The organism is Hymenobacter lutimineralis, assembly GCF_008271285.1.
Lineage (GTDB): Bacteria > Bacteroidota > Bacteroidia > Cytophagales > Hymenobacteraceae > Hymenobacter > Hymenobacter lutimineralis.
In genome coordinates, this window is record NZ_VTHL01000003.1 from 285,983 (window position 1) to 343,496 (window position 57,514).

54 protein-coding genes (2 of these 54 cut by a window edge) are annotated in these 57,514 nt (G+C 58.7%); 16 read left to right on the plus strand and 38 right to left on the minus strand.

From position 1 onward, the window contains the following. From FY528_RS05245 to FY528_RS05260, 4 genes are all read right to left on the minus strand, one after another. Nucleotides 1–232, minus strand: partial view of a VirB4 family type IV secretion system protein gene (locus FY528_RS05245; RefSeq protein ID WP_149069933.1) — the beginning only. Its footprint begins 2,390 nt before the window's first position; the window shows 232 of its 2,622 coding nt (coding positions 1–232); its start codon is at nt 230–232; its stop codon lies off the left edge, out of view. Beyond that, nucleotides 201–527, minus strand: coding sequence for a hypothetical protein (locus tag FY528_RS05250; RefSeq protein ID WP_139255340.1), 327 nt, complete (start codon nt 525–527; stop codon nt 201–203). Before FY528_RS05250 ends, FY528_RS05245 begins: the two co-directional genes overlap by 32 nt. Nucleotides 528–546: 19 nt before the next feature. Continuing rightward, entirely contained in the window at nt 547–927 is a 381-nt protein-coding gene (locus tag FY528_RS05255; RefSeq protein WP_149069934.1) for a hypothetical protein, read from the minus strand. Nucleotides 928–1,233: 306 nt separating this feature from the next. After that, a complete protein-coding gene (locus FY528_RS05260; RefSeq protein WP_149069935.1) occupies nt 1,234–1,998 on the minus strand; it encodes a hypothetical protein in 765 nt (254 codons plus the stop codon). 256 nt (nt 1,999–2,254) lie between these two features. Between FY528_RS05260 and FY528_RS05265 the strand changes: the two genes are divergently transcribed. The 6 genes from FY528_RS05265 to FY528_RS05290 all read left to right on the plus strand — a co-directional run bounded on the left by FY528_RS05265 (nt 2,255) and on the right by FY528_RS05290 (nt 8,742). Next, nucleotides 2,255–2,665, plus strand: coding sequence for a hypothetical protein (locus tag FY528_RS05265; RefSeq protein ID WP_149069936.1), 411 nt, complete (start codon nt 2,255–2,257; stop codon nt 2,663–2,665). Nucleotides 2,666–2,769: 104 nt separating this feature from the next. Next, a complete protein-coding gene (locus FY528_RS05270) occupies nt 2,770–5,367 on the plus strand; it encodes a toprim domain-containing protein (protein ID WP_149069937.1) in 2,598 nt (865 codons plus the stop codon). Nucleotides 5,368–5,831: 464 nt separating this feature from the next. Further along, nucleotides 5,832–6,893: an IS110 family transposase gene (locus FY528_RS05275; RefSeq protein WP_149069872.1), complete on the plus strand. Its 1,062-nt coding sequence runs from the start codon at nt 5,832–5,834 to the stop codon at nt 6,891–6,893. A 296-nt stretch (nt 6,894–7,189) separates the two neighbouring features. After that, on the plus strand, nt 7,190–7,378 hold the full coding sequence (locus FY528_RS21795) for a hypothetical protein (RefSeq protein WP_373281604.1): 189 nt from the start codon (nt 7,190–7,192) through the stop codon (nt 7,376–7,378). Between the two features lie 4 nt (nt 7,379–7,382). Further along, nucleotides 7,383–8,144 (plus strand): PDDEXK-like family protein, encoded by a 762-nt coding sequence (locus tag FY528_RS05285; RefSeq protein ID WP_149069939.1) that lies wholly within the window; start codon nt 7,383–7,385, stop codon nt 8,142–8,144. Nucleotides 8,145–8,169: 25 nt separating this feature from the next. Beyond that, the gene (locus tag FY528_RS05290) at nt 8,170–8,742 is read left to right on the plus strand and encodes a hypothetical protein (protein WP_149069940.1); all 573 of its coding nucleotides are present in this window, start codon (nt 8,170–8,172) and stop codon (nt 8,740–8,742) included. 89 nt (nt 8,743–8,831) lie between these two features. On the opposite strand, the gene FY528_RS05295 is transcribed toward FY528_RS05290, so the two are convergent. Together FY528_RS05295 and FY528_RS05300 are read right to left on the minus strand one after the other, a co-directional pair. Then, complete coding sequence (locus FY528_RS05295) at nt 8,832–10,154, minus strand: Y-family DNA polymerase (protein ID WP_149069941.1); 1,323 nt, start codon at nt 10,152–10,154, stop codon at nt 8,832–8,834. Between the two features lie 102 nt (nt 10,155–10,256). Then, nucleotides 10,257–10,724, minus strand: a complete 468-nt coding sequence (locus FY528_RS05300; RefSeq protein ID WP_149069942.1) for a LexA family protein — start codon at nt 10,722–10,724, stop codon at nt 10,257–10,259. 212 nt (nt 10,725–10,936) lie between these two features. Here FY528_RS05300 and FY528_RS05305 point away from each other — a divergent pair, with 212 nt between their 5' ends. Further along, nucleotides 10,937–11,212, plus strand: coding sequence for a hypothetical protein (locus FY528_RS05305; RefSeq protein ID WP_149069943.1), 276 nt, complete (start codon nt 10,937–10,939; stop codon nt 11,210–11,212). Between the two features lie 80 nt (nt 11,213–11,292). Here FY528_RS05305 and FY528_RS05310 read toward each other — a convergent pair whose 3' ends face one another. The 9 genes from FY528_RS05310 to FY528_RS05350 form a co-directional block, all read right to left on the minus strand. Beyond that, nucleotides 11,293–11,958: a hypothetical protein gene (locus tag FY528_RS05310; RefSeq protein WP_149069944.1), complete on the minus strand. Its 666-nt coding sequence runs from the start codon at nt 11,956–11,958 to the stop codon at nt 11,293–11,295. Nucleotides 11,959–11,983: 25 nt separating this feature from the next. Then, complete coding sequence (locus FY528_RS05315; protein WP_149069945.1) at nt 11,984–12,382, minus strand: hypothetical protein; 399 nt, start codon at nt 12,380–12,382, stop codon at nt 11,984–11,986. Between the two features lie 4 nt (nt 12,383–12,386). Then, a complete protein-coding gene (locus tag FY528_RS05320) occupies nt 12,387–13,127 on the minus strand; it encodes a TIGR04255 family protein (protein ID WP_149069946.1) in 741 nt (246 codons plus the stop codon). Nucleotides 13,128–13,338: 211 nt separating this feature from the next. Next, nucleotides 13,339–14,220, minus strand: a complete 882-nt coding sequence (locus FY528_RS05325) for a hypothetical protein (RefSeq protein ID WP_149069947.1) — start codon at nt 14,218–14,220, stop codon at nt 13,339–13,341. Between the two features lie 46 nt (nt 14,221–14,266). After that, the gene (locus tag FY528_RS05330; protein ID WP_149069948.1) at nt 14,267–15,406 is read right to left on the minus strand and encodes a restriction endonuclease subunit S; all 1,140 of its coding nucleotides are present in this window, start codon (nt 15,404–15,406) and stop codon (nt 14,267–14,269) included. Continuing rightward, nucleotides 15,403–17,148: an N-6 DNA methylase gene (locus tag FY528_RS05335; protein ID WP_222931789.1), complete on the minus strand. Its 1,746-nt coding sequence runs from the start codon at nt 17,146–17,148 to the stop codon at nt 15,403–15,405. The genes FY528_RS05330 and FY528_RS05335 overlap by 4 nt, the downstream gene beginning before the upstream one ends. A gap of 147 nt (nt 17,149–17,295) precedes the next feature. Then, entirely contained in the window at nt 17,296–19,701 is a 2,406-nt protein-coding gene (hsdR, locus tag FY528_RS05340) for an EcoAI/FtnUII family type I restriction enzme subunit R (protein WP_149069950.1), read from the minus strand. A 64-nt stretch (nt 19,702–19,765) separates the two neighbouring features. Then, a complete protein-coding gene (locus FY528_RS05345; protein WP_149069951.1) occupies nt 19,766–20,986 on the minus strand; it encodes a hypothetical protein in 1,221 nt (406 codons plus the stop codon). Next, nucleotides 20,983–23,523, minus strand: a complete 2,541-nt coding sequence (locus FY528_RS05350; protein ID WP_149069952.1) for an N-6 DNA methylase — start codon at nt 23,521–23,523, stop codon at nt 20,983–20,985. Before FY528_RS05350 ends, FY528_RS05345 begins: the two co-directional genes overlap by 4 nt. A 33-nt stretch (nt 23,524–23,556) precedes the next feature. Between FY528_RS05350 and FY528_RS05355 the strand changes: the two genes are divergently transcribed. Next, nucleotides 23,557–24,657, plus strand: a complete 1,101-nt coding sequence (locus FY528_RS05355) for a helix-turn-helix transcriptional regulator (RefSeq protein WP_149069953.1) — start codon at nt 23,557–23,559, stop codon at nt 24,655–24,657. 35 nt (nt 24,658–24,692) lie between these two features. Here the strand turns inward: FY528_RS05355 and FY528_RS05360 are convergent, their stop codons facing one another. The 7 genes from FY528_RS05360 to FY528_RS05390 form a co-directional block, all read right to left on the minus strand. Beyond that, complete coding sequence (locus tag FY528_RS05360; RefSeq protein ID WP_149069954.1) at nt 24,693–25,904, minus strand: phospholipase D-like domain-containing protein; 1,212 nt, start codon at nt 25,902–25,904, stop codon at nt 24,693–24,695. A 558-nt stretch (nt 25,905–26,462) separates the two neighbouring features. Then, nucleotides 26,463–27,248 carry a hypothetical protein gene (locus FY528_RS05365; protein ID WP_262383913.1) on the minus strand — a complete coding sequence of 262 codons (786 nt, stop codon included), beginning with the start codon at nt 27,246–27,248 and terminating at the stop codon, nt 26,463–26,465. Beyond that, on the minus strand, nt 27,211–28,239 hold the full coding sequence (locus FY528_RS05370) for a hypothetical protein (RefSeq protein WP_149069955.1): 1,029 nt from the start codon (nt 28,237–28,239) through the stop codon (nt 27,211–27,213). The genes FY528_RS05365 and FY528_RS05370 overlap by 38 nt, the downstream gene beginning before the upstream one ends. A 6-nt stretch (nt 28,240–28,245) precedes the next feature. Beyond that, nucleotides 28,246–28,977, minus strand: a complete 732-nt coding sequence (locus tag FY528_RS05375) for a hypothetical protein (protein WP_262383914.1) — start codon at nt 28,975–28,977, stop codon at nt 28,246–28,248. After that, nucleotides 28,974–29,603, minus strand: coding sequence for a hypothetical protein (locus tag FY528_RS05380; protein WP_149069956.1), 630 nt, complete (start codon nt 29,601–29,603; stop codon nt 28,974–28,976). Before FY528_RS05380 ends, FY528_RS05375 begins: the two co-directional genes overlap by 4 nt. After that, nucleotides 29,600–29,902 (minus strand): helix-turn-helix domain-containing protein, encoded by a 303-nt coding sequence (locus FY528_RS05385; protein WP_149069957.1) that lies wholly within the window; start codon nt 29,900–29,902, stop codon nt 29,600–29,602. The genes FY528_RS05380 and FY528_RS05385 overlap by 4 nt, the downstream gene beginning before the upstream one ends. A 3-nt stretch (nt 29,903–29,905) precedes the next feature. After that, nucleotides 29,906–30,166 carry a hypothetical protein gene (locus FY528_RS05390; protein ID WP_149069958.1) on the minus strand — a complete coding sequence of 87 codons (261 nt, stop codon included), beginning with the start codon at nt 30,164–30,166 and terminating at the stop codon, nt 29,906–29,908. A 103-nt stretch (nt 30,167–30,269) separates the two neighbouring features. Here FY528_RS05390 and FY528_RS05395 point away from each other — a divergent pair, with 103 nt between their 5' ends. From FY528_RS05395 to FY528_RS05415, 5 genes are all read left to right on the plus strand, one after another. Further along, nucleotides 30,270–31,157: a S24 family peptidase gene (locus FY528_RS05395; protein ID WP_149069959.1), complete on the plus strand. Its 888-nt coding sequence runs from the start codon at nt 30,270–30,272 to the stop codon at nt 31,155–31,157. A gap of 138 nt (nt 31,158–31,295) precedes the next feature. Next, nucleotides 31,296–31,937, plus strand: coding sequence for a response regulator (locus tag FY528_RS05400; RefSeq protein WP_149069960.1), 642 nt, complete (start codon nt 31,296–31,298; stop codon nt 31,935–31,937). A gap of 524 nt (nt 31,938–32,461) precedes the next feature. After that, nucleotides 32,462–33,949, plus strand: coding sequence for a nicotinate phosphoribosyltransferase (locus FY528_RS05405; protein WP_149069961.1), 1,488 nt, complete (start codon nt 32,462–32,464; stop codon nt 33,947–33,949). A 311-nt stretch (nt 33,950–34,260) separates the two neighbouring features. Then, nucleotides 34,261–34,476, plus strand: a complete 216-nt coding sequence (locus FY528_RS05410) for a heavy-metal-associated domain-containing protein (protein WP_149069962.1) — start codon at nt 34,261–34,263, stop codon at nt 34,474–34,476. Nucleotides 34,477–34,650: 174 nt separating this feature from the next. Beyond that, nucleotides 34,651–35,187, plus strand: a complete 537-nt coding sequence (locus FY528_RS05415; protein WP_149069963.1) for a hypothetical protein — start codon at nt 34,651–34,653, stop codon at nt 35,185–35,187. 39 nt (nt 35,188–35,226) lie between these two features. Here the strand turns inward: FY528_RS05415 and FY528_RS05420 are convergent, their stop codons facing one another. From FY528_RS05420 to FY528_RS05490, 15 genes are all read right to left on the minus strand, one after another. Beyond that, nucleotides 35,227–36,600, minus strand: coding sequence for an ammonium transporter (locus tag FY528_RS05420; protein ID WP_149069964.1), 1,374 nt, complete (start codon nt 36,598–36,600; stop codon nt 35,227–35,229). A 103-nt stretch (nt 36,601–36,703) separates the two neighbouring features. Then, the gene (locus FY528_RS05425) at nt 36,704–37,759 is read right to left on the minus strand and encodes an outer membrane beta-barrel protein (protein ID WP_149069965.1); all 1,056 of its coding nucleotides are present in this window, start codon (nt 37,757–37,759) and stop codon (nt 36,704–36,706) included. A 707-nt stretch (nt 37,760–38,466) separates the two neighbouring features. Continuing rightward, nucleotides 38,467–39,564 (minus strand): AIR synthase-related protein, encoded by a 1,098-nt coding sequence (locus FY528_RS05430; protein ID WP_149069966.1) that lies wholly within the window; start codon nt 39,562–39,564, stop codon nt 38,467–38,469. Between the two features lie 144 nt (nt 39,565–39,708). Further along, nucleotides 39,709–41,214, minus strand: a complete 1,506-nt coding sequence (gene purF, locus FY528_RS05435) for an amidophosphoribosyltransferase (RefSeq protein ID WP_149069967.1) — start codon at nt 41,212–41,214, stop codon at nt 39,709–39,711. Nucleotides 41,215–41,275: 61 nt separating this feature from the next. Further along, a complete protein-coding gene (gene purN, locus FY528_RS05440) occupies nt 41,276–41,995 on the minus strand; it encodes a phosphoribosylglycinamide formyltransferase (protein ID WP_262383915.1) in 720 nt (239 codons plus the stop codon). Then, nucleotides 41,979–43,268, minus strand: a complete 1,290-nt coding sequence (gene purD, locus FY528_RS05445; RefSeq protein ID WP_149069969.1) for a phosphoribosylamine--glycine ligase — start codon at nt 43,266–43,268, stop codon at nt 41,979–41,981. Before purD ends, purN begins: the two co-directional genes overlap by 17 nt. Next, nucleotides 43,261–43,758, minus strand: coding sequence for a GNAT family N-acetyltransferase (locus tag FY528_RS05450; RefSeq protein WP_149069970.1), 498 nt, complete (start codon nt 43,756–43,758; stop codon nt 43,261–43,263). The genes purD and FY528_RS05450 overlap by 8 nt, the downstream gene beginning before the upstream one ends. A gap of 18 nt (nt 43,759–43,776) precedes the next feature. After that, entirely contained in the window at nt 43,777–44,160 is a 384-nt protein-coding gene (locus FY528_RS05455) for a nuclear transport factor 2 family protein (RefSeq protein WP_149069971.1), read from the minus strand. A 13-nt stretch (nt 44,161–44,173) separates the two neighbouring features. After that, the gene (locus tag FY528_RS05460; protein ID WP_149069972.1) at nt 44,174–45,103 is read right to left on the minus strand and encodes a phosphoribosylaminoimidazolesuccinocarboxamide synthase; all 930 of its coding nucleotides are present in this window, start codon (nt 45,101–45,103) and stop codon (nt 44,174–44,176) included. A 46-nt stretch (nt 45,104–45,149) separates the two neighbouring features. After that, nucleotides 45,150–46,211: a phosphoribosylformylglycinamidine synthase subunit PurQ gene (locus FY528_RS05465; protein ID WP_222931790.1), complete on the minus strand. Its 1,062-nt coding sequence runs from the start codon at nt 46,209–46,211 to the stop codon at nt 45,150–45,152. Then, nucleotides 46,208–49,243 (minus strand): phosphoribosylformylglycinamidine synthase subunit PurL, encoded by a 3,036-nt coding sequence (locus tag FY528_RS05470; RefSeq protein ID WP_149069973.1) that lies wholly within the window; start codon nt 49,241–49,243, stop codon nt 46,208–46,210. Before FY528_RS05470 ends, FY528_RS05465 begins: the two co-directional genes overlap by 4 nt. Nucleotides 49,244–49,367: 124 nt before the next feature. Then, nucleotides 49,368–49,991: an orotate phosphoribosyltransferase gene (gene pyrE, locus FY528_RS05475; RefSeq protein ID WP_232066239.1), complete on the minus strand. Its 624-nt coding sequence runs from the start codon at nt 49,989–49,991 to the stop codon at nt 49,368–49,370. Between the two features lie 149 nt (nt 49,992–50,140). After that, nucleotides 50,141–50,902: an orotidine-5'-phosphate decarboxylase gene (pyrF, locus tag FY528_RS05480; protein ID WP_149069975.1), complete on the minus strand. Its 762-nt coding sequence runs from the start codon at nt 50,900–50,902 to the stop codon at nt 50,141–50,143. Between the two features lie 64 nt (nt 50,903–50,966). Further along, on the minus strand, nt 50,967–51,815 hold the full coding sequence (locus FY528_RS05485; RefSeq protein ID WP_149069976.1) for a dihydroorotate dehydrogenase: 849 nt from the start codon (nt 51,813–51,815) through the stop codon (nt 50,967–50,969). A 215-nt stretch (nt 51,816–52,030) separates the two neighbouring features. Next, complete coding sequence (locus FY528_RS05490; RefSeq protein ID WP_149069977.1) at nt 52,031–52,252, minus strand: hypothetical protein; 222 nt, start codon at nt 52,250–52,252, stop codon at nt 52,031–52,033. A gap of 744 nt (nt 52,253–52,996) precedes the next feature. On the opposite strand from FY528_RS05490, the gene FY528_RS05495 reads away from it, so the two are divergent. After that, nucleotides 52,997–53,572 (plus strand): DUF4468 domain-containing protein, encoded by a 576-nt coding sequence (locus FY528_RS05495; RefSeq protein ID WP_149069978.1) that lies wholly within the window; start codon nt 52,997–52,999, stop codon nt 53,570–53,572. A gap of 1,419 nt (nt 53,573–54,991) precedes the next feature. Here FY528_RS05495 and FY528_RS05500 read toward each other — a convergent pair. Continuing rightward, nucleotides 54,992–55,366, minus strand: coding sequence for a T9SS type A sorting domain-containing protein (locus tag FY528_RS05500; RefSeq protein WP_149069979.1), 375 nt, complete (start codon nt 55,364–55,366; stop codon nt 54,992–54,994). A 177-nt stretch (nt 55,367–55,543) separates the two neighbouring features. On the opposite strand from FY528_RS05500, the gene FY528_RS05505 reads away from it, so the two are divergent. Then, nucleotides 55,544–56,659, plus strand: a complete 1,116-nt coding sequence (locus FY528_RS05505; protein WP_149069980.1) for an NAD(P)/FAD-dependent oxidoreductase — start codon at nt 55,544–55,546, stop codon at nt 56,657–56,659. A gap of 65 nt (nt 56,660–56,724) precedes the next feature. Then, nucleotides 56,725–57,514 carry the 5' portion of a type III polyketide synthase gene (locus FY528_RS05510; protein WP_149069981.1) on the plus strand. 323 nt of this gene lie beyond the right edge of the window, so the window shows 790 of its 1,113 coding nt (coding positions 1–790); the start codon lies at nt 56,725–56,727; its stop codon lies off the right edge, out of view.

Consider the following 57,514-nt stretch of genomic DNA (forward strand, 5'->3'; position numbering starts at 1 on the left):
CGTAGTAGATGTCGGTTTTCTGCACGATGCTGCCCACCGGCAGCGCCCGCAGCACCCCGACGAGGGCGGCCTGGAAGGCCTCGTAGTCTTCGATGGTCCAGCTTTCCATTTCGGCGGGCTCGACTAGGAAGCCCACGCCGACGCGCCCATCCTTGAACACGATCTTATCGCCCTCGAAGCTATGCACCGGCATCACCGCGCTAAACGCGGTGGTTTTTGGCTTTTTTGTCATGAGCGGGAGTTGGTAAAGGCCCCACGGCCAGGCGGCGGGGCTGAATGAAGGTGAAGGAGAGCCACCCCATCAGAAAGCCGGGCGCTTGCTTGCGGCTCAGGTAGCGCAGGCCCATGATGAGGCCCAGTTCCGCGACGATGACGAGCAGGTAGATAATGCGGGGGATTTTGACCGCCATCCCCAGAAATCCGAGCAGCAGCACGGAACCGATGAACAGGCCAACCATGATGCCCAGGTCCTGAATATTCATGCCCAGGACCTGGGCCGGTCGCTCAATAGACTTGTAGGAGCGCATGTGAGCAGAGGCTGAAGGCTTAGCGTACGCCCCCTTCGCCGCCGCCAACGGCCCCTACCAAGTCGTCCTTGAACAGCTGGAAACCGAACCACAGAATGACCCCGCCGACCAGCCAGCCCAGCGAGCCGAGCGCATCCGGGGCACCCTGCACGAACTTCATAACCACGCGAATCAGGCCGATAATCAGGATGATGGCGAAAATGACCTGCACGATGCCCACGACGGTCTCCTGTACTCCTTCGAGCGCACCCTGAGCGCTGCCGCTCTGGGCAAAAGCCGCCCGGTTAGACAACGCCAGAGCCGACAGCATAGCGTAGGCGCGTTTCTCTGCTTTGGAGGGTTGGTAGGCGTGTCCGGCAACTGCCAATTTCTTGGCCAGGGAAAGGGGGTTGGTGAACATGGGAGAAAGGTGTTGGGAATGGAATGTGAGGGCGCTTATCTCCCCGGAAGCGATGGAAAACGGATCAGGCGCCGCGCAGCAGCGGCTGGCTTATTGGTGCAGGGCTGGCGCACGGCAGCGCCCCGGCCAGACAAGTCCGGCCCGGTGCTTAAAAGCAGCTGGGGGCGGCTGGGGTGGGAACCGGAAGAAGCGGGAACGCCGGAGCGGTGGGTAGCGGGGATGCGTCGGGTAGCATAGCGAGAGGGTAGAAATGAGGATGGGGTAGCGTGCTCATAAGTAGGTCGGGTGCCGGCCGCCGGGGCCGGCTTACTTTCCGGGGTACAGCCCCGTCAGCGCCGCTTTCTGGCTGGCGTTCCTGGCCGCGAGGGCTGCCCGCTTGCGCTTGTTTAGCTCTACTTGCTTGAGTTGGTTGCCGCGGTCGTTGGTGGTCGGAGCGGCCGTCGTAATCGGGTTGTCATAGAGGGATTCCGGCACTGCATCATCTGCCGCCGCTACCGGGGTTGAAGGCGCAGCGTCAGCCCCAGCGGTTGTTTCAGGGGTCGGAGCTGCGGCATCTACTCCCGCAGTGGTCGGGCTTTCCAGCTCATCGATACCCAGCCTGTCAAAAACCGACACGGCCGCCGTACCCAGTGCGTGAACCGAGGAGACTACCCGCGGCGGTGCGTCGGCCGGCGCGGCTTCGGATTCCTGAGTGGCCGGTATCTCTGCTGGCGTAGCGGCCTCATTCTCCGTCGCCGCCGCCGATTCCGTAGCGGCCAGCTCCCGCGCCGTGATTTGGTCGGCCTCAACGCAGTCCGCTTCCGCCTGTAGCTCCTGCTCCTCTTTGGCCCGGAAATCCTCTTCGGGCATCAAGCGCGAGATGGGGTTGTCCGCCGACAAGGGCGGCGCGGCTTCGCCCGGCGCGGGCGTGGGCTTTGGTTCATAGTGAAAGGAGCGCACTGACCGGTGGTTGCTCGTGGCGACCAGTGCTACCGGCTGGCCTTTCCCGCGGCCACTGAAGCGCCACCACACCAGCCCCAGCAGGGCCGCGAAGGGCAGAAGTACCAGCAGGAAGAACAGGGCAGCTTGCATACTGGCCATTCCTTACGCCCTGTGTTCTGATAAAGTTCTGAAATATTTCTAAAGTAATTCTATTAAACTTCTTAAAAATATCTGCGTAAGTTCTTATGATCTGATTTCAGCCTTCATCTCTATATCTTATGATCAATATATTTTGACTTTTGGAGGTATGTGTTTGCAGCGGTTGTCTGCAATTAGTGTCTTTGTGGATTCTTCGCGCTAGATTTTGTCCACTCACACCTGTTGCACTACACCCCCCCCTGTTCACATGCTCTCACCCCTACACGCTTCCGCCCCGCTAGGCTTCCCCGATCTAAAGCTTTCCGTCCCCTATGCCGACGCCATCCGCTACGCCCAGTTTCGTCTATTGATGCTGCCCAAGGGGGAGTTAAAGTCGTTCTGCGAACAGCACGAACTGCCCTATACCAGCATCGTGGGCCTGAAAAACAATTCCCTCAAACGCGAAGAGCCGCGCTTGCTGCAGCGCCTGCTCCGCAGTCTGGCCGTTGATACGGAAGTGATCCGCATCCCCCCCAACACCCAGAATGCTCGCTTTCTGTTTCCCTCGGTTGAAGCCCTGACCACTTTTCAGCAGCAGCTCAAGTGCTTTGACAGTGGTCACCCTCCCCTGCCCGAATCCGGAGTCACCACGGGCGGCGCGGAATCCCCTACCCCGTAACCACGACCGGATAGCCTTCCTGGTAGCCGAGCGGTGCCACGCACCGCTTTTCTTTCCCCGCCCGGAGCTACTGGTCATTTAAGACCTCCAGTAAGCTACCCGCGATGAATGCACCCCGTGAGAACGACCCCAACGAGCTTGACCGGTTCAAGCATGACATTGACCTCGTAGACTACGCCGAGCGGCAGGGATACCAGGTAAAAAAGGAAGGCAAGCGCGGCGACTGGCACCAACTCGAAAAAGATGGGGAGGTGCTCATTGTCACGCGCAAAGATGACCACCAGGTGTACCTCAATACCGGCGACGACCGGGATAGGGGCAGTGTCATTGATTTTGCGAAAACCCGGGGCGGTGATGGCCACGGGTTGAATTTGGGGCAGGTCCGCCAGCAGCTACGCGAGTATCTGAATGACGGGCCTGCCCCAGCTCGTGCCTATGCCCCACCTGCCGACGTGACCCGGCTCAATGCGTTGCCCGTCGGCAACCCCGACCACGAGCGCCAGGCCGAGGAGGACCGCCGGACGCGGCTTATCTCCGAGGTGCTGGGCGTGAAGCGGGAGCTGACCGACCGCACGTATCTGCACGGCCGGGGCATCGAGGACCAGACCATCGACAGCCCGGCCTTTCAGGGCCGCATCTTCACCGCGCAGCAGAACGAGCACAAGAACACGGCCTTCCCCCTTTACAACACCGAGGGGCTGGCCAGCGTCGAGCAAAAGAACGAACACTATAAAAACCTGCTCCCACTACCTAAAAACGGCATTTGGGTATCCCATCCCACCGAGGGCAAAGGCACCCAGGTGGAGCGCATCATCGTCAGCGAATCGGCCATTGATTCGTTGTCCCACCACCAGCTGAAAAGTGGCCAGGACCAGAAAAACACCATCTACATTGCCACCAGCGGCACGCCGACCGAGGCCCAGGTAGCCCTGATTCAGCGGGTGATTGACAAGCAGGAGCCCCGGGAGGTCGTGTTGGCCAACGACCGCGACGCCGGGGGGCGGCAGTTCAACATGAACTACCTGAACGAACTGCACCCGGCCCGGCCGCTGGTGCCCGTGGCCGAGCAGGAAGCCTACAAAGAGCCAACGCGGCCGGTGGAGTGGCACGCCACCAGCGACAAGTACCACACGGGCTTGAAAGTGACCTATCACCACGACTCGGCCGAAGCCGGTGCGCAGCAGGTGCAGCAGCTTAGCGACCGGGTAGGCCAGATGAACGGCACCCAGGAAGCCGGCCCTACCATTGCCCTGGAGGTGCAGCGCAGTTCCGACCGGGAAACGGTACTGCGGTTGTCGGTGGCCAAAGCCGACACCGCGCAGCTGGAGGTGCTGACCCACGAGCTATACCGGCAGCGCGAACAGCTACGCCCGGAGCCGGAGCGCCAGCAGGAGGCGTTTCTGCGGGTAGACTACCCGGTGGCGAAGGACTGGAACCGCGACCTGGAATTAACCCGGCAGGGCCTGAATGCCGAGCAAATCCGCGCCCAGGCCCAGCGCGAGGAGCAGCAGCGCGAAGCGGAGCGGCAACTGCGCCTCGCTGAGCAGCACCGTCAGGAGCAGGAACAGCGTCAGTTGGCGCGCCAGCAGGAGCAGCAGCGCCGCGAGAACACCCCGGAAGCGCAAGAGCAGCGCGAGGCGGACGCCCGCCGATTCAATCAGGCCGTGACGGGCGCGGCCGTCGCCAGTGCCGACGCCACGCCGGAGGCGCGCCCGTTCCGCTCCTACCAGTCCGAGCAGGAAGCCGCCGCGCACACCGCGCAGTTTGTGCACGCCCGCGATGCGGGGTTGGTTTTGCTGAAAGAGTACATCAACGACAACCCCGCCCCCACCGGCCGCAGGGTGGATGAAACCGAGCAGCAGGAGAACCGTGACCGGGCGCGCTACGCCGAACGAAACCTAGCCCCGGCGCTGGCCACCGTGCCGGCCGCTGAGGAGAAAACCGCGACGTGGAAGATTGACGAAGTTGCCCCCAACACCACCGGCCGCGCCGAGGCCTGGAAGCAGGTGCTGGATAACAGTTCGTACAGCTATAAGACGAGCGAAATCCGCAGCACGATTGACGAGCAGGGCATCCGCCGCGCCGAGTTCGATATGACCTATCGTAACGACCAGCCCGATATTGCCATCATCCACGCCATCATTACGAACACCAACGCCCGGGCCGAGGCCGGCCGGGAAGTGTATGCCGGCGTTAGCGTCAGCGAGAGCGAGGCCGACCGCGCAGCGCGGCAGGTAGCCGCCGAGGCAGCCGCCATTCAGCCCCACAACCGCGACCGGAGCATGGACCAGACATCGGCCACACCGGCAGCCGAGGGGTCGCCGGAGCCCCGGGCCGCCGAAGCCGCGCCCGCGCCGCAGGGTGCCGAGAAGCAGGTCATTATCAAGGTTGACGAGGTTGCGCCCGCGCCGGGTGCCCGCGGCCAGGCCGAAGCCGTAAAGGAAGCCGTGGCCGGCAGCGGAGCAAAGACCGGCGACATTCAGAGTACCACCGATGCGCAGGGCATCCGCCACTCGGAGATGAAGGTTTCGTACCGGACCGACCAGCCCGAAATTGCCCGCGTCAGCCAAACTCTCGATGCCGTGGCCAGCCAGCAGGGAAGCAGCGTGATTGAGCACAGCAGCGACCGGGCCGAGCGCCGTGAACTCAGCAAGGGCTACGAAATGACCCAGCCACCGCGCACCCAGGAAATCACCCGGTAGCCGGGCGCTTCGCGCCCGCCCACCGCGCCGGGTTCGGCGTTTTCGTGCCTATTAAGAAAAGCCGACCCGGTTCTCGGGGCGGTTTTTTTGTGCCGACCGTAGGGAGGGGGCGTTCGGTGTCGTTGCCGCAGATTCAGCAGTTGGGCGTGTCCCTTCTGGCCGGGCTATCCAGGGCTGCGGCTTCGCCTCCGGTCCTTCGGACTAAACCCTTCCTATCCCTTGTATGATTGCACCGCCCTATCTTAAGGGGAGCCGAAAAAGGAAACGGGGTCACCGCCTATCCCTAAATGCGGTGCCTCAGCATCGACGTTGCGAGTGAGAATTTGTGCCCCGTTTCCCGTTTTTGCCTGAAGACTGAACAGTATGGAGGGAGCCTGGTGCTACTGGCATCCCGCATTTGTACAAGGATAGTTGCGGTGAAAACCTTGCCGGCTGGTTGCTTTCCACCTTTTTACCCTGTGCCCATGCCCATCGTCGCTTCCCTCACCGCCCCCCTCAAGTATGTCGTAGGCATTGACATCGCCAAAGACACGTTCGTGGCCTGCTTCGGCCTCATCGAGCCCAGCCAGCAGTTGCGCTTCGGGAAAGAAGCCACCTTCGATAACACGTTGGCCGGTTTTGAGGCCCTGCTCGCGTGGGCGGCTCGGCAGCAGGCCACCGCTGCGGCGCTCTGGTTTGTGGTTGAAGCCACCGGCGTGTACTACGAGGCGCTGGCCTATTTTCTCGCCGACAACGAGCAGGCTCTGAGCGTGCTGTTGCCCAATAAAGTCAAGCACTTTGCCCAGAGCACCGAGTTCAAGAGCAAAACCGACCAGCTGGACGCCCGGCTGCTCTGCCGCCTGGGCCTGGAGCGGGCCCTGCCTGCCTGGCAGCCGCCCACGCCCGCCCTGCGCCAGTTGCGGGCCCTGGCCCGCGAGCGGCAGCGCCTGGCCGATCAGGGCGGGCGACTCAAAACCCGCTGCCACGCCTATCAGCACAGCTACCAGCCCGATGAACGCACCCTGCAGCGGCTGGCCGCGCAGCAACAACTCATTGCCCAGCAGTTGAAGGCCGTCGACCAGGACCTCTCGGCACTGCTCGACGCCGAGCCGGAGTTAGCCCGTAAACTGGCTCATCTGACCAGCGTGCCGGGCATCGGCCTGACCACGGCCATTGTGGTCGTGGCGGAAACCACGGGCTTCAGCTTGGTGGAAAACGAGCGCCAGCTCACTTCCTACGCCGGGCTGGATGTCGTGCAGCGCCAGAGCGGCCTCTCAGCCCAGGCCACACGCATCTCCCGACGAGGCAACGTGCGCCTGCGCACGGCCCTATACTTGCCGGCGGTCAGTAGTTTGCGTTACAATCCTCAGCAAAAAGCTTTTTACGCCCGCTTACGGGCCCGCCAGCCCAGTGGCAAGCCCGGCGTAATTGCCGTCATGCGCAAGCTCTTGTTGCTGTGCTATTCGCTCTGGAAAAACGACCGGCCCTACGACCCGCTATTTCACCCGGCCCAACTAGCGGAAAAAGAAGTAGCCCCAGCCACGTGATGGGCCGAGGCTACACAGGATGAACCCGAAGGCCCTCCTTCAAAGAAACCAAAGGTAATAATCCTGACCATTCATTGCTTTTCATCACAGTATCTTGTTAGACCGATTTCATAGTGTGCGCTTATCCTGCTTTCTTAATCTTTTTTCTACTGCCATTGCCTTCCTTTCGGTTTACGCCCTCTTATGACCAACCCGATATAGCCGCCAGCCTTGAGCTGCTGCACCAACTGCGGTTGAACTATGCACCTGGTTTACCGGAGGGGCTGCTGGCTTACTTAAACTCCCAGGCCCGGTTTGTGGTAGCCGTGGCAAAGCAGTATCAAGGGCGTGGCGTAGCGTGGGAGCACCTGCTGGCGGCTGGGCAGCAGGGCTTAATCAGGGCCTGGGAAACCTATGACGGGCACCCGGACCGCTTAGAGCGCATGGGCAGCTGGTGGGTGCGTCAAACAATTGTAACTACCTGCGCGGCATATCCGCCTTCCTGATACTATGGCTAACACTACCAACACTCCGCCGGCGGAGCTGATATCATTTCTGGAAGGCTATAAGGCATTTACTGCTCGCTTCGAGCGTCAGCGCCTGCAAAACGACCTCATCACCTACGCCAGGCTGCTGGGTGGGTGGCAAGTACTACAGAGCATGCAGCGCCGGCTGCAAAAGGCGGCTCCGGAGTATAACATCTTCACCCTGCTGCGTAACCTGGCCTGGGATGAAACCCGGCTGCACTCGCCCTTGCTGGCTGATCTGCTGAACCCCAACGGAGCCCATGGCCAGGGCCATCTGTTTTACGAGGCGCTGCTGCAACAACTGCAGGCGCTGGGCATCAGTGCGGCGGCCTACCGGGGACGGGATGCCCATTTCTACGAGGTGGCGACCGAGGTGCCAACGGGTGACGGGTTTATTGACGTGCTGCTGACTTACCGGGGACCAGATACCTGCTTTGCTATAGCCATCGAGAACAAGATTTACGCGGTAGACCAGCCCCGCCAGCTGGCCCGCTACCAGGCGTACCTCGACCGGCATTTTCCGACTCAGTCCTTGCTCTTGTACCTGACGCCCTGGCCCCGGCAGCCGGACCCCGGTTCGCTGACGCCGGAGGAAGCCCGGGTACTGCACAACGCTGACAAGCTGCGGTGCATCACCTACAACGACCATATACGGCCCTTACTACGACAAACCTTTGCCCAGGTGCAGGCCCCCGGCGTTCGGCTATTACTTGAGCAGTATTGCCAGGTACTCGAAACCCTTTAATCTTTCTTCTCCTATCCTTCTTCTTATGAGCTCATCCTACACCGACGCCGTGTACGAGTATCTGGCACAACCTGAGAATTACCGGGCCGCCAAACAGATTGCCAGCCAACTTAGTGCCGTGGACGATAGACTGGTGCAGAACTTTTGGCGTGAGGTGCAACAGGAGTTGCTTCAGAGACTAGAGCCCAGCGGCTGGCTAGTACAGTTGAGGTTTCCAAATGATTTTACCGTACTCAGAGCTAGCTGGCAAAAGCTAGGCTTACGCTTTGAGGACCTTCGAGGAAATCCCTATTTCGGTGTGTGGTGCTCGGAAAAGGTATTCAACCGAGTGTTGGTAAATGAACGGTTGATAGACCTGAAAGAGAAGGAGGGCAAAGGCAGTAATCCCACTGAAGGGTGGCCTTGGTATCGTACCCTATCGGGCTATAGATTTTATGAGGGAGCAACTTTAGAGAGGATATTACCTGCCCATCGTGCTTTGGCAGTAAAAGATATAGCTGATATGGTAGAACGTTTTGTAACGGAGTACGGAGTCAGTTTGGACCGTGTTGACCGCGAAACTAGGTTAACCGGGCCGTTCGCTACCACTCAGTCTTAGTTCACCAACAATAGCTTACGCTGAGCTAGTACGAGGGCTCGTGAAGCTCTTTCCTGGCTAATCTTACAATACCTGGCATGGAAAGCTGCTCAGCGGACTATGAGCATGTCGTCGAAGCGGGTGGTGTAGGCGGGGCTGCGGTGCTGGGCTTTGCCCTGCCAGGGAGCGGGCTGGGCGCCGGCTACGGCCGTGGCGGCGGCCCGCACGGTGCCGCGGCCGAAGCGGCGGTTGAGCGTGTCGAGGGTGTGCATGAGCTGGTGGGTGCGGCCGGTATCGGCCGGAGGGATAATAATGTCATCGGCGGCGCCGAACAAGCTCAGCTGCTGGCCGCGGCCGGGGGGCTCCAGGCCATCGAGCACCACGCCGGCCTTCACGTACTGGCGGCCGGGCTCGTAGAGCTTTGCCAGCAGGCGGCGGGCGTAGCTGAGCAGCTGCAGGGTGTTGCTGGTGGGGCCGCCGGGCAAGGTGAGCGTGGCCGAGCGGGTGTAGGGCGGGGGCACGCGGGTATCGTAGCGGTCCTGGCTGAGAAACACGGTGAGGATGTGGGCCTGGTCGCCCTGGGCGCGCAGCTTCTCGGCGGCCCGGCTCAGGTAGGTAGTGAGGGCGCCCCATATATCTTCGAACAGGAACAGGCGCTGGCCGAAGGAGCGGGAGCAGCTGATGCTTTGGCGAGCCAGGGTACCATCTTCGGAGGGCAACAGCCCTTGGCAGGGCTGGCCCAGCAGTTCCTGCACCAGCCGCCAGCCCACGACGCCACCCATATGCTTGCGGGCCCAGGCCTCGGACACCTGGCTTAGCTCCCAGGCCGTGCGGATGCCGTGGGCCGCGAGCTTATCGGCGTAGCGGCGGCCCACGCCCCAGACGTCGCCGACGGGCAGGGCGCGCAGGGCCCGCTCGCGGCGGCTGGCGGTATCCAGGCGCAGGACGCCGCCGAGCTCGGGGTGTTTCTTGGCGAGGCGGTTGGCCACTTTGGCCAGCGTTTTGGTGGGGGCCATGCCGATGCAGGTGGGAATGCCGGTGCAGGCCAGCACATCGCGGCGGATGGCGCGGGCGCGGGTATCGAGGGAGCCGCAGAAGGTGGTCAGGCCGTGCAGGTCGAGGAAGGCCTCATCGATGCTGTACACTTCCACGCTGGGGACGTGGTCCGCGAGGCGGGCCATGACGCGGCGGGACATGTCGCCGTAGAGGGCGTAGTTGGAGCTCAGAGCGTGGCCCTGGTGGCGGCGCAGCAGCTCGCGCACCTCGAAGAACGGAGCCCCCATGGGAATGCCCAGCTGCTTGGCCTCGGCGGAGCGGCTCACGACTGCCCCGTCGTTGTTGCTCAGCACCACCACGGGGCGGTTTTCGAGCCGGGGCTGGAAGACCCGCTCGCAGCTGACGTAGAAGTTGTTGCCGTCGACGAGTCCGTACATTTTATGGGGAGCTGTTAGCTGTTGGCTGATGGCTTTCGTTCGGGGAGTGCTGGCGGTCAGCTATGAGCTAAAAGCCATCAGCTAACCGCTCATAGAAGAACCCTAGTCGCGGCTGCGGAGCAGGGCGGTGAGCTTGCCGGGGATGAGCTCGTGCACCACGTGGGTGACCACGCCCCAGATGCGCAGGCTGTCGGGGTCAGTGATTTCGTAATCGGGGTAAGCGGGGTTTTCGGCCTGCAGCCACCAGATGCCGGCGCGGCAGACCAGGCGCTTAACGGTGCACTCCCCCTCGACCACGGCCACGACGATGTGGTTATGGTCGGCCAGCAGGTGCTTATCGACGGCCAGCAGGTCACCGGCGTGGATTTCGGCACCCTGCATGCTCTCCCCCGCTACCCGCACCAAGTAGGTGGCTTCGGGGTGGCGAAACAGGATACGGTTCAGGTCGAAAAGCTCTTCCAGCTCGTCGGAGGCGGGGGAAGGAAAGCCGGCGGGCACCAGAGAAGCAAACAGCGGCAGCCACAGGGTGGTGGTGGGTTCACCGACTTCGATGAGTTCGATGGTCGTCATACGGTGTAGGTAAAGGGATGGAGCACGGCAAGTATACTAAAATAGTTAGCAAATTGTTTGTATACTAGCGCAGCTTTGGTAGCATAATACAAGTCAGAAGCTCTGCCGCTTGCTGTGTTGCCTCTCTCATAATACACTGCTGCAGGCAGATTTTACTGCTTTCACAGAAGTTTCACCCGGCATACCATCACTAAAATAACTAGCAAAACAACATGGGGTATTTTATTCCCGATCAGGACTCGTTGCAGGAAATCTTTGGGGCCTATATGGCCCGGGGCCTGCGGTTTGAGGTGAAGCCGGACGCCCATTTCGTGTGTTACGCGCTGAAAGTGCGGTTTGCGGAGGGAAGCAACGCCTCGCCGGTGTTTCCGCTGCCACCGGAAGAAATGCAGACCCCGGAGGCTGCGCAGCAGTGGCTGGAGCAACTGCGGGATACAGAGCTGGTCAAGTTCACGCGGGGGGGTGGAGTAAATAATCGGATAGGTTGAAAAACGAAACAGCCCCGGCCGGAACGGTCGGGGGCTGTTTTAGAGAAGTACATCGGCTTATACAGGCGCCTCATTGGGTGTTAATTCCGGTCACGCTCTTCAGGGAGACGGCATAAGTGGTAAGACAGTTTCAGGATAAACAAGTAATAGCCCCACTGGCTTAAGGATGCCAAGCGGTTGGAAAGCAGCACTTGGCTTATTTGGGCCAGTTCGGCAGCAGGAAACCAAAAAGGGCGGTCTAGAAGAGCAACCTGCTCAGGCAGGCCGCCAGGTACGGCCGGTAGATAGAACACGTTGGTAAGAAGTTGGCCCCTAAGCTCACTTTCGATGTTTTGCAGCTTGCTGCGAATGGTGCCAAGCGGGAGTTGCTGAGCTTGGAATGTACGTTCAAGCCGAGCCAAGAAATCGGCTAGGGGAATAAGTTGTACGAAACCGATTTCCTTAGGGACGTTACGCGGGTTGCCGACGACATCTACGTCGCAGGTATTGGCAATTAATAAAGCATTGGTATGGCCTTTTGCATAAGTGCCTTGCTGCGCTTGCCACACAGGCAAGCGCATGGAGGGCAACAGGTCGCCTTGCAAGAGGTAGGCTGGGCTTCCTGCAGTATAGAAGTCGGTGTAGAGCTTGGAAGAGCTGGCTAATGAGGCATCAAACTGACTCAGACCTTGGTTAATACGCGTTTTCTCAGTATCGGTAAGAAACGACGGAAAAAGTCGCGCTATTTCCGTTACGCTAAACGCCATAGCTACACTTACAAGCTGGATATGCTTAGCGCATACCCGAGATAGAGGAAAGAGACTGGGCCAAGGCCAACTCGTCGGCTAAGTCGCTAAGAACTTCATACTCAGTGCCGACCAGAGAGCGAGTATGTTGGAATAACGAAGATGCTATGCCCGCCAGCACGGGACTTTCGGAACGCAGGTGAAAATGCTCTGCAGTTCCGTAGTTAGTTGACTCCTCGGCCGTTGTATGCGCCCGAAGCTTGGACAAGTACGGCAGCTGCTCATTGGTGAGCAGAGCGGCATTGAAATGGCCAATGCATAGAGTGTTGCCCAGCCACTGAGGTCCGGGGCTGACTACGGCCATGTCTTCGCAGCGGCTCTTATACAGGCTGCTGACGATAGGGGCAGGCGTCAGGGGCAGGTCGAGGACTTGGGTTAGGAACATGGCGTTAGACAATACTAGATTTATACTTGGGGGTAGCTACACTGGTAAACGCTGCCCTGGCGGCGGCGTGGGCCTGACCGGCCAAAGTCCATTCATCGGCACTTTCCACTATTGTGGCAGCAGCATTGCATTCGAGTAATACGCGGCTACAGGGACCAAGTTGGCCGGGCGTGACTCTGGTTTGTAGCGTAACGGTGGTGTTGGGCGGTAAGATAAACTGACTTTGGGACGAGTGGCCAGCCAACTGGGCGTCTGGTAAATCGGCAAGCGGCAAAAGGTGGGACAGGTAGTCATGGGCGGTTTCGCCGGATTCTAACTCAAACTCGTTGATGTAAGCCATTTGGACGGCCCGCAGGGTTTGACGGATACCCAACTCGCGGTATAGGGGCATAAACGGGCGTACCAACTCATCCAGGAAGACCGACCAGCCAGGGTAAGGTTTGAGGCAGTTGAATGAAAGAAAACCTACCCCAATGATAATGGCGTAACCGGTCGATTCGTTCCGCAGGACTAAAGATGGCTGGCCTTTGCTGACCTCGGATTTGACCGCCTCCGGCCCGCTGGGCTTGTTCTCTAACTGGAACGAAAGCTCAAAGGGTTGCTGCTGGTGGGCGGTGAAACCCCGTTCCTTGAGCAGCGTGTAGAAGCGGTGGAAATACTCTACGGCAGGCTCGGCCTGGTCAGGAGCCACATCGTAACGAAACGCACAAAGGGCTTCGCGCAGGAAGTGGTTCTGATATTCCATAGGCGGGTAGCAACGACTCGGTAACAACAAAAAAGTCTGTATACAGGGCTGTGTACAGGCTTTTATGGGCTGGGGTTTGGAAACGGCAAGTAATTAACGAAGCAGTTAATGCGGCTAATTGTTGCTCAAATGTAGAACAAATATTTAGTGTAGAAGCAAGTTCGCGGCTCATACAACGAGCTTACTACACGTCAAATTGCCACTATGTGCACTAAAGCTTGAGGCCAGCCGACACTCCTATTCCGTAGAATAGCTTGTTCTGATATAACCACACATCTGCGTATTTGCCAAACATACGATCAACGCCGACGGTGAAGATGAGGCCTACGTCGTTTCGCGCGCCAATGAGGCTCAAGGCTGGGGAAAAGACGAAGTTGCTGGGAATGTATGTCAGAGTGGTTTTGCGCTTCAATGGCTCTTTGCTCAGTGACACGCCAGAGAAACCCAGGTTAAGCCCTGGAGTGATGGAGTAACTGTGGCTGGATCGATGCGTGAAATAGGTCCAGCCAAAGGAATAACCGACATTCAGGCCGAGGTTGAGAGTACCAGAAACCGCATTGCGAGTGTATGTGCTGTCGGCGTCGTCTTTGACGCGTGGGCGCACCTTGAGCCCGATAGCATTGACCCCAAACAACCACGTTTGATAATGCAGCCAGGTGGCAATGGTAGGGTCACCGATGCGGGTGCGCTTCGGCAGTTGGATTCGTAAGTCATTGTCGATGGCCGCGTTTATTATCCCCGTAGTACCATAACATGGATCTTTTTTGACAGAAGTGGAATCTGACCGCGCCTGGCAAGGTTTGTTGACACGGTCGTCACGGACGCTCCATGGGTCAAGCAGAAGGGTTCCCTTATCGTTGGTGACTAGAGCGCGGATGCGTGGTTGACGACCGGACGGCACTCCTACGGAGCACAAATTATAGGCCGTTTTGCCGAGCGCGTCTGTTACTATTAATGACGGACACCCTTTGCGCAGTTGATCGATGCGCCTTTGGGTGAGGATGTACCGGAAGCGGGCACGATAAGAAGGAACTTGCGCACACACCAGTTGGATATTGCACAGGAATAACGCACAGAGTACAAACCGCTGCATATCAGTTTGATTAAATGAAGCGTGAATATATATTTAATATCATATTTTACAACTCCCCTTTGAATGCTTTGTCCAGCGCGGCGGGCAGCAGTAGGCCCAACTCCTCCTGGGCGGTGTTTTGAGCGGTGGTGAGCATGTCGATTCGGGTTTGCAGATCGAGGAAGGCCTGTTGTGTAGCCAAGGAGGGTACGGGCACCTCAATCTTGTTTAGCGCTGCGGTACCGAGAGTACGGTTTCGGTCGGCGGTGCCTGGGGAAGCATCGTTGATCTTCTCGATACCTTCCGGCGTGAGCAGGTAGTACAGCAGAAAGCGGGACAGCGCCACTGACGGATCGGCTACGCAGGTAATGTAGCGGTGCGAGGCAATGCGGCCGTCATCTTCAGCAGCTACAACGGCTACGGCACCTTCCCAGGCTTTGATGTTGCTGAAAAGTAAGTCGTCGGCCCTGAGCCAGTAAGGCTTTTGCCACGTTACATCGGCGCCGATAGTGGGCGGCTTATGAAAAGTGCCACGCCCAAAGCTGCGGACACCCAACTCTGGGTAAATAGCGGTTGTATCCACCTCTACCGGTCGGCGCACGATGGGGGCCACCTGGCCTAGTGGTAGGCGGGGCGCGTCGGCAATGGCTTCGCGGAACTGCCGCCGTAGCAACAGCCGCAACTCGTTCTGTTGCTCGGTGCGTAGGCGCTTGATTTCGGCTACGGTAGTTTGCACCTGTTCGAGCTTAGCGGTTAGGCGTTGCTGCTCGGACAGAGGCGGCAGGGGGATTTTAATGCCCATGAACTTGGTCGGGTTCAGGCGCACTCGGTTTGTAGAACCAACACTTGATTTAACACATTCATCGACGAAAAAGGGCGTCGTAGAAAGGTAGGCCAGAAACTTAGGTTCCAAAGGCTGTGCACATTTGAACAGCAGAAAATCACCCGTTACAACTGCCCCATCCAGCTCTTGTGGTACTAAGCCAAAAGCGCCGTTCCGTGCGTCAATCTTTGAGATGATGAATTGCCCTTCACTAGCTGTGTACTGCTTGCTACCAATGTCGCTACCAACGATTTTCCCCCTTTCAATTACACCCTTGCCAAAAAGTCTCACGGTGATTTGCCGATAGAGCCTTTGGGGTATAATAGTGGCAGAATCTTTTACAGGCTGTAAAACTTCCCCCAACTCTACTTGCGGCCACTTCATACTAAATCAGCTTCAACAGACATAATTGATAAGGAAAGCTCTTCCAACATCCCCAAAATCACCCCTTCCTTTTCACGAACCGAGGCCAGCAACTCCCCTGGTTCCCGGTGGTCTTCTTCCTCCTTTTTGCTCGGGTTCTTGTGGTCGAGATTATAAGCAGCCAATAGAAATGTATCGGCTTCGGCGCGGGCTTCACGCTCGGCCTTTTCCAACCGGCGGATTTCGTCGCGTAGCTTATTTACCTGCCGGTCATCGGCCAGTACCAGGGCAGCCAGCTCGGCGCGGATGGTGCTGAGCTGCTCGCGGAGCTTATTGGCCTCGTCGGAGAAGGGACGGGAAGCGTCCTCAGCCGCTTTTACGATGGCGCCCAGATCTACCTGCCAGGCCTGTGTATTGGGCTGGCGGTCGGTCCACCAAGCCCGCAGGTCGGCCAGGTCGTCCCAGAGCAAGGGCTTGGTTTTGCTGTACTTACGGCGGCCTTCCGTTACCGGTACCTCATAGTACCACGTGGTGGTGGTAGGCATGCCCTGCTCAAAGAACAGGATGTTGGCCGGGATATCGGTGTAGGGCGCGAAGATGCCTTCGGGTAGGCGCACCACGGTGTGCAGGTTGAAGCCGGCCAGCAGCTGCTGCTTCACGCGGGCCGCAATGCCCAACTCGAACAGGGTACCGTTGGGCACGACTACAGCCGCCCGGCCACCACGCTGCTTTTTGGTTTTCACGCGCAGCCGGCGCATGATGAGCTGCATGAACAGCGTGGCCGTTTCGGCGGTCTGCTTGTCGGCGGGGAAGTTGTTGAGGATGCCCCGCTCTTCCTCACCGCCGAAGGGCGGGTTGGTGATGAGCACGTCCACGCGCTGGTCGTCGCCGATATCGGAGAGCTTAAAGCGCAGGGAGTTGCCATAGTCCAGGCTGGGGTAGTCTAGGCCGTGGAGCAACAGGTTCATCTGGCAGAGCAGGTAGGGCAAAGACTTGGCCTCGCCGCCTCGAATGCTGTGCTGCTGCAGCACCTCGTTGTCCTCTACCGTCTTCACCTGCGGCTTGAGGTAGTCAAAGGCAGCAGCTAGGAAGCCGCCGGTGCCGGTGGCGGGGTCGAGAATGGTTTCACCCAAGCGCGGGTCGAGCATTTCTACCATAAGGCGTACCACGGGCCGGGGCGTGTAGAATTCGCCCGAGTCGCCGGCGGCGTCGCGCATTTCGCGCAACAGGCTTTCGTACAGGTGCGAGAGAGTAAATACTTCCTCGGTGCGGTTGAAATGAATTTTGTTGATTTCATTGACCACATCCCGCATCAGGTAGCCGTTTTCCATGCGGTTGGTGGTGCCGCGGAACACGTTGGCAATGATGTCCTGGCGGCCGCGGCCAGTTTCGGACTGCAGGCCACGCAGGTAGTAGAACAGGCCGGGGCCTTCGGTGCCGTCGGGGCGGATGCACTGCTCGTTGGCTACGAAAGCCAGCAGGTCGTCGCCGGTAGGCCCGCCGGCATGGGCCCAGTCACGCCACCGGTAAGGCGCCTGAATAGCGGGCCGGTAGGGCTTGCGCTCCAGCTCCGCTTTGGTTTCCTCCACCTGCTCCATGTCGTCGAGGAATTTGAGAAACATCATCCACGTCAGGATCGGCAGGCGGTCCAGGTCACCGTTGAGGCCCTTGTCTTTGCGCATGAAGTTGCGGCAGGATTTGACAATGGCCGACAGGCGCTGGGCGGTGGATTCTACTTTCGGTTGCTTTTTGGTTTTTGCCACGGTATTAGGGGCCTTTCTCCCGGCGTCTGCTCCCTGTTGGAGCAGGCGCATGAGCAAGGAGGGTTTTTCGATTGAGAGAACAATGGGTGGCCTAGCTGAGACAGAATCCTGCTCGGCCGGAGCCTTTACAAAAGAGGTATAGTCGACTCAGGCGGCGTCTTCAGCGTAAAGAATCTGCTGCATTTCATCTACAGCCTGCACCAGCTTGCCAACACCCCCGAAATGCGCCGCAATTTCGGCAGCATTTCCATACTGGGTAAGCGGGGGCACGCTCACAATTTCGGGGCTGACTTGAGACGGGCCTATTTCCTCGTATTTCTTCAGAATCTGCTCCAGAATCTCGCGGGCCTGAGCGCTGTGGCGGCTGAAGAACTCGGCTTTGTGCTGCCGTACCCAGGCGGCCCGCTCGCGCCGGGTGCGCGGCTTAAGGTCGAAGGCCACGTAGCAGAGTACGTCGAAGGGGTCGGCCTCGGGTTTGCCCACGAAATCGGCTAGCTGATCCAGCTCAATGCCTTTGGCTTCCAGGAGCTGCAGAATATGTTCGCGCTGGTGCAGGTCGCTCCACGCGGCGCGCAGTTCCCCAGCCGAGGTAAACATGGTGGTGATTTCCTCTTTGGCGTACTGGGTGAACTGCACAGTGCGCAGCTGGCCCTGGCTATCGAGCATGTGCACGGCCTCGTTGACTACGGCGGCCTGGCCCTCATCTACGTGGAATTTGCGGCGGCCACCGCCACCTCCTCCACCGCCGTTGCCATTGTCCTGGTCGTCGTCATCCTCGTCTTCACCTTGATCGGGGTCGGGAAATTCCTCGAAGCTACCGGCAATCTGGCGGCCCTGCTCGTCGATTTCTTCCTGGGTGAGCAGGGGTGGTACGCCATCGAATTCGGGGTCGGCGAACTTGCTGGTGGCGCTGCCGGTGTAGTCGAGGATGGTGAAGAACAGTTTCTGTTTGTCTTCACGGATGCGGGTGCCGCGGCCAACAATTTGCTTAAACTCCGTCATGGAGTTGACCAACCGAAAAATTACCACGTTGCGGCAGGTAGGAATATCCACCCCGGTGCTCAGGAGTTTCGACGTAGTGACGACTACCGGAATTTCTTTCTCGATGTCCATGAAGTCGCTGAGGAAGCCTTTGCCCACGTCGCCCTCGTCGGAGGTGATGCGCACGCAGTAGTTAGGGTGCTGGCGAGTGAGGTCGGTATTCAGGTTGTTGAACTCGCGGCGGAACTCGTCGGCGTGGGGCTGGTCGTGACAGAACACGATGGTTTTGTCGAAACGCCCGTTTTTGCGCAGGAATTCGGTCAGGTGCTGCGCCACGGCTTTAGTGCGCGGCAGATAGGCTACCGTTTGCTCGAAGTCTTCGGTGTGATATTCCCGGTCGGGAATCAAGGCGCCTTCGCGGTCAGTCTGGCCAGCCTGTGGCCGCCAGCCCCGGGCATCTACATCCGTCACAACGCGGTGCACGATGTAGGGCGCGAGGAAGCCATCCTCAATGCCCTGCCGCAGCGAGTATGTGTAGAGCGGGTCGCCGAAGTACTGGTAGGTATCCTTGTTGTCTTCGCGCAGCGGCGTGGCAGTTAGACCTAGCTTAACAGCGGGAGCAAAATAGTCGAGGATACGGCGCCAGCTACTATCTTCGGAGGCGCTACCGCGGTGACATTCGTCGATGACGATGAGGTCGAAGAAGTCACGTGGGAACTTTCGGAACAGACCGTCGCGGTTATCATCTTCCGCCAGGCCCTGATAGAGCGCAAAGTAGATTTCGCGGCTGGTGGTAGGGCCATCTTCGGAGAGTAGGCAGCGGGCGTCGCCGAACAGCGCAAAGTCCTTAGCGTGGGGCTCATCTACGAGTACGCTGCGGTCGGCTAGGAACAGGACTTTGGGTCGGCGATGCTCGCCGGTACGGTTCCAGCGGTTTTCCCACAGCTTATAAATCAGTTGGAAGGCCACTGTGGTTTTGCCGGTGCCAGTGGCCAGGGTAAGTAACAGGCGCTGCTGCCCATCGAGGATGGCGCGGGTAGCCCGGTTGACGGCCAACTGCTGGTAGTACCGGATTTCCTTGCCGGGAATAACGCGCAAGGGTTTCAGCAGTAACTCTTGGGTACGGTCGTCGGGGAGATTGCCACCGTGTAGGCGTAGCCACAGTTCATCAGGTGTGGGAAACCGGTCAACCCGAGCTTCCTGACCGGTGAGGAAGTCGTACTCGATGATTTCGTGGCCGTTGGTGGCGTAGGCGAACTTCAGCTTGAGAATTTCGGCGTAGTCTTTCGCCTGCTGTAACCCGGCGCCGGCGCTTTTGTAGCGGCGCTTGGCTTCCACTACGGCCAGTAAGTAGTCCTGGGAATAGCGCAGTAGGTAGTCAGCTCTTTTAACTTTCTGCCGCTTAGCGTTACGGCCTACCACAACCACTTTACCCTTCGTGAAAGCGCGCTGCTCCAGAATACGTTCGTCGTCCCAGCCGCTAGCTTTGAGCTTTGGGGTTACTTCTTTGCGGCAGGTATCAGCTTCAGTTTCGGCACCGAGGATGAAGGCATTAGAGATAGAGGAATCCATAGAAAGAACTATAGGGACGGATGAAAGGAATCCAATAGTGGCACGTAGTACGCGGCTGAGCCGGCTAAACTACTTTGATTTTGACTGCGACATAGGCGCCGGGGCGCTGAGGGTTTGGCTTTAGTACAGCTTCTACACGCATTCCTTCCCGCAGGCTCTGCCCCTGAAGGGTTGATTGGTGGATATGCGCCTGGTCAGCGGAGCTATCGGCTACGAATACACCACGATTAGGGAACAGCTGCGTAACTGTCCCTGGTACATACACTTCAGTCGTGGCAGCTAACTCGATCGTCCAGTTGTTTTGGTGGGCGGCTAAGCGGGCTGGGTCGCTAACCAAAGCTTTGAGCCACACTAGCAAATCGAGCAACTTATACGTGAGGGTAACCAGTAAGTAAGGGGTTCTGACCGTTTGGCGCAACACTTGGAGCTGCTGTTTGGCGGTTTCTCGCTCGGCTAGTGTTATACTCTGGTCTTGTTGATAATGTGACCCGTTGCTAGTAAGCTCGATAAGCACCCGCAAGGAATCGGCCAAGATTTTAGGTAGGCTGGGTTGAGACAGTTTTACGCTGTCGCCGCCGTGGGGCGGGTTCATTTGCTGCCCGCTGAGGAAAATGGAGGCGGCAGTGAGGTTGACCTCATGGCCCTTCAGACATTGATCAGGCAGCAGTTTGTGGCGGTGGGCAGCGAGCAGGAAGGCTTCGACCAATTGGCGCAGAGTGTTAAAAGAGCGGTCATCGTCGTGCGTAACAGTTGGGCTTTCGACTTCTTTCAGCACTTTCAACAGCAGAGAGCTGGCGTTGGCTCCAAGCAGCTGGTCGGTGCAGGCGAAGGCGTGCGTAAAGCGGTATCGGAGTTGCACATCGGGAAGATGGTCGATAGCCTCTTTGATGGCAGCGAATAAGCGCTTACTCTCTTCGCTGGAGCCTTTGCGAAAGAATCCTTCATACTGTTCTTGAAAGCTAGTATCCCGCATGAGGCTAGGCTGACCCGTGAGTATGAAACGGGGAAGAGGCTTTTGATGAGCGCTGCTGAGTGCGGTGATTTGCTCCCAAGCTTCGTAAAGCGCCTTCCGGCTTTCGGTTCCCTCCTGCTGGCCAGCGTTCTGGTAAGCCATAGCATCGAGCAACACAGCATCTACAGTGCCCATGTTATCGGAGAGGTAGCGAATCCCCTCTTCGGTTGACTGATAAGGAACCAGCGTGATGCCATTCACTTGGGCCAACTTGCTGAATCCTTCCAGCTTTTTGTACTCATCATCAATCCATAGGACTTGATAATTGCTCATGGCTTTACCTTTTTATATTGCACATCAATGACTGGTAGCTCCAACTGGTAGGCTACTGTGTATTCGTCATCAGGCTGGCTGATGATTTCAAGCTCGCCGCCAAAGTAATTGACAATCTGTTTGACTTCGTAGCCTCCAATACCGGTATTTCCTGTAGTCCCAGCCTTAGCGCCTTTGCGAGTGAGTTGCGCTATGTCGAAATTCAGTGGAAAAGGGCGACCATTGTTGGCAATGGTGATGCTTAAGGCAAACGAGTCCAAGTTTTCATCAAGGAATACTTCTACCGCCCTAATGTCAATTTTACTACGCTCCCTCGGCATGTCGCTGAATCCGTGCCGCTGGGCGTTGTCAATCACATGATTGAATAGCAGCTTGAGTAAGTACTCATTGGCTTGCACTGTTACTGAATCAATGCGCTGAAATGGATGTGGCCTACTGTTATTCCGCAGAATGTTGTGAATAGGCACAAAGTCTTCGCTTAGCGAAATAGTAAACGGGGGCAAACTCGCACGGATGTGCGCCACTTCTTCTCGGAGGAAAGCTAAGATGTCAATGGCTTGCAATGGATAATCATCCAGATTTAGCTCGGCTTCATTGCGGTTTATGGTTTGAAACATAAATTCCAAGTCGCGTTTTATGGCGGCAATAGTTTCCTGCACGGTAGTGCTCTCGGAAGGAAACAATGGGCTTTGAGGAGCTAATACCTGATTATGCGCGGCCGCATACTGGATGGCTGCGTCGAGCAGGTCGACGTTCGAAGTCAGGTTTAGCTGAGGCCGGCCCAAGGCATGCTTCAGGGCCGCGAGCTGCGCGTAGGCCTCAGCTTTCAGGGTGCGCTCGGTCTGGGCGGCATCTGAGGCGAGTTGTTGGGTTTTGTCGGCCTGCTCGTTAGTTATGCGCACTAAGTTGCGCTGCTCGTCAATTCCGGGCAGGTTGATAATCAACTGCCATAGGTCGGATTTCCGAATAGCGGGCATAGCAGAGCCGATATTCAGGTTGCGAACCTGCTGCTGTACAAACTCGGAATTGAGCTCCGCTATCAGATAGTCGAGCACTACCTCGTCGGGCTGCTTCAGCTGCAGCGGTAGAATGCTGGTTGGTGACAGGAATACTTCCTCTCCAAACTGGTGCGTGTACCAAGTTGGCTTGAGGCGTCCACCCTGAAGGGCTACCAATAGCGCATCCTGCTTCAAAGGCACCAATCGTCGGCCGTTGAGTTGCTCAACAGACAGCTCGGCGCTGGTGAGCGTATAGTTCAGATTATCGGTTTTCAAGTCTCCGATGCGCAACAGCCGACCTTCGGTGGGTTGCTCACTGCGCTGAGGCAACGGCTTCGCTACCTGCTCGAAATACGCTTGATTTTGCGCCGGTGCAGTTGGGAGTAAGTACCGCCGAAAGGTGAAGTCGTAGTCATGCCGACTGAAATCGGCTTCGGTAATGAAGTGGGCACCAATCAAGTTGGTGGGCTGCGCCAGCGCCGCGAGTAAGTTGGTAGTATGCAGAGTAGCCTGACGGCCTTTGCGCTGGGTGTAAGATTCCGCATCGAGTAGCAGAACCGACTGGCCAGCGGGCCGAGCCTTATTGAGCAGTAGCAGGGCCAGACGCATCCCGGAATGAGGCAGTATGCCAGCGGGAAATTCGATTACAGCTTCCAGAGCCCCAGTTGTCACCAAATCCTGACGCAGCTGACGGTATGCATGGCCCTGCTGAAACAGAAACCCAAGAGTAACCGGGATGACTGCCCGGCTGTACGGTTGCAGATGGCGCAGGACAGTGTGAACGAATGCGGCGTCGGCCGGCATTTTGTATGGCAGATCAGGTCGGAATTGGCTGCTATTGCTGCTTTTACCGAATACGGGCAGCGTAGCCAAGATTAAGTCGGCAGGCGGGAGATACGTCCACTGTTCAGGCGAGATATCAGACAGCAGATCAACTGAGGAACGTTGGTAAGCGGCTAGGCGCAATGCAGCAAGCTTGCGGATTTCCGAGTTATGCTCCTGCCCTATATACTTAACGGCTGGGTTAAGAAAGGGCACAAGCGCGGCAGTGCCTGCTTGCAGATTGTAAACACGCATCCCCGGCTTGGCCTCATAAATGGAAGCAATCAACTCAGCCAGTTCAGTGGGAATCGTGAATTCTTCTGAGCCACGGCTGTAGCGACTAAGCTGGTCAAGGGTAAAATCAAAAAGGCGCTCAAACTCTCCCTGGGTTAAGCGGGCAAGTTCAAGCGAGTCAACGATGTATGCTACATCATGACGAGTGCCAAAACTGAGGAGAGACATTAGTTCTTCGACCGAGGTCAAAGCTTCCCTAATAGCTTGATAATTGGCCTCGTCTTGGTAGTCGTTCAGAGAAGAGACATAAAAATTATACCCTATATTATCGGACAGACGAAATGATTCGTGAGCAAGTCGGCTAAGCAAAAGAAGCGCCGGCACGGCGGTAAAGGAAGATACCCGAGCTTCATTGCGGATAATAGAAAACAGTTTCGTAAGCTGTTTTTGCAGTTGAGGCGCAGGGGTGGCAGGAAGTTTCATAGACAAAAGAGGCCGGTCTTTTTTAAGACGACGATGCAAAGCAACAGCGTGGGTGTGCAGCCAAACTGCACAGGATGTAATTTTCCGAAAAAATTTATGCCTCCCTCAAAAAACGCATTGCTACGTTACGCTACGATTGATGAATGCTTGCAGAGTAAAGGCCGCCGCTGGTCATTCGAGGAGCTACGTCAAGCGGTAGAGGAGCGCCTAGATGCTCAATATGGCGCCGGTGGGGGCATTAGTGTAAGAACATTGCGCGAAGACCTGAAGAACATGCGTCCAGGGGGAGCAACCGGCTACAACGCACCGCTTGAAGTTACGCCGGAACGAGGGTACCATTACACTGAACCGGGCTACTCTATCTTCAATACTCCGCTTACCGTGGGTGACCTGTCTGTGCTTCACCAAGCCTTAGGCACGTTGAAGCAGCTACAAGGACTGGGATTAGCAGCTGGATTGCAGGAGGTAGTGGATCGGCTGGAGCTGCGCTTAAGCTACCAGGATGAGCAAGCTGGCCGCGTGGTTCTGCAGTTTGAGCAGACCCCTAGCTACCAGGGACAGCAATGGCTAAACAGCCTGTACGCGGCCGTGAGAGAGAGGCAAGCGCTGTGGCTTACCTATCAAGCATTCCAGGCGACCGAGTCACGGCGAGAAGTGGTACATCCCTACTTACTCAAGCAGTACAATGGGCGCTGGTTTTTAGTAGCGCAACGACATGGCCGGACAGGAGGCGCTTCCGTTTTCGCGCTGGACCGAGTACAGGGCGTGGAAACTGCAGCGGAGAGCTATCAACCCAGCACGTCAGATCCAGCTTCCTACTTCAAGTATCTCATTGGCGTTTCCATCCTGCCGCAGGCTGAACTCCTGGACATCCGACTGCGCTTCGCGCAGACACGGCTACCCTACGTATTGACAAAGCCACTGCACCCTACCCAGCAGGTAGAGGAATCGGCAGCAGGTACGCTAGTGCGGCTGCAGCTCGTGCCCACGCGGGAACTGTTGACTCTGCTGCTAAGCTTCGGCGCGGATGTAGAGGTCGTTGACCCCGCACCGCTACGCGAGCAGATTAAGGAGGAACTGAAGCGAGCCCTGCTATTGAATTATCCCGAAGTTCAGGCCAGCAGTGTTTGCTGAACTACGAGCGGTAGGGCTAATGCCTAGGGGGTGCCTCACTCCAACCGCAACTGCTGCCGGCGTAATAGTTTGCGCTTGAGTGACTTTAGCCTTTCTGGGACCTGAGTGGACGCTTCCGGCAACGCTATGCTGCCCCGCTGGGCTTCGGGGCTGAAATAAGGACGCTGAAACCACTCCTCGTAGAAGGCCTGCACATCGGATATGCTAACGCTTCGCAACTCCTGTTCCAGCGTCGGAGAGTAATCTGCTACTCGCAGAGCCCGTTCACTGCCCAAACTCCCGGCCGCCAGGAAATCGGGCTCTTCGATGACGGCCTGTCGACCGGGCTTTTTGAGTTTGGCAGGGATAAGCAGGCTGGATTGTTGCTCCTCGGCGAGCAGCGGCAGATACTCCGGCAGGGCGTATATCTGCTGCGTACCTATTGGATCGACCACCCACTTAGCGCGCTGAGGACGGGGTGTGGGAGGAAGCAGGTAGGCCGATTCGGGCAGCAGCTCCAGTAGCTCCAGATTCACCCAGTATTTAAAGCGGCGGAGCTCAGCGCGACCGAACTCCTTCTCTCGGGTGTTGATAAAGGCCGGTAAGCCACCCAGGCGAATAGCGTAAGGTCGCGGGGTGAACGTAATGCCATAGGATGCAGCGTTGCCACCCTGAACGTATCCCGTGCTTTGCACTCTGACGCGCATCAGGCGGGTATGGCCAGTGCGGCGGTCTGCCACTTCGACCAGAGACGGGCGCCCACTGCCTGCTCCGGCCACTTCGAACCGGGCCAATTCGCTGGAATCATCGCCCAGCAGCAACACGGTTTTGCCGGGCAGGCCCGGAACATCGTCCGTAATTAGGTCGAGTACCTGGTGCAGGTCATCGTCGGACGTGAATTCCTCCGGCAAGTCCTGTAGGGCACGATAATCGGCTATGCGGGAAGGATCAAATGGGTGGCACTTCGAGCGGATATGGTCCAGATAGATGCGCACCTGCTCGTAGAGGCCGGTACCGGGCGCGCTGGGAATAACGATGGAGGCCTCCAAGTTCAGGCCGGTCAGGGCTGCTGCAGTGAAGTTGTGACTACCAAACCAGATTTCCGCCTCGCCGTTGGGAAAATCAAACAGCAGAAGCTTTGTGTGCAGGAGCCGATTGGTGCTGTGGTACTTGTCGTTCGTTTTCAGGCGACGGCAGTGCAGGTAAAACTGATGTGCACCTCGCGCAAAGAAGTGACCGAGCTGATCAATCCGGGTTGGCCGCTGCAAATCGACACAACAGTATGAAGTACCTCTGTTGAGTAGGTTTACGAAATTTTGATCAAGGAATGATGGTGGGATAGTCCAGTAAGCAATGCAGCCACGAAAGGCTTCCGCTCGGGCAATACTCGCATTGAGTCGGTTTCGGATACTGGGCAAGGTTATGTCGCCGGGGAGAAAAAGCATAGAGTAAGGAAAGCGAAAATTGATTTGTGAAAGGACTAATCTATTGATTTGGGATAATACCCAGCCTGCGCGGCTGTTTATACCCATAACTGAAGTAGAGGATCATGCTTTTGGAACCGGGTTTGTTCAGAAAACCCATTTAATATGGCTTCTTTGAACGCCACCAAACGCGCGAATTGCGTTATGCGGAGTTTTTGCAATTATTAAGACCAGTCACTTATTGGAATGGTCTCTACTCTAGGCCATGAGGTATTAGATTCTCCCTGGTACAATGCCGTGGCGCTCGGCGAAGCGACGGGTGGCGTCGCGGCTGCGGCGGCTGATGGCCCACTGGGCCTCGGGGCTAGGCCGTCAGTCGGGGCGGGCGTTTCATTGGGTGGCTCATGCTCCTAGGTACTCTGGTTCTATTCCATGCTTTTCGGCGAACCGGCGGGTAGCCTGCTGGTGACGGCGGGCAATCTGCTGCTGGGCGGCTTCGGAGGGTTGCCAGTCTGACCGGGGGTGGCGCTGGATGGCTTGTTGCACCTCGTGGCGCTGTTGCTCAGCTTGCTCCTGAGAAAGCAAACCGCGGCGTAGCTTCTGCCTGATAAGGGTAAGCTTGTCGCGCAGGTGCTGGGCGTTGGGATGGCTGTCGGGAATCATCAGGACCACGTTCTGTACCAGTGTGGGGGCAGCCTGCTGCAACTGGTGTAGGGTGACGGCCTCTTGGCTGATGGCCTGGGCTTTCCGGTCGAGGTGCTGATTTTCGAGGGTGCGGGCCTTGCGGTCAAAGTAGTCCCGGATGATTTCGTACACCTTGGCCGGGTCAAGGGCATTGAAAAACTTGGTGCCGTTGGTGCGGGCTTCTTTTAGGGCCAGAATGATATCCTTGATGCTGTCGTGGGTGTAGGTCTGGGCCAGCGTGTCGGCCAGCTCCAGAATGTCGGCGGCATCGGGCTTTTCGGCTACCCGGACGCTATCCACGAAGGCCCGCAGGATGACAACCAGCAGCTTTACTACCACTTCCTCCCCGTAGTCGCGCTTTAGCTGGAACAGCTTAGGGGCGGCGGCGGCCTGGGTGATGGTCAGGCCTACCGACAGTTCGGCCAGGGCGAGGCGGGCGTTGGGGTTGGGGGTGCTGGCCAGGTGGCTAACGGTCGTACTTGGACTTGAAGCCAGTTGCAGCAAACAAGTCTCCGGCCGGGGGCTGCTGATGGAGGGAGCCATCGGGGCGGCGCTGGACGTTGGGAGCGAGTTTGAGGCGGTTATCGGCGGCGTCATTGAGCATGAATCGTTTGGCGGTGGCAACCCAGTCTTTGCGGGTGGGCTCTAATCCGGTTTTCTTGTCGCGCCACGTAGCTACCAGCTGGTGGTAGTGGCGCAGGTCGGCCAGCTCGTAATCGGTGCCCTGGAAGGCTTGAATGAAGGCCGACACGTCGGCAATGGGGCTCTGGCTAAAAGGCAGCTCGTGTAGCGCCGTGCGTCCTCGTCTGACATCGTTGCGGGGGGCGGTGGCAGCTATGTGGATGGCGGCGGCCTGAACCCCTTTCTTTTTTAGCGCAACTTTTTTCTTTGGGGCAGCCGGCTGCGCCGGGCCTGCCCCACTGGGTAGGGCGGTGTCGTCGAACATTTCTACCCCTGAATGCCCCTCACCTTCCAGTACCTCTATCTTTTTTTGCGGAGCGGCGGTGCCAGTGTTTTCACTGTTTGTACTACCTGTTTTATTATATAAGGAGTGTCGGCCCACTTCTGGGCCGACCTCTCCCCCTGGGTTGGCCCATTTCTGGGCTGACTGTTGACCCACTTCTGGGCAAACTGGTGCGGGTTGAGTTGGCCCACTTCTAGGCCGACTGGCCGGCTTGGGTTTGCCCACTTCTGGGCAAACCTCCGTCATTCCGTCGAGCACCTGTAGCCGGGCCGTGCTGCCGCCGCTGTGGCTGGGTTGATAAGTGAGCAGACCCCACGTACTCAGGTCACGCATGGCGCTTAGATAGGTGTCTTTGTTGCCGATGTGGGCAGCCTGCATGATGTCCTGGCGGTTGAGGGGCAACTCATGAGGGAAACGTTCGGCGTTCCAGGCGAAGAACAGCGCCCAATACAGGCTGACATGGTGGGGCCGGGCCTCGGGGCGGGCCAGCAGGTGCCGGTGGGCGGCCATCGTGTGGAGGATGAAGTTCACGGGTCACTACGCCGCTTTTTTAGCCCGTGCGCGCTTCCTGGGCAGGGGCTGCTCCGGTGCGGTCTTCATCATTTGCTCGTGCTGTCTCAAGTGCTCTCCGACCTCTTGCTGCAACTCGGCGCAGGTTTGCTCGGGATGCTCGGAGGCATAGCCGTTGGCCTCGGCCAGTAACTGGCAGTCGTCCTTCTCCGGCTGCTGTTCAAACAAATCCAGTTGCCTGCCAGCGTCGCTGTGCTTCCCGCGTAGGGCGGCTTCTACTTCTTCCAGCGCATCGAGCACCGCCGATTCTAACAGGCCGGTGTAGCTGTATTCGTGGCCGGTTTCAGCATCGTAGGCGACGTAGGGGCTGGTGAGGTTGAGCACCCGGTTTCCGGAAAGCTGGCGCTGGCCGATGAGCGTTACGCCTCCCCCACTACGGCCGATGCTCAGGCCCGTTACCGTAAAGTTTTCAAAGTGTGCAGGTAGCTCCTCGGCTTCGTCTTCGGGCCAGAAGTCGGGTGTTTCGGGCAGCTGCTCACAGAGTAGGCAGAGGTGCGGGACGAGGCGGGAAAAGCGGTGCTGCAGATCGGGGTGTACCAGCTCCTGGCTGGTGAGGGTGAAGGCGCGGGGCGGGCTATCTTGGTCGCGCTGCTCGGTGAACTCGGCCAGCAGCTGGTAATCCTTGATTTTGGCTTTCTGAATTCGGATGATGGACTGGGCGGCCTCGGGGCCAACGATGGGAGCAAGTTGGGAGGTCATGCGGGTTGTAGGACTTGGTGGTGGGCGTGGAAGACTGCGGCAGAGAAGCCGCGGGGCGTGAGGCTGCGGATGTTGGCGCGGTTCTTTGATTGCGGCACCTTGTCCACCATCGAGCCTTTGACGGGAAATACGGGGCGCTTCTCGGGCATCTGGAAGCCGTGGCCGGTCCAGAGGCAGGTGCGCTTGGTGTAGGCCTCGGCTTCGGGGTCGGGGAGCCAGCCGGCGTACTCGCAGGGGTCGAACTGGTAATCAGGCTCGCGCCAGTAGTGGCGGAGCTGGCCCCGGGGGTTTTCCAGGAAGTATGGCGCGCCCAACATTTCGCAGAAGTCGGCGGCTACGCCTACCAGGTCGAGGGCGGCGGCCAGGGCCCGGATGCCTTTGACGCGGAACAGGTGGGCACCGGCGTTGCTCAGGTCTGTGCAGGGCGGGAAAGCAGCTACGAAGGCCACCGGGCCGGGCGGGGGCACGAAGCGGCGCACGTCGCCGCCGACCAGGCAGACGTTGCCCTGCCAGGTTTCACCGGGCGGGTGCTGCAGGTCGACGCAGTAGCAGACGTAGCCGGCGGCGGCCCAGGGCGCCGTGAAGCGGCCGGAGTGGTCGAACAGGGAAATGACGGCCGGGCTCATGCGGTGGCTACCGGCATAGTGGGACGATGGTAGCGGCGCGGGTAGGCGTCGAGCACGGACTTTCGAAACCCCCAGTCACGCTCGTTGAGGCGCACCCCCTGGATGCGGCCGGCGCGGCGGGCGCGCAGCAGAGCGCACACGGAGAGGCCGATGTAGGCGGCGGCCCGGTCGGTGGTCAGTATCTCGTCGGGCTGGGCGGTGGTGGCCAGGGTGCGGGCCGCCTCGGCGGCCTCGAGTGTATCCAACCGGCCCAGCACCCGGTTCCACTCGGCTTCGGGAATGATGGCGACAAGCTGCATGGCTCAGGCTTCGGCTACGAGTTTCTGGGCGCGTTCCTGCACGTGGCGGCGGCGGGTAAACTCTTCCTCCGCCACTTCCAGAAACACATCTACTACCTCCTTGCGGGCCTCGTCGTCGGCAATAATCTGGTAGAGGCGCGACTGGCTGAGCTTGATGCCGCGCTCCTTCAGCCGGGTAAGCGTGTCGGCTATTACGGTGTGCTTACGACCCAGCTTTTGTAGCACTTGCTGCAATATTCCCGGCTCTTTCTCTTTCTGTTCCATTCTTTTTCCTGTTATTTTGTATATTGCTTGAGAAAGCATCACACCTTCTGATGTAAACATAAGTACATCATAAAGCATTTATTACATCAAAACAGGATGCAGTATGAAAGCCGCTGATACTGAGCCAGAAAAAAAGTCGGAAATCGTCCAGCGAGTGCAGCAAGTGCTGACGCATTACGGCCTGAATGCCAGCAGTGCAACGCAAAAACTGGGCTACAGCACTACCAGTAAGCTGTATAACATCCTGAAAGGCTCGGAACCCAGCTATCCTACTTTGGTGGACTTCCTACGGCAGTGGCCGGACCTGTCGCCAGAGTGGCTGATGCTGGGCCAGGGGCCAATGCTGCGCGGAGAAAATGGCGGGGCGGCGGCAGTGACGCTGCAACCACCGAAAGCCCGCGACGGGCAGCCGGCAGTTAACAGCGGCAGCGTACTGGTGGTAACGGTAGGGATGGACGGAGAGGACAACGTGGAGCTGGTGCCCGTGAACGTCCAGGCCGGCTACACCGTGCAGCACAACGAAGCAGTGTTCGTGAGCGAATTGCCGAAATACCGGCTGCCACGCTTCGAGCGGGGGAAATTCCGCGCCTTTGAGGTAGCCGGCGACTCCATGGAGCCTACACTTAACCACAATGACATTGTGGTGTGCTCTTATGTGGACAACTGGCGCTTGCTGGTGCCGGATGATATTTATGTGATAGTAACGACGGAAAGCGTGATGCTGAAACGCATTCGGGCGCGTATCAACAGCAGAACGGATGAAGTGATACTGTACTCCGACAACCCGCACCGCCGCCCCTATCCGGTGGATGCTTCGGACATTACGGAGCTGTGGCGGGTGAGAGGCTATATCTCCACGTATTTACCCAGCGCGCCCGATGTAACTGTGGAGCGCCTGTGGGAAGTGATTGAAGCGTTAGGCTTTGACCGGGGCGAAGTACGGCGGCACTTGGAAGAAAATGCCCCCGATTCTGCCCCCAGAGCAAAATAAATACTATCCAACTGCTTGATATACAATGATTAACAATGAATCATTCGATTCCCGCCGGGGCTACTCCGCGTACTTTTTAGTTATATCCTGTCGTTACCCCACGCGCCGCTACCTCTTCCCCGTTCCGTTACGTCCTACATGATTAGAATCATCCTTACTGATGACCACACCCTGCTGCGAAATGGCCTGCGGGCCTTACTAGCCCGGGTAGAAGAAGTTGAAGTTGTAGGGGAGGCTGCCAACGGACAGGAATTGCTGGATATGCTGGAAACCACGCCGGCCGAAGTGGTGCTGATGGATGTGGGCATGCCCGTGCTGGATGGCCTGGCTACCCTGCCTTTTTTGCGGCAGCGCTTCCCGGCCGTGAAAGTGCTGGCGCTTTCTATGCTCGACCACGAAGAAGACGTGAGCCAGATGCTGGATGCCGGCGCTCTGGGCTATGCCTTAAAAACCGCCGATGCCACCGAACTGGCCTACGCCATTCGGACCGTGGCGGCCGGCAAGCCCTTCCTGAGCACCGCCATTGGTCTGGATGCCCTGGCCCGGCTGCGCCAGCTGGCCCCCCGCAAACCGGCGCACTCTATCCCCGAGCTGTCGGCGCGGGAGCTGGAAGTGCTGATGCTGATTGGGGAAGGCCTGACCAGCGGCGAAATTGCGGATCAGCTGTTTACCAGCAAGCGCACCGTGGAGTCGCACCGGCTGAACATCCTCGATAAGCTCCAGGTCAAGAACACGGCGGCCCTGATCAAGTACGCCGTTCGCCATGGGCTGATTGCCTGATTCTATCGTTTGCCACTGCTTTTGCGCATGCTGCGCGGGTAGCTACCGCGTCGGCCAGGCACAAAAAAGGCTGGCAGAAACTGCCAGCCCTTTTCGTTCCTTGTGCACATAAACTAGTACCTAGGATGCTGATACTAAGAATTCCATAGTATAAAACCAGTAGGCCGGGGCGCGACCATAATAAGTAGGGTAAGTGGTGCCGAAGGCCTGGTGTGAAAGCAGCCGGCAGGCTGTTGGGAAGTCGTGTATTTGCTTATGCATAGTTCCCCAAAAGCAGCGAGTAAAAACTCAGCATTCATACGTATTTCGCCCCCGTATTTGTACGCATTTTACTTGGCTGGGCCGTCCGGGAAAAGAGCCTCAGGGCAGAAGCCACCAGCAGCACTACCGCTCGATGCGGCCGGGGGCACGGTGCAACGCGCTACAACTTATACCTTCGCCCCCGGGTATAGGACTATCGGCCCTGCTGTGCCACTCAGTCTGGTTTCTGCTTCCACTCAGGCCTCGCGGCTCTTTTCCTGCTTATGAACCCTGCTCCCCTTTCCGGCCTTTATGCGCCTTCGCTCAGCCTCCTTACCGACCTGTACCAGGTGACCATGGCGTATGGCTACTGGCGCCAGGGCCTCCAGGACCGCGAAGCCGTGTTCCACCTCTACTTCCGGAAGGCCCCATTTGCGGGAGGCTACGCAGTGGCCGCCGGCCTGGCCTACGCCGTCGATTTTCTGCAGAACCTGCGCTTTTCCGACGACGACCTCTCCTACCTCGGCAGCCTGCCGGGCGCCAAGGGTGTGCCCTTGTTTCCGCAGGAGTTTCTGGAATATCTGCGCAACCTCAAGTTCACCTGCGACGTGGATGCCATAGCCGAGGGCACGGTGGTTTTCGGCAACGAGCCGCTGGTTCGGGTGCAGGGGCCCTTGCTACAGGCTCAGCTGGTGGAAACGGCCCTGCTTACTCTCGTAAATTTCCAGACCCTCGTAGCTACCAAAGCCGCCCGCATCCGCGAGGCAGCCGGCCCGGATACGGTGCTGGAGTTTGGCTTGCGCCGGGCTCAGGGCCCGGATGGGGGACTAAGTGCCAGCCGGGCCGCTTATTTGGGCGGGGTCGATGCGACCTCCAACGTACTGGCCGGGCAGCGCTTCGGCATTCCGGTGAAAGGCACGCACGCCCATAGCTGGGTAATGGCCTTCGAAGACGAGCCGACTGCCTTTGCCGCGTATGCCCAGGCTTTCCCCGACGACTCCGTGTTCCTGGTAGATACCTACGACACGCTGGATGGGGTACGGCATGCCATCAAAGTAGCCCGCGACATGCGCGCCCGTGGCCACGAGCTGGGCGGCATTCGCCTCGACTCTGGCGACTTAGCCTACCTCAGCCGCGAAGCCCGCGCGCTGCTTAATGAGGCGGGCTTTGAGAAAGTACGCATCGTGGCCAGCAACGACCTGGAGGAAAACCTTATCACCAGCCTTAAGCAGCAGGGCGCCCAGATTGATACCTGGGGCATCGGCACGCAGCTGGTTACGGCCTACGACCAGCCGGCCCTGGGCGGGGTGTACAAGCTGGCGGCCCTGCGCAAGCCCGATGATTCCGGTTGGGACTTCACCATCAAGCTTTCCGAACAGCTGGCCAAAACCAGTATTCCAGGCATTCTGCAGGTGCGGCGCTACGAAACAGAAAAAGGCCAGCCCCGCGCCGACATGCTCTACAACGTAGCCGAGCCGCTCCCGGCCGCCCTCACTCTCATCGACCCCCTGGACGCTACCCGGCGCCGGCCCGTGCGCCCCGATGCCCCCTACCGGGAGCTGCTGGCACCCATTTTCCGCCGCGGCGAGCTGGTGCATGCGCTGCCCTCACTAGCCGAAAGCCGCGCCCACGCCCAGCGCGAGGTGCAAAGCCTCGACCCCAGCATCCGCCGCTTCCTGAACCCGCACGTATACCCGGTAGGCCTGGAAGAGAGCCTGCACACCTTCCGCACCAACCTGATTCTGGAAAAGCGTCCCCAACGACCGGCGTAAGGCATATATCTCAAAAGGCAAGGCCCGACTGCACACGTAGCCGGGCCTTGCCTTTTTCGCAAGAGTTAATTTTTAATCCGTCAGGAGAGGTTTGTCCGTTGACAAGCTGGCTGCGGCAGACGCAAGAGTTTTGCTTGCTCATTCAGAGCCTCGACCTGGCACTCGGCTCGTAAAGGCAAAACTCTGCACGCTGTCAGTCAAAGTCTATACTGCCTTCGTTTACCATCGGGGCTACTTTTGTGTTGTTATAATACCTCACCCGCCCCGGGCCGTTTCTAACCGCTTCAGTGGCTTAACCCAACTTGCTTTGTATGCCGACTCTTCAATTCAAAACCAGCATCAACTGCGCCAACTGCCTGCGCGCCGTTACGCCTTTTCTTAATGCCGAGCCCAGTGTGGAAAAGTGGGCCGTTGATACAGCTACCCCGGCGAAGGTGCTGACGGTGGAAGGCACAAACGTCATTCCGGAACAGGTAATGAAGGCCGTAGCGCAGGCGGGGTTCGATATTGAGCCCCTGGCAGCCTAGCCACGGGCACTAAGCATGAAAGTCCCGTTCCGAGCGGGAACGGGACTTTTTGCTAAGCCAAGAGTTTACTTCCTGCCTAGGCGAAAGGAACTGCTGCTTACGCACTACCAAACAGCTGTTTGGCACGTATACAGTTTCTTTGCTTTTTGAGCCAACGCGTACCCACCCCCACCCATGAAATACCTTGTTTTGGTGCTTGGCCTGCTGGCCAGCCCCCGGGCAATGGCCCAGGAAAAGCCGTTCCAGTTTTCGCCACTGCCGCTGGATACCCGCACCTATCAGGTGTTGTACAGCGGCACAGTGCCGGTAGCCGCCAATGCGCCGGAGCTGTTGGCGCGGGCCCAAAGTTGGCCCGATGGCACTCCGTATCAGGCGACGCTTCGGCGCTGCAACCCCGAAACCGGCACCCTGAAAATGCGCGTGGACAGCCGCCACGGATTCGAAAACTATACCGGCCACCTCACCATACGCGTGGAGAATGGGGCGTATACGTACCAGCTTACCGACCTGGCTTACACTCAGCCTGACTATGCCAGGGCAGGTAAATACAGTGCCGGGGCCGTTACACAGCGCCTGGAAGCCCTGGTATATGCCCGGCCCAGCAAGTACCGCACCCGGAAGTTAGCCGAAGTACATTCCCGTCTGCAACGGCTACTGGAAAGCCTGCGCCAGGCCATGCACACCGAGGGACCAGACCTAGTAGCCCGCTAGGGGCGCGGCCAACACGAGGCTGACCGCACCACCTGTGGCTTACGAAACCAGTTCCTTGCGGTAGGTTTTCTCGAACTCTTCGTCGACGTGGTAGATGGACTCCTCGTGCTGGCTCAGGTCGAGGCCTAGCTCTTCGTCGGCTACTTTCACGCGCAGACCGAATAGTTTGTCGGTCAGCTTCAGCAGCACCCACGATACCCCGAAGGTGTAGGCAATGACGATGGTGAGGCCTAGCAGGTGGTAGCCGAATACGGTAGCCGTGCCGTTTACCAAGCCCACTTTAGCGGCGAAGACGCCCGTGAGGATCATACCCACAATGCCGCCCAGGCCGTGGCAGGGAAACACATCCAAGGTATCATCGAGGGTGGTGCGGTTTTTCCAGTTCACACCCATGAAGCTTACCGCCGAGCCAACCACCCCAATCAGGATGCTCTGGCCATAGTCGACGTAGCCGGCAGCGGGCGTAATGGCCACCAGGCCGACTACTGCCCCAATGCAGGCGCCCATAGCCGTGGGCTTGCCGCCCCGGCTTACTTCCAGCAGCATCCACACCACCAGCGCCGCAGCCGAAGCCAGGTTGGTGTTGACGAACGACAGCGCGGCCATTTCATTGGCGCCCAGGGCCGAGCCGGCATTGAAGCCGAACCAGCCAAACCACAGCAGGCCCGTGCCCAGCAGTACAAATGGCACATTGGGCGTGGAGAAAGACGTTTCGCGGTGGGCCCGACGGGGCCCCAGCACCAGCGCCCCTGCCAACGCGGCAATACCCGCCGAGATGTGCACTACGGTGCCCCCGGCAAAGTCAAGCACACCCCACTTGCGCAGGAAGCCCTCAGGGTGCCAGGTCCAGTGCGCCAGTGGGCAGTAAATGAACAGGCAAAAGAGAATGATGAACGCCAGGTAGCCCTTAAAGCGCACCCGCTCGGCAAACGAACCCGTAATCAGGGCCGGGGTGATGATGGCAAACTTCAGCTGGAAGGCGAAGAACAATACAAACGGAATAGCCGGCGACAAGGTAGGATGCGGAGCCGTACCCACATTGCGCAGCATAGCAAACGTGAGCGGATTGCCGATGATACCATGCCAGGAGTCGCCGTAGGCCAGCGAGAAGCCCACGAAGTACCACACCAGGGAAATCACGCCCAGAGCCACAAAGCTCTGCAGCATAGTGGAAATCAAATTTTTTGGCCGCACCATGCCCCCGTAGAAGAACGAGAGGCCCGGCGTCATAAGCAGCACGAAGGCCGAGGCGGTGAGCATCCAGGCCACATCAGCGGCGTTGAGTACATCGGTAGAAGAAGCCGACGGGTGCGGCAGGGGCACGAAGGCAGCCACCGCACTTAGCACGAACAGCACTATCAGCAGCAGCGTACCGTAGTTTAGCCTGGTCTTTGAGGAATGTGTGGTTTCCATACAAAAAGTAAAAAAGGTTGATTATGGACTAGCAGCACGTACCCGGTAGGCCGCGACGATGCGCGTTTCCAGCAGGTGTGAGGAGGCGAAAAAGTTGAGGAGGCTAGAATTTGTAGACGGCCGCCAGCAAGGCAGTAGTCGTGGATTTGCGCACGTTGCCGGCCGAGTTCACGAAAAGGCCGCCCGTTTGCTGCCCGCTATCCAGGCGCAGTTCGGGAATGAGCGTCAGGTTGTCTTTGCGCAGGTTGGCCGACAGCGTGGCCTCCAGAATGTCCTGGTCGAAGCCGAGGATATTTTTGCGGTCGGAGAAGTACTCGCCCCGCAGTGTGAATCCCAGCCATGGAGCCGGGTCGAAGTTCACGTAGCCCGCCGAGCCCCACCACGTGGTGCCCTTCTGCCAGCCGGTTTCCGTCCGCTCGCTGCGGTACTGCACGGTACCATTGTAGGAGAAGCTGAACTGCGGCGTGAAAGCGTAAGTAAGCACCACATCCCCCTGCTGCAGCCGTAGCGAATCAAGCTGGCGGCCACCCTGGTAGTTGAAGTAGGCTTTGATTTTATCGTCGCCGGAGCTGGTTCCCACCTGCGCAATCAGCACCTTGGGCATCGCGCTGGCGCTTTTCAGATCGGTTGGGTTGGCCACCCCGGCCATCAGAGTGGTTTTGGGTGTGAGCTGGTAGTCGGCCTTAAGGCCCGTATGGAAAAACGGACCGTAGGAGAACATATAGCTCATACTGTAATTCCGGTTCAGGTAGGGGTCTACCGACTCGTATCCGACGTGGGTGGCCCAGCTGCCAGCCGTCAGCTTCAGCTTTTCGGTGGGGCTGTACGTGAGGTACAGCTGCTTGATGATAAAGCGGGTTTTGTCATCGGCGTAGGAGAATTCCTCGGCCCGCCGACCAAACCCAATATCCGCCACCATTCCTACTTTGCCAATGGTATGCTCGCCTTTCAGCGAAATCATGCCCAGCTCAAACGAATTGTGGCTGTTGGTAAAGCTGGTGAGGTTGTTATAGGGTGCGTCTTTGGGGTTCTGGAAATTGTACCGATAGTACACATCGGCGTAGCCGGAGAGCTTGTAGGGTGGCGCGTGCGCCGTTGAGTCGTTAGCGTCCCCGGCTAAAGGGGAGCACATAGCCAGCAAAGTGGTAAAGAGCAACATACCGTTTGGGTTAAGTGTGACACACAGCAAGGCAGCGCTCAGTCACGTCGAAACGCGACCAGCGGCTTCACTATTCTCACTTCCCGTAGTCAGCTATAGCCCGGTGCCGGCGCGTCCGCGAGGTATGGCTGAGTACAGTCGGTGTATCCTGTTCAAAAAAATTGCTAACCGGTCCTGCAGTACCAGTGTAGTCCGAAGGGAAGATTTCGCTTGCCGCGGGGGGAGTTGGCAGGCAAGAGCAGCTAATTCAGAGCGGAAGCCCAGGGGGCACGGCTGCAATACACAGCCCCTTATAATCTGATGCCAATATATAAACACTGAATACATATATGCAATACTACCCTATAGTTTTTTAGGTCATTTTTCTGAATTACTATCATTATTTGAAAATACCCCCTTAAAAAACAAGGCATTTTAACTATGTAAACATTTTTCAATAATTCCAGCTACTACAAGCATACTGGGGGGCTATGAACGAAAAGCCCCCGGCTTTTTATAGCCGGGGTCCCAAGACCTCCATGATGCCCGTAACGGTCTCCAGGAAGAACAGCAGAAACTTGCCAATGGCACACCAAGCTGCCTGCGGCCAATCTGCGACTTGCGGAAGGCACATTTCACCGGAGGGCGCTGCGTATGCGTCCTCTGCTACGCAAAAGGGAGCGAGAATACATCCCGCTCCCTTTACCTTATAGTATGGCTACTGCCGATCAGGCATAGCGCAGTTCGCCAGCGCCCACCCGCAGCACTACTACTGGGTCAGCCGTGATGCGTCCGGCTACCTGTGCCTGATAGCCTTTCCCCTGCAGGGCCTCTACTACCGCTTCAACTCGTTCTTCGTCGGTCACGAGCAGCATGCCATTGCCCATGTTCCAGTAGAGGTAGGCTTCGGTAGGCGTGATGCCGGCCAGACTAGCCAACTCCTGCATAGCTGGCAGGGGCTCGAACAAGTTGTCAAGCTCGGCGCCTACACCGTTTTTGAGTACGCGCTTAAAATTGTCGGCAATGCCGCCGCCCGTGATGTGAGCCGCTGCGTGCACGGGAAGCCCAGCATCCAGCACCGCTGCCACGCCGGGCGCGAAGATAAGCGAAGGCGCCAGCATCACTTCGCCCCAGGTCTGCCCCATTTCGGCCGCATCGGAGCCGGTGTAAGGGGCATGGTGCCAGGCTTCGCCGAAGGCTTTGGTGAGGGCGCGGCGGGCCAGGGAGTAGCCATTGGAGCGAAAAGAAGGCGAGCGGAGGGCTACCACGGCCTGCCCGGCGCGCACGTTGGCCCCGCTCAGGGGACGCTCCAGGCTAGGGTGCAATACACCCACGGCGGTAGAACACCAGTTGAAGTTCATTTTGGCGCCGGGGTAGCCGCCGATGCGGTTGCCCAGTTCGGCAATTTCTCCCCCCGTTACGGCCACTTGGCTGAACTGGGCCGCGTCGTGCAGGCCGCGCATGAGCTCATCTACCACCTTATAGTTGAGCGTGTTCACGTCGATGATGTTCGACAGGTTAGTAGGAATGAAGCCAGCCACTACCAGATCGTCGGCCACCATGGCAATCAGGTCGTAGCCCAGCGTGTCGTAGCGGTCCAGGCGTTCGGCTACTTCAATCTTGGTCCCAATGCCGTCGGAGCCGATGCCCAGGCGCTCCGCCCCAAAGCGGATTTCGTTGGAGAAGCCGCCTTGCAGATCCTGGGCCGGCTCGCCGGGCTTGCCAGCGCGGGTGGAGAAGGTTTTCTGGGCCCAGTGGTAAGCATTCTTGGAAGCGGCGTTGCCTTCTTCGATGGAATAGCCGGCGGTGGCTTTGAGGTCGTTCATCTGTAGAACTTAGAAATTAGAGCTTAGATAGTAGAACTTAAAACTGAGAACTGAGCTAATAGAGCCTAGAGGATATAGCCTGAAGAAGAGCCGTCGGGTTGCCTTTCGGTTCTAGGTTCTAAGCTCTCAGATCTAAGCTCTTTATCAATGCTCGGTTGGTTCGGGGGCTTTGGCACTCACGGAGGGAATCACGTCGGCGCCTTTCTTGTCGCTGCGGTGGCTTTGGCGCTCCTCCTGGATGTGGCGTAGGTACTTGGTTACGTCGCCGGTAGGGTAGTTGCCAGTGAAGCAAGCAAAGCAGTTGCCGCCGTGGCCTTTGTCCTCCGAAAACAGCTCCTGCAAATCCTCAATAGACTGGTAGATAACCTTATCGGCCTCAATGTAGCGGCAGATTTCCTCCTCCGTGTAGTTGGCGGCAATCAGTTCCGTGCTCATGGCCATATCAATGCCGTAGATGCAGGGCGAGATAATGGGCGGGGCACTGCTGATGAAGTACACTTCCAACGCCCCGGCCTCGCGCAGAATGCGCACAATGCGCCGGGAAGTAGTACCGCGCACGATGCTGTCGTCGACCACGGCAATTTTCTTCCCCTCCACGAACTCCCGTATAGGGTTGAGCTTCTTCTTGACGATGTCCTCACGGCCAGCTTGGCTGCTCACAATGAAGGAACGGCCCATGTGGTTGTTTTTCACCAGAGCCCGGCGGTAAGGCACCCCAATGGCCTCGGCCAGACCAGAGGCCGCAAAGTACCCCGACGAAGGAACGTCGATGACCATATCGGGCTGTATCCCCGACTCAATAACCTTGCGGGCCAGCAGCTTGCCCAGCCGCACCCGCTCCCGGGCTACCAGGCGGCCATTAATGGTGGAATCTTCGCGGGCGAAGTAGATGTGCTCGAAGACGCAGAATTTTTTGGGCAGGCTGTAGGGATTCTTGTAGTGAACCTTGAAGTCCTTGTCAATGAACACCGCTTGCCCGGGCCCTACATTCTTAATGAATTCAAAGCCGAGGTAATCGAAGCAGGTGCTTTCGGAGGCAAACGCGTAAATCGGCCCTTTTTCGGTCTGGCGACAGCCCAGTACCAACGGCCGGATGCCCAGCGGGTCGTTGAATGCCAGCAGGCCGTGCCCGGCAATCACGGTAATGGTGGCGTAGGCGCCTTTCACCAGTTCCTGGGTAGTTTCCACCGAGTCGAAAATATCGACTACCGAGAGGTTGTCGAGGTTTTTCAGGCGCAGCTCCGAGGCAAAGGTGTACATGATCAGCTCCAGATCGTTGCTGGTCTTGGGCAGCACGTGGTACTTCTCGTGCAGGCGCTTGGCGGCCTGGCGGAAGTTGATGACGTTGCCGTTGTGCACCATGGCCAGCCCAAACGGGTAGCTGGTCGTGAAGGGCTGGGCCAGCTCGGCGTCGCTGGAGCCCTGGGTGGTGTAGCGGGCGTGCCCGATGCCGATGTTGCCCTTCAGCTTTTTGAGCTGCTTGGGCCGGAACACGTCGGAGATAAGGCCGTTGCCCTTGCAGAGGTGAAAGTTGTCGTCGAAGGTGGCTATGCCGGCGGCATCCTGGCCGCGGTGCTGAAGCGCCGTCAGACCAAATACGATGTCGTGCGCAACGTCATCGGGGCCGTAAAAACCTACTATTCCGCACATGTTGAGTTGTCAGTTGCCAGTGACCTGTCCTGGGGCCGCTGCGATTGGGTGGTGGGTGGTACTACTGAAGCGCCTTGCCCCCCGGCCGCTTCTCCGAAAACGGAGAAGGTGAGCCAGGCGACAGCAGCGCCGAATGCGCGACCGGGGCAACAGAGGCCCCCGCCTCGGGGTGGGTAAGCGGTTTTTCCTGAATGAGCTGGGCCAGGGTATGTGCGTAGAGAAAATGCTCCACCGCCAGACCGCGGCGTTCTACCTCCGCCAGGGTATCGGCCCCGCGCAGACTCACTGGCTGCTGAGCTAGAATGGGGCCGGTATCTAGGCCCTCATCAACCAGATGCACCGTGATTTTGGTTTCCGGAAGTTGGTTTTCGAAGGCCCACTCATAGGCGTGCAAGCCCTGGTGCTGGTGCGTATCGGCGGGATGAATGTTGAGAATGCGGCCCACAAACGCCCGAATGAACGTGGGGGAGAGAATGCGCATATAGCCGGCCAGCACCACGTAGTCGGGCTGGTAGGCCTGCAACACTTCAACCACCTCGGCATCAAACTCGGCGCGCTTGCGGCCCTGGCTGTTGAGGGAGGCCGTAGGGCAGCCCATGGCGGCGGCCGTGGCCAGCCCAGGGGCATCGGGCTTGTTGCTGAATACCACGGCTACTTCAGCCAGCCCTTGCAGCACACCGGTCTGCACAGCGTTTACCAGGGCCACCATGTTGGAGCCCCGCCCCGACAGCAAAATGGCCAGGCGCGCTTTGCGGGTGCGTTGATTACCAGTTGCCGGCAAGGGTAGGTTCCGGCCGCTGGCCGATATCGGTACGGATGTAGGCATCCTTAAATTTAACTCTTTCTGCTTCCCGATACACATGGGCCACAGCCTCTTCCAGCTCATCACCAGCGCCAACCAGTACCAATACCCGGCCGCCGCTGGTTACCAGCTCGCCCGCGGCATTGCGCCGGGTAGCGCCGTGGAAGGCCATAATGCTAGGGTGAAGCTCGTCGAGGCCGGTGATGGGAAAACCCGTGGGGAAGTCGGCAGCGGGGTAGCCGCCCGAGGCCAGCACCACGCCCACGTAGCAGCCGCGCCGTTGGCGTACTGTCGTCTGCTGCAGCTTGCCATCCAGGGTCGCTTCAATAAGTTCGAGCAGGCTGCTTTCCATTGCCGGCAGCAGTACTTCCGCTTCCGGGTCGCCGAGGCGCACGTTGTATTCCAGCAGCTTCGGGCCCTGGGCCGTGAGCATGATGCCGAAGTACAGAAAGCCTTTGAAGTTGAACTGCTCGTTTTGCAGGCCGCGCAACGTGGGGTCCACGATGCTGGTGCGGATGGCGGCCAGCACGTTGTCGTCGGCAAAGGGCACGGGGCAATAGGCGCCCATGCCGCCGGTATTGGGACCTTGGTCGCCGGCCAGCAGCTGTTTGTGGTCTTGCGATGGGGCCAGCAGCCGCACGCGGTTACCATCCGTCACGCCGATGATGCTGATTTCGGGGCCCATGAGCTTTTCTTCGAGCAAGAAGCTAAACCAGCCGGTGTGCTGGAGCTGCAGATCGTCGAGGGCGGCCTGGGCTTCTTCCACGGAAGAGCACACGTACACGCCTTTGCCGGCGGCCAGCCCGTCGTACTTCACCACCACCTGCCCATTCAGCTCGTTGGCTTTGGCGCGGGCTTCGGCCAGCTTATCGCTGCGGTACTGCCACGACATAGCCGTGGCCACCCCGTGCCGCCGCATAAAGTCCTTGCTCCACACCTTGGAGCTTTCCAGCACCGCCCCGGCCCGCGAAGGGCCAAACACGCGGATATTGGAACCGGCAAAGTAGTCCACCACACCCGCCGCCAGGGGAGCTTCGGGCCCCACCACAATAAGCTTGACGCCGTGCTGCTCGCAGAACTGCTGAATGGCCGGAAAGTCGGTGGCGCTGATGTCGGGGTGGCTGTTGGGAATGCCGGCGTTGCCGGGCAGCACGTGCACGGTGGCCCCGTCGCGGGTCAGCTTCCAGGCCATGGCGTGCTCACGGGCCCCGCCGCCGAGGAGTACTATGGGTTTAGGCAAAAGACTAGTCATAAGTAGGTAGGTCGGCTGCGTCAGAAAAAGGCAGATGCTTGCCGAAGCAGGCAGAGTTTTCGCGGCCATGGTACTGGCCGTAGTTGGGGCGGCGCTGGTAGCCGTTCTTGAGGTAAAAGCGGCAGGCCTCGGTGTTGGCTACCCGGGTTTCCAGCCACAGCTCGGTGTAGCCGGCGCGGCGGGCCTCGGTTTCGAGCCGGTGCAGCACCGCTTCGCCAATGCCTTGTCGAGCGTACTTGGCAAACATGCGCTTCACTTCGCCAATACCCTCCGCTATGGGTCGCACTGCGCCGCAGCCTACGGCTTCCCCATCCTGGCGGGCCAGCAGGAAAATATAGCGCGGGTCAGCCGCGTGCCACTCCGTAAACGAGGCCCGCCCGTCGCTGCCGAAGCGCGTGCCCAGCTGCTCCGACAAGGCGTCGAGCAAGGGCTGCGCCTCCGCCGCCTGGGGCGAGGAAACGTCGAGCTGGATGGCGGTGGCGGTGGGCATATAAGCGTTAGCGCAGGATTAACTAATGTCGTCGATGGAGCTGATTAGCCCGTCAGCGAACTGGAAAACGGATTTGCCCTGCAGCTGCAGCGTGTCGCCCGGTTTGAGGCCGTTGGGAAACTCGATGGCAGCCACGCCGGTGTAGTCAATCAGCACTTCCACGCGGTTGTCCGCTATTTGCCAATCGGTGATGCGCTGCTCCCGTTGCGTGAAGTACTGCCGGGCTTGCTCAGCCTGCTGACGGAAGCTTTCCTTGCCGTTAGTTGTCAGGCTGACTTCGCCCCCGGAAATATTGCGGAACACCACGTCCTCGTGCAGATGGCGCACCATCCCGTCTGCATCGAAACGGTTGTACGCCTCGATGTAGTCTTGCACTAGTTGTTTGTGTTTCGCACTCTTCATTCGCTTCGTCTTATCAGGCACCTTTCATGATACCGGCGCGTACCAGGTTGCCGATGAGGCGGGCTTGCACGTCGTTGCCAGTAGTTTCGTCGCTGGTAGGTAGCGGGGCGCCCGTGATACGCTCGTAGATATCGAGGTAGCGGCGGGTGGCTTCGGCGGATACTTCGGGGGTTAGGGCGCGGGGGTACTGGCCGTCCTGCTTGTTGGCAATCAGCCACTGGCGCACGTACTCCTTGTCCATCTGCTCGGCCGTCTCGGGGTTCTTGGCGTAGTCTTCGGCGCTCCAGAACCGCGACGAGTCGGGCGTGTGGATTTCGTCAATCAGAATCAGCTCCCCGTCCAGCAAGCCAAACTCGTACTTGGTGTCTACCAGGATAATGCCGCGCTCGGCCATCCACTGCGAAGCGAAGTTGAACAACTCCAGCGCCTTCACCCGCATCTTCTCGTACAGCTCCGCCGTCACCCAGCCTTCCGACACCAGGTTCTCCGGCGTAATCTCGCGGTCCGACTCCTCTTTCGTGGTCGGCGTCACGATGGGCTCGGGGAACTGCTGGTGCTTGGTCAGGCCGTCCGGCACGGTTACGCCCGAGAACGTGCGCTGGCCCTGCTGGTAGCCGCGCAGCATCGAGCCCGTGAGGTAGTTCCGCACCACCATCTCCACCCGAATGGGCTCGGCCTCCTTGGCCAACGTCACGTTTGGGTCGAGCAGCGAAATCACGTGGTTCGGGATGATGTGCTGGGTCTTGTCGAACCAGAAAGCGGCCAGCCCGTTCAGCACCGCGCCTTTGTGGGCCACGGGCGTTTCCAGCACCGAGTCAAACGCCGAGAGGCGGTCAGTTACCACGATAAGCCGCTCACCGGAAGGGGCGCGGTACGAGTCACGAACTTTGCCGCGGTGCAGAAGTTCGAGCTGGGGGGTATCGAAGTGGTTGAGGGTGTTCATACAACGAGTTAGCAGCCGACGCTAGGCCAGCAGCTTGCGGAGGTGTCTAGGATGAAAACTGGCGGGCTTCCTGGGGTGTGGTAGCAGTTTGACGTTGGCTTTGCACGTGCTCCACAATGTTGCGGAACAAGCGCAGGCCGTCCCCTTCCTCACTTAGATTCGGGTTTTGGCGTTTGCGCCGAGCCCAGTCGGGATGGTTGTAGAGCGAAAGGAAAGCCTCGGGGTGTGGCATCAGCCCGAATACCTGACCGGTGGTGTCAGTCAGACCGGCGCAGTTCAGGTCGGCGCCGTTGGGGTTATGCGGATACACGTCCGTCGGCGAGCCGTCGAAATCAGTGTAGGCCAGGCAGTTCAGGGCACGTACTTCGATTTGAGCCAGGGTTTCTTCGCCTTTGATAATCAGGCGTCCTTCGCCGTGGCGCACGGGCACTTCCATCGAGTCGATGCCTTTCAGGAAGGGCGAGTTCGACTTGGGATTGACTTTCAGGCGTACCCACCGGTCTTCGTAACGGCCCGAGGCGTTGTGCGTCAGGGTTACTTCCGGCGTTACGTTACCGCTCAGGTTGGGGAGCAGGCCTAGCTTCACTAGCACCTGGAAGCCGTTGCAGATGCCCATCACGAACTTGCCGTTGGCAATGAACTCCTTGATGTCGTCGAGCAAGGTGCGGCCCTCCGCGTTTTTGCGGTAGCGCAGCTTGTTGGCTAGCACCACGCCCGAGCCTAGGTCGTCGCCGAAGCTGAAGCCGCCAGGGAAGTTTAGGATATCGTAGTCGTGAATGCTGACGTGGCCGTGCAGCACTTGGTTCAGGTGCACGATGGTTGGCTCGGCGCCGGCTAGCTTGTAGGCGGCGGCAAATTCCTCTTCACAGTTGATGCCGAAGCCCGTTAGGATGAGGGCGCGCACGTTTGAGTTGCCAGTTGCCAATTGCCAGTTGCCAGGTTGTTCTCCTGATGATTTCAGGGGCTCGGTGCTTTCGTGGCCGCCGTCAATGCTCTTATAGCCGAGCACCGTCACGGAACCGTCGGCGTTGGTTTTCGCTGGTCCCGTTTCGTCGCGCTGCGGCATGGGCGGCGAATTCAGATCCGGAAATAATGGTTTCTCGTTCATGATATCTGAGCCGCTTCGTGCTGGCCGAAGCCGATAATTCTGTTTACTGGGCCATTCGTCCACTCGTGGCGCAGAGCTGCCGTGCTGGCCGAAATAACGGTTTGCCCGCCGTGGCGCACCGTGAGCTGGCTGTTCTGCGTCACCACGCCGAGGCGGGTAGCGCGGGCGCCGAAGTGTTGCTCGAAAGCCACCACATCCTCTGGCGCCACCGTGGCCACAAAGCGAGAGTGCGACTCCGAGAACAGCTGCGCCGACAGGCCTAGGCCAGTAGCGGGCAGCTCCACATCGGCGCCAAACCCATGCCCAAACGTGGCTTCCGCCAAGGCTACCGCTAGGCCACCATCCGACAGATCGTGGCAAGACTGAATGAGGCCGTTGTCGTTGGCCTGGCCCATCAGCGTGTAGAGGGCTTTGGCTTCCTCGAACCGAACCTTGGGCACGTTGGCGCCTAGCTCACCGAAGAGCTGGTAGAACTCTGAGCCGCCTAGCTCGTCGTAGGTTTCGCCCAGCAGGTACACCACGTCATCGGCTTGCTTGAAGTCGGAGGTGATGGTGCGGCGCACGTCCCCGATTTTGGCGGTCATGGAGTACAAGACCGTGGGCGGAACCGAAATCTTCACGCCATCGGCCTTGAAGTCGTTCTTCATAGAGTCCTTGCCCGAGGTGAGCGGGATGCAGTAGGCCGCCGTAGCATCGCGCAGGGCCTGGCACATGCGCACCAGCTTGGCCAGCTTGTGCTTGCCGTCGGGGTTGGTCGCGGGGTCGTACACCGAATCGGGCACGCAGAAGTTGTCGTTCACCGACCAGAAGTTGCCGTCGCCGTAGCTCAGGTTGGGCAGCTTCCCTCCTACCGCTACAATCTGGCGCACAGCCTCGTCAAACGCGCCGGCCGACATATCGTAGGCGTCCAAATCGCCGAAGCGGGGCAGAATACCGTTGCTCACGGCCACGCCTTCCCAGCTCTCGAAGTTGAAGCGCACCACGGCGGCATCCTGCGGCGCCTGCCCGGTAGCGCCCATAAGCGGCTTGATAATCGTGCGGCCCTTTACCTCGTGGTCGTACTGCCGAATCACCGACTCGCGGGAGCAGATGTTGAGCGAGCCCAGCAGGCGGCTCAGCACGTCGGTATAGTCGAGGTCAGTGGGTAGCGCGGGCTCCTGGGCCGTAGGCTTGGTCCACTCGGCTTCCAGCACTTTGCGCGGCACGCCGTTGTGCAGGAACTCCATGTCAATGCGGGCCACCGATTCCCCGTCGAATCGCACGTCGAGGCTGCCATCGGAAGTAAAGTAACCGATGTCGGTCAGCTCCACTTCCATCTCCTGGCCTAGGGTCATCAGCTCGGCCATCTTACTCGGCTCCACCGCCAGCGAGAAACGCTCCTGCGACTCCGACACGAAAATTTCCCAGGGACGTAGGCCAGGGTATTTCAGGGGCACTTTCTCCAGCTCCACCACGGCGCCGCCGCTGATGGTAGCCAGTTCGCCAATGGAGGAAGACAAGCCGCCTGCACCGTTGTCGGTGCTGCACTTGATGAGGCCGCGACGGGTAGCCAGGATCAGGAAGTCCATGGCCAGCTTCTGGGTAATCGGCGAGCCGATTTGCACTGCCGTAGCGGGCGAGGTTTCGTCGAGCTCGATGCTGGAGAAGGTAGCGCCGTGGATGCCGTCTTTGCCCACCCGACCACCGGCCATGATGATGCGGTCCTGAGCGTCAATGTTCTTCTCCCACGAGTCGAGACCAGCCAGCTGCATAGGCATCACGGCGCCGGTGCCGCAGTACACCAGCGGTTTGCCAGCGTACCGGTCATCGAACACAATGGCGCCGTTCACCGTCGGTACGCCCGACTTGTTGCCACCATCCTCAATGCCCTTGCGCACGCCTTCAAAAATGCGTCGTGGGTGCAGCTGGTTGCTTAGCAAGGTGCCGTTGAACTCAGGGTTGCCGAAGCACAATACGTTGGTATTGAACAGTAGCCGTGCGCCGCCAATGCCCGTAGCCAGTGGGTCGCGGTTGTTGCCCAGTATACCGGTAATAGCTCCGCCGTAGGGGTCAATGGCCGAGGGCGAGTTGTGCGTTTCCACCTTCCACACAAACAACGACTCGGGGTTGATGCGCACAGCGCCAGCGTTGTCACTGAACACCTTGATCAGCCAGTCGTTGCCGTTGGCGCGGAGCTGACGGTCTACCTCGGAGGTAGCGTCTTTGATGTACGTCTTGAACAACGAGTCTACTTCAAACTCCTCGCCGGTGTCAGCATCGGTATACTTAATAACAGCGCTAAACTCCTTGTGCTTGCAGTGCTCCGACCAGGTCTGGGCGATGATTTCCAGCTCGCAGTCGGTGGGGTCTTGGGGCAGGCCGGCAGCTTGGCGCGCTTCGGAGATGCTGGTGTAATGGTCGCGCACGGCACGCATTTCCTCCAGGTTCAGGGCGTAAAGGTTGTCTTTCGACAGCTTCACCAGCTCCTCATCCGAGAGGCCTACCAGCGGCACTGTGTCCGTAATAGATTCGGCCCCACCGCCCGGCCGCGGCGTATAGTCGCGAATCTGGGCTATGGGGCCGACCTCGAAGCGGTTGATCATTTTGTTGCCGAGCAGGTCTTCGGCCAGGCGGCGCAGACTACTCTCCGGCAGCTCGTGCTCCAGGAAGTAGAGCCGTTTGCTGAAGATGTGCTGGGTATGGGTGTCCAGCGGCTGGTTCAGGAAGTCGCCGAGGGCGTTCTGGGCCGAGATGCCTTCGTCGTCGGTTACGCCGGGCAGCTTGGCTACCAGGATGTAGCTTTTGTATTCGGCGCCGTGGCGGAACTCGTCGAGGGCCACGTCGTGCAGCACGGGGTCCTGGAGGCAGTGGGTGGCGAAGTCGCGCAGTTGCTCGTCGCTCACGGGGTAGCGCACCGTGTAGAGAGCGGTGCTTTGCACCCGGCCGGTAGAGAGGCCTAGGTGGCGTTGGGCAGCTTCGGCTACGCGTTGGCCCTCGCCATCGTGTTGGCCGGGCTTGAGCAGAAGCTGTATGGTTCTTTGGGTAGAGTCCAAAAGGAGGTTGGTTATCTATTTTTCGGGTTTCCCACGCCTAGCGAACTTGCTATCGTGAGGAAGCATACCCACGCAGGGTACGCCGAAAATGCCTTGCCGCAGCGCCGATTACGTCGCAGTAGGTTCAAGAAAACGCTTTATCGGGCCGACTGCCCGGTTTCACCACCGGAATACCTGCCCGACACAGCGGGCAATCATCGGGTGCGTAGGTAGCCGCCGTGACCGGCAGCAGGGCAAAGTTCGGGAAATTCAGCGCAGCATTCCCACCCGTGCGGTCAATTAAACTGGCCACAGCCAAAACTTTTGCACCCAGGCCTTCCAGTACCCGCGCTACCTCGTTGGTGCTCTTGCCCGTAGTCACCACATCTTCGGCAATAATGATTGTCTGCCCCGGCTCAATGGTAAAGCCGCGGCGCAAGGTCATCTGCCCCGAATCATCCCGCTCCGTGAAGATGCCGGGTACGCCCAACTGCCGGGCCAGCTCGTAGCCGATGACCACGCCGCCCATAGCCGGCCCAACTACCACATCGGGCTGCAAACCGGCTTGCTGAATCTGCCGGGCCAGCTCCGCGGCGGCTGGTGCGGCCAAGTCGGGGCGGCGCAGGAAACGGGCGCACTGCACGTAGGTATCGGAATGCAGGCCCGAGGAAAGGCGGAAGTGGCCGCGCAGCAGCGCGTCTTCCTGCAGGAGCTGTTGTTCTAGCGCTTCGGAGGTGAAGGTGGTTTGGGTAGCGGTGGAGCGTGACACTATCGTATTAAGAGGTAGAGAAAAGAAGTTTTCTTCAAAAGATTCGTCAGGCTGAACTTGCCGAAGCAACTCTACCGCAGGCATTTGACGGCGTATTGCTTCCAACCAAGCACGCGGCATTCTTTGGCCAGCCCTAAATGAGGAATTACCTAGGCTGGCACCGCCCGAAACTGGTTGATTTGCGCCACCAGCTCCCGCGCCGTGGCGCCGGCATCGGCTGCTTGCCACAACACGCGCGACGTATTAATCAGCAGGCCGGAGCCATTGGGGCGGAGGCCTGCTTTCAACGTGGCCTGCAGGTCGCCACCCTGGGCGCCCACGCCGGGCACCAGAAACCAGAGACCTGGGCAGAGGGTACGCAGGCGGCCCACCGCTTCGGCATTAGTGGCGCCTACTACCAACCCAATACCCCCGATTTCGGAATCCAGGCGGCTGGCTACTTTGGCTACCCCATCGGCGAGGGAGCCGCCCCGGGTGAGGGCCATGTCCTGCATGGAGTACTGCGACTTATTCGAGGTTTTGGCCAGCACAAACACCAGCTTGTTTTCCCGCACAAACGGCCGCACCGCGTCGTCGCCCATGTAGGGGTTCACCGTTACGCCATCGGCCCCCACCACGTCGTAGGCGAAGCGGGCGTAGTGGTCGGCGGTGTTGGCAATGTCGCCGAACTTGCCGTCCAGAATCACCGGAATATCTTTCGGGATGCGCTGCACCGTTTCTTTCAGCAGCTGCACGCCATTTTCCCGACTCAGAAAGAAGGCCAGGTTGGGCTTGAAAGCTGCGGCGTACTCGCTGGTTTGGTCGATAACCTCGGCCAGGCGGCGGGCTACCTGGGCGTCGTCGCCCACGGGGTCGAGGCCGACGCAGAGCAGGGTGTTAGCGGTTTCGGTGCGTTGAATAAGCTTTTGCATGGGTGGGGTAGTCAGCGTAAAGCGGCTAGTTTGGGAGAGAGTTAATACAACGTCGGGCAGCGCACTAGGAATTGACCGGCACCAGGTGGCCGCACTCGGCAGCCAGGCGCGCCGAGAGGCCGGGCTCCAGCCATTCTCCACTGGCTACCTGCACGGCTACGGCGCCGCAACGCAAATAATCGGTGACGTGGCCGGCCGTGAATACGCCGCCGGTACCAACGACGGGCAGGGTAATACGCGCATCGTGGGTTAACTCCCACACGCAGCGCAGGGCTACGGGCCGCAGCGCTTCGCCGGAGAGACCACCCGCTACCGGCATATCGGCAGCATTTTCGGGCAGGTGCAGAGCTTTAAGCAGGTTGGTAGCCGCCAGGGCGGTGGCGCCACCCTCCTGGGCGCCCAGTCCCAGGCCGCGGATGTGCTCAGGCCACGGCGGCAGCTTTACCAGGATGACGGACTCCGGGCCCAGCTCGTTACGCACGGCCTGGGTGGCTTCTCGCACAAACTTGGCGTTCAGCTCCGCACCTTTTTCGGTGTCAGGCTGGGTGATGTAAACTTCTACTCCGGCTATTTGGGAACCAACTTCCCGGGCCAGAAAGCGCGCAATCTTGCGAAACCCCGGTATGCCGGGCGCCGTGATGCTCACCAACACTGGCACCCCGTAGCTGAGCAGATGAGGCAAATGCTCCTGCACCAGGATTTCGGCGCTTTCGGTGTGCATGTTGGTGGCGTTGAGCAAGGTCTGCTCGTTCACCTGCCAAATGCCTTCTTCGTAGAGCCCGGGTTTGGGCTCCATGGTCACGGTGCGGGTAAAAATAGCGCCCAGGCGGTCGTAAGCCGGCCCGGCCGGCAGTTGCCAGGGGGCCGCCGCCAGGCATACGGGGCTTTGTAAAGTAAGAGGGCCGAGTTGCATAGGATGGGTTGCTGCAAAAGTGCTTGGAGGTTTCTGGTTGAACTGGAAGTGGGTGGCTCACGGGCTTGGATCTTCACCAATTTTCCCCTGATTCAGAGGTCCAAGCTGTGAACCACCCGGTCCTGCCCCAGGGCAGGATTTCCATTACTGGCGTTTAAGCCAGCATAAAAAATAAAGCACCCGGTAAGCTACCGGGCGCTTAAGTAAAGCAGGTACTAGAGGGCGTTGTCGCGGGTGCCTGGGGAAGGTATGGCCTCCCGGCTGTTTTTCTGGCGGGGAATAACCGGCGCTTCTACACCGATAAGTTGGAACACGTTAAGGATGGCGAGGAAGGCTTCTCCCGCTAAGTATTCATGGTTGCCGCGCACGTTACGGGTGGCGGCAGGTACGGCGGCTACCATCTGCTCAGCGCGCGTGGTGGTGTCGTTTACAAGCATTACCCTTGGATAAGTGAAGGGTGGAGAATGGTCGTGCACTGCTTACCCCAAGTCCTGACCGACCCGGCTGGGCACAAAAAAACCGCTTCAAAAACCGAAGCGGCAAAACGGGAAAATCCAGAAAAAATAAAAGAGTCAATGTGGAAAAAGACCTTGCGGTCTTTTCGCAGGACAGCGTATTGTTGAGTCCCGCGCTTCATCAGTTCTGCTGGATGAGGTGAAGCATGATGCAAAGCTACGGATAGTTTTTCACGCCGCAATACTGCTTTAGAATTAAGTTTCGATTGTCAAAATATTATACTCTACCACTGCTGCTGCGGCTCTTTAAGCAGCGCCCACGTGCGCTACTAGCCCCCGTATCTAACTGACCTGCAAACGAGTGCAGACCATTGATGTATTTATAGTACCATCAACCGGGTAGTAATCCATGAAATAATTGAACTCCAAAAAATAGTGTATCCTGTTGGTCGGCGCCAATACCCACTAGGCTACAGGCAATAGGCAAGGCTGGGATAAACCCGTGGGTAAAACGCTTGAAATGAGGACTAGAAATTATTCATCGGCCATAACCTTTTGGCTGCACGAACAGTTATTTACGTGCCACCCTATTCGCAAAACACAATTTTTGCATAACTTAACGAACTCATAACGTCCTTCGTAATATTCAATCCTGCGAAAGGCCGTTATTTTGTAATTGCCCCGCTTGCCTATTGCTCCGCTCTGTTCACCTCCTTAGCTAAAGCCATGAAAAAAACTTTTCTCATGTTGATGACCGCAGCCCTGCTGACGGCATCATCCGGCCGCGTCTTTGCCCAGGACCACGAGCCTATGCAGTACATTGAAACGGTAGCAGCCCCCGAGCCTGGCAAAGCCGTGCTGTTCAGCCGCGCGGCCGACTGGATAGACAAGCGGTTTGCCTTCGGGCCCAAGTCTGATGCCGTTAACGATGCATCTACCGGCACGCTCCGCATAACGGGCACAGCCAAGATGCGCCCAGTGACTCCGGCTGGTAAAGTAGAAGAGCGCGCCGTACGGTTTGATTTTACTTTCCACTGTACCGATGATGGGTATGATTACCGGGTAGATAACTTCCGCTACATTTCCGACCCGGCTAACCCTACCGAACTGGTTTTACTGGAAGACTACCTTACCCAGCTAAGCCAGCTGAAAGCCACGGAACGGACGCACAACGACCGGCGCCTGCGGGCCCAGGCTATGTCGCTGGCTAGTGAAGTAGCCATGGCGTTTCGCTCCTACATGAACAGCCTGCCCGTGACCGACGACAGCTTAGTAGGACTGCCAGCCCAGGATAGCAACTAAGCTGTTTTAGAGGAAACCGCCGCGCACGTCACTAGCCCACCTATCGATAGGTGGGCTAGTGACGTGCGCCTAAGCAAAGCCAGGCATTGCCGAAAGAAGTGCTACGCGAAACACCTGATATGCTTAGGTGGGGAGAAGCCTATCTTATTTAGGCCTTTTGTCAGCCAGAATTAAAATTAGATTAATTAAAGAATAACAGCGCTTCCTTCCGAAAAACAGCGAGCCGCCAAAATACTGCATACTAGCCAGTAAGCAGCGGACCTTCAGCATGCCCTGTAAAGGCCGGAGTACCGGAACAGGTCACTTCACTGGTTCAAATAGGCTAAAAAACACAGAAAGCCGCGTTGCAGCGCGACTTTCTATTTTGCCTTGGGAAGGCTCTCACTTCACTCACTCACTGAATTTTACGAGACAACTAATATATAGGTTAACATTATATCGAGCAACCTATTTTTCACTTATTTCGGCGCGCTGCTTTTGCCCCATAATAAGCTAACGTCCGTTAGTCTCATTTTAGAATATTTCCGCGACACCTACGCCGGTAGTAGCCCTTACGGCTAACGTGCTGCCCGCCCAGACGCAGTTGCACCAGGTAGCAGTTTTCCAGGCCTACCTATCCAAGCCTTTTACTGACCAGCAGCTTTACGTCTTGCTACAACAGCACCTGCCCGCCGCGCTGGTAACGGAGCAGCTAATTGACCTAAGGAATGTTGAATGAGTCGCGCAAGGCGACGAGACTTTTATCCGGTACATGATGGAGCTATTTGTAACTACTGCTCCACCGGCCCTGGACGAGCTAACCCACACCTACACCGACCAGCAGTGGCCCGGGTAGCCAAGGTAGCGCACTCCATAAAAAGCAGCTTTTACCGCCTCAACGTGCGCAGTCTGCAAGAGCCCATTCGGGAGTTGGAATCGGCCGCCAGCCCCTCGTCGATACCCACCGCATAAGCACGCTGACGACCAACATCCGGCAGGTAACCGAAACCGTGCTGGCGCAGCTAAGCCAGCAGTTGGAAGCCGGAGCAGCGTGAGTTGGGTGTACAAGCCGAAACTTCGTACGAGGTTTTGGAGTTCAACCAGTAGCAACTCCGCCTGCCAGCCGGCAGGCGCCATGGTTGCCAGTATTTTTAACGACCTTACTGCATGATTCTGTTCATTTCCTTTGGCATTAGCCTAGTGGCCGGTCTGGCTACGCTGGCTACCTGGTCCACGCGTCAGCCGGCGTTGCAGCCGGTTAGGGTACCAGTCCGGCACTAAGTCGCCCGCTTTCTGTCGATTCTCAGCAAGCCTTCCCCACCGGGAGGGCTTTTTTTTGAACAGGATTTGGGGATTTATAGGTATAGCAGTGGCCCCAAAAAAGCCGTGCGGCTGCCCCGGAAAGGGCAGCCGCACGCAGGATAATATCAGACGATTGCGTTAGCGGATAACGAGCTTGCGCATGGTACTGGTGTTGTCGGTATCCAGCTTCACGTAATAGAGGCCGCTGGCGAATTTGCTTAAGTCCAGCGTGCGGGTAAACCGGTCGGAAAGCTCGGTTACCGTTTCCCGGTAGACTACTGTGCCAATGATGTTTAGCACCCGCAGCTCCAGCTTGCGGCCTTCGAAGCCCAGCACCGAAACGTGCACGATACCCGTGCTCGGGTTTGGGTAAACCAGGAGGTTTTTTTCCTCTAGCTGAGGTTTGCTGCCAACCTTTTCCGTTGGCTGGGCCGCCGCCGTCGACAGCAGCGCCGAACCGGGCAGCAGGCCGAACAGAAGGAGACAGAAAGCGAAGCGTAGGAGTTTTATCATAGGAGCAGGCGCGGCCAAAACGAAGAGTAGTTCTTCCAGGACTACTAAACGTGAAGTATTCGATTAGGTTTGCAAAGGTAACATCCTATTGCTGAATCTGGTTAGCTATATATCCATTGTTTAAGAAAAAACCTATATAGCCCGCTCTTTTTGTATGACTTTTCTGATATTTTCCCCATGAGCACCTTGATCATTGGGGGCGGGCTGGCCGGGCTGGCAGCCGCCCTCGACCTGGCGGCCCGTGGGGTTTCCGTGACGCTAGTCGAGCGGAAGCAGTATCCTTTTCACCGGGTGTGCGGCGAATACATTTCCAACGAGGTACTGCCTTACCTGGAGCGCCTGGGGGCCGGGCCGGCGGTGCTTCAGCCGGCCCGCATCAGCCGGCTGCTGGTGAGTTCCCCGGCCGGGCGCGTGGTGCAGGCCCCGCTGGATCTGGGAGGCTTCGGCATCAGCCGCTACCAGCTTGACTATCACCTCTACCAGCTGGCCCTGGCCCGCGGGGTGCGGGTAGAGACCGGCGCAACGGTAACAGAGGTGACCTTTGATGACCGCGCCAATGCCCACTGCATCACCCTCGCCGATGGTCGCCAACTGAAGGCCCGGGTGGTGTTGGGAGCCTATGGCAAGCGCGCCAACCTGGACCGTCAGTTTCACCGCCCTTTCTTTCAGCAACGCTCCCCGTATCTGGCCGTGAAATACCACCTGCGCTACGACTTCCCGCGTGACCTGATTGCCCTGCACAACTTCGCCGACGGGTACGCGGGCCTGTCCGCCATCGAAGACGGGAAATATTGTTTTTGCTACCTCACCACCCGCCGCAACCTCCGGCAGCAGGGAACCATTCCGGCGCTGGAGGAGCGGGTACTGGCCCGCAACCCTTTTTTGGCAAAGGTGCTGGGCGAAGCCGAGTTCCTGTATCCGCAGCCCGAGGTCATCAACGAAATATCCTTTGCCCCAAAGGCGCCCATCGAGGACCACGTGCTGATGTGCGGGGATGCGGCCGGGCTCATTACCCCGCTCTGCGGCAATGGTATGGCCATGGCCCTGCACGGAGCGGCCCTGGCTGCTGGGCATATTGCGGCCTTCCTGGCGGGGAAGGTTGACCGCCCCGCGCTGGAAAGCCGCTACCAGCACGCCTGGCGGCGGCAGTTTGGTCCCCGCCTGCAAGTGGGCCGGGCCGTGCAGCGGCTGTTTGGGCGGCCCGTTTTAAGCGAAATTGCCATTGGGGGGTTACGTTACTGGCCAGCGGCGGTGCGCCTCCTCATGAAGGGCACCCACGGCCAGCCATTTTAAGGCTGGCTGCCCCATTAGCTTAACTATACCAGCGCCGTAGGCGTACTTTGCGTAAACTGCACCGAATGTCCAGCTACCTGTGTGCCATTGGCACTGCCACCCCATCCCACCGCCTTGCCCAGCCACAGATTGCCGACTTCATGGCCCAGGCGCTGCAGCTGGGTGATGCCGATACCCGCAAGCTGCGTGCCCTCTACCGGGTTTCGGGCATTGAGCACCGCCATTCCGTGCTGCCCGACTATGGCCGCACGAACGGGGACTACACTTTTTTCCCGAATACGGCTGGGCTGGAGCCGTTTCCAACCGTAGGCCAGCGGCTGGCTTCCTACCGGCAGCACGCTTTGCCCCTCTCCGCTGAGGCGGCCCGAAGCTGCCTGGAGCAGCTACCGGAGCTTCAGGCTGCCGACATCACGCACCTCATCACGGTGAGCTGCACGGGCATGTACGCCCCTGGACTGGATATTGAGTTGGTGCATACCTTGGGCCTCGCGCCGGACGTGCAGCGCACCTGCATCAACTTTATGGGCTGCTATGCCGCCTTCAACGCCTTGAAGGTAGCCGATGCCTTCTGCCGGGCCGATGCCCGGGCGCGCGTGCTCATCGTGTGTACGGAGCTGTGCACCCTGCATTTCCAGAAGAGCACGGAAGACGACCACCTGGTTTCGAATGCTTTATTCGGGGATGGTTCGGCGGCAGCGCTGGTGCAGGCCGTACCGGCCGCCGCTGGCCCTAGCCTAGCCCTCACCGCGTTTCACTGCGACCTGGAGCCCGATGGGCACGCCGACATGGCCTGGCACATAAACGACTTTGGGTTCGAGATGACGCTGTCGTCGTACGTGCCGCGCATGATTCAGA

Coding starts and splice junctions, on each gene's coding strand:
- FY528_RS05250 (WP_139255340.1), bottom strand. CDS start 527: ATGCGCTCCTACAAGTCTATTGAGCGACCGGCCCAGGTCCTGGGCATG.
- FY528_RS05255 (WP_149069934.1), bottom strand. CDS start 927: ATGTTCACCAACCCCCTTTCCCTGGCCAAGAAATTGGCAGTTGCCGGA.
- FY528_RS05260 (WP_149069935.1), bottom strand. CDS start 1,998: ATGCAAGCTGCCCTGTTCTTCCTGCTGGTACTTCTGCCCTTCGCGGCC.
- FY528_RS05265 (WP_149069936.1), top strand. CDS start 2,255: ATGCTCTCACCCCTACACGCTTCCGCCCCGCTAGGCTTCCCCGATCTA.
- FY528_RS05270 (WP_149069937.1), top strand. CDS start 2,770: ATGAATGCACCCCGTGAGAACGACCCCAACGAGCTTGACCGGTTCAAG.
- FY528_RS05275 (WP_149069872.1), top strand. CDS start 5,832: ATGCCCATCGTCGCTTCCCTCACCGCCCCCCTCAAGTATGTCGTAGGC.
- FY528_RS05285 (WP_149069939.1), top strand. CDS start 7,383: ATGGCTAACACTACCAACACTCCGCCGGCGGAGCTGATATCATTTCTG.
- FY528_RS05290 (WP_149069940.1), top strand. CDS start 8,170: ATGAGCTCATCCTACACCGACGCCGTGTACGAGTATCTGGCACAACCT.
- FY528_RS05295 (WP_149069941.1), bottom strand. CDS start 10,154: ATGTACGGACTCGTCGACGGCAACAACTTCTACGTCAGCTGCGAGCGG.
- FY528_RS05300 (WP_149069942.1), bottom strand. CDS start 10,724: ATGACGACCATCGAACTCATCGAAGTCGGTGAACCCACCACCACCCTG.
- FY528_RS05305 (WP_149069943.1), top strand. CDS start 10,937: ATGGGGTATTTTATTCCCGATCAGGACTCGTTGCAGGAAATCTTTGGG.
- FY528_RS05310 (WP_149069944.1), bottom strand. CDS start 11,958: ATGGCGTTTAGCGTAACGGAAATAGCGCGACTTTTTCCGTCGTTTCTT.
- FY528_RS05315 (WP_149069945.1), bottom strand. CDS start 12,382: ATGTTCCTAACCCAAGTCCTCGACCTGCCCCTGACGCCTGCCCCTATC.
- FY528_RS05320 (WP_149069946.1), bottom strand. CDS start 13,127: ATGGAATATCAGAACCACTTCCTGCGCGAAGCCCTTTGTGCGTTTCGT.
- FY528_RS05325 (WP_149069947.1), bottom strand. CDS start 14,220: ATGCAGCGGTTTGTACTCTGTGCGTTATTCCTGTGCAATATCCAACTG.
- FY528_RS05330 (WP_149069948.1), bottom strand. CDS start 15,406: ATGAAGTGGCCGCAAGTAGAGTTGGGGGAAGTTTTACAGCCTGTAAAA.
- hsdR (WP_149069950.1), bottom strand. CDS start 19,701: ATGGATTCCTCTATCTCTAATGCCTTCATCCTCGGTGCCGAAACTGAA.
- FY528_RS05345 (WP_149069951.1), bottom strand. CDS start 20,986: ATGAGCAATTATCAAGTCCTATGGATTGATGATGAGTACAAAAAGCTG.
- FY528_RS05350 (WP_149069952.1), bottom strand. CDS start 23,523: ATGAAACTTCCTGCCACCCCTGCGCCTCAACTGCAAAAACAGCTTACG.
- FY528_RS05355 (WP_149069953.1), top strand. CDS start 23,557: ATGCAAAGCAACAGCGTGGGTGTGCAGCCAAACTGCACAGGATGTAAT.
- FY528_RS05375 (WP_262383914.1), bottom strand. CDS start 28,977: ATGACCTCCCAACTTGCTCCCATCGTTGGCCCCGAGGCCGCCCAGTCC.
- FY528_RS05380 (WP_149069956.1), bottom strand. CDS start 29,603: ATGAGCCCGGCCGTCATTTCCCTGTTCGACCACTCCGGCCGCTTCACG.
- FY528_RS05385 (WP_149069957.1), bottom strand. CDS start 29,902: ATGCAGCTTGTCGCCATCATTCCCGAAGCCGAGTGGAACCGGGTGCTG.
- FY528_RS05390 (WP_149069958.1), bottom strand. CDS start 30,166: ATGGAACAGAAAGAGAAAGAGCCGGGAATATTGCAGCAAGTGCTACAA.
- FY528_RS05395 (WP_149069959.1), top strand. CDS start 30,270: ATGAAAGCCGCTGATACTGAGCCAGAAAAAAAGTCGGAAATCGTCCAG.
- FY528_RS05400 (WP_149069960.1), top strand. CDS start 31,296: ATGATTAGAATCATCCTTACTGATGACCACACCCTGCTGCGAAATGGC.
- FY528_RS05405 (WP_149069961.1), top strand. CDS start 32,462: ATGAACCCTGCTCCCCTTTCCGGCCTTTATGCGCCTTCGCTCAGCCTC.
- FY528_RS05410 (WP_149069962.1), top strand. CDS start 34,261: ATGCCGACTCTTCAATTCAAAACCAGCATCAACTGCGCCAACTGCCTG.
- FY528_RS05415 (WP_149069963.1), top strand. CDS start 34,651: ATGAAATACCTTGTTTTGGTGCTTGGCCTGCTGGCCAGCCCCCGGGCA.
- FY528_RS05420 (WP_149069964.1), bottom strand. CDS start 36,600: ATGGAAACCACACATTCCTCAAAGACCAGGCTAAACTACGGTACGCTG.
- FY528_RS05425 (WP_149069965.1), bottom strand. CDS start 37,759: ATGTTGCTCTTTACCACTTTGCTGGCTATGTGCTCCCCTTTAGCCGGG.
- FY528_RS05430 (WP_149069966.1), bottom strand. CDS start 39,564: ATGAACGACCTCAAAGCCACCGCCGGCTATTCCATCGAAGAAGGCAAC.
- purF (WP_149069967.1), bottom strand. CDS start 41,214: ATGTGCGGAATAGTAGGTTTTTACGGCCCCGATGACGTTGCGCACGAC.
- purD (WP_149069969.1), bottom strand. CDS start 43,268: ATGACTAGTCTTTTGCCTAAACCCATAGTACTCCTCGGCGGCGGGGCC.
- FY528_RS05450 (WP_149069970.1), bottom strand. CDS start 43,758: ATGCCCACCGCCACCGCCATCCAGCTCGACGTTTCCTCGCCCCAGGCG.
- FY528_RS05455 (WP_149069971.1), bottom strand. CDS start 44,160: ATGAAGAGTGCGAAACACAAACAACTAGTGCAAGACTACATCGAGGCG.
- FY528_RS05460 (WP_149069972.1), bottom strand. CDS start 45,103: ATGAACACCCTCAACCACTTCGATACCCCCCAGCTCGAACTTCTGCAC.
- FY528_RS05465 (WP_222931790.1), bottom strand. CDS start 46,211: ATGAACGAGAAACCATTATTTCCGGATCTGAATTCGCCGCCCATGCCG.
- pyrF (WP_149069975.1), bottom strand. CDS start 50,902: ATGCAAAAGCTTATTCAACGCACCGAAACCGCTAACACCCTGCTCTGC.
- FY528_RS05485 (WP_149069976.1), bottom strand. CDS start 51,815: ATGCAACTCGGCCCTCTTACTTTACAAAGCCCCGTATGCCTGGCGGCG.
- FY528_RS05490 (WP_149069977.1), bottom strand. CDS start 52,252: ATGCTTGTAAACGACACCACCACGCGCGCTGAGCAGATGGTAGCCGCC.
- FY528_RS05495 (WP_149069978.1), top strand. CDS start 52,997: ATGAAAAAAACTTTTCTCATGTTGATGACCGCAGCCCTGCTGACGGCA.
- FY528_RS05500 (WP_149069979.1), bottom strand. CDS start 55,366: ATGATAAAACTCCTACGCTTCGCTTTCTGTCTCCTTCTGTTCGGCCTG.
- FY528_RS05505 (WP_149069980.1), top strand. CDS start 55,544: ATGAGCACCTTGATCATTGGGGGCGGGCTGGCCGGGCTGGCAGCCGCC.